50 protein-coding genes (2 of these 50 cut by a window edge) are annotated in these 55856 nt (G+C 72.4%); 31 read left to right on the top strand and 19 right to left on the bottom strand.

All coding sequences use genetic code 11. The annotated features are described in order from the left end of the window. On the top strand, positions 1-592 hold the 3' portion of the coding sequence (locus ACFYYN_RS00800) for a TrmH family RNA methyltransferase (RefSeq protein ID WP_500544196.1). 89 nt of this gene lie to the left of the window's left edge; the window shows 592 of its 681 coding nt (coding positions 90-681); its start codon lies off the left edge, out of view; the stop codon is at positions 590-592. 45 nt (positions 593-637) lie between these two features. On the opposite strand, the gene paaN is transcribed toward ACFYYN_RS00800, so the two are convergent. Next, positions 638-2314, bottom strand: a complete 1677-nt coding sequence (gene paaN / locus ACFYYN_RS00805) for a phenylacetic acid degradation protein PaaN (RefSeq protein ID WP_500357394.1) — start codon at positions 2312-2314, stop codon at positions 638-640. Positions 2315-2445: 131 nt separating this feature from the next. Between paaN and ACFYYN_RS00810 the strand changes: the two genes are divergently transcribed. Genes ACFYYN_RS00810 through ACFYYN_RS00820 form a run of 3 tightly spaced genes read left to right on the top strand, consistent with a single transcriptional unit; the run spans position 2446 to position 5348 of the window. Continuing rightward, on the top strand, positions 2446-3972 hold the full coding sequence (locus ACFYYN_RS00810) for a 3-hydroxyacyl-CoA dehydrogenase (RefSeq protein ID WP_500331588.1): 1527 nt from the start codon (positions 2446-2448) through the stop codon (positions 3970-3972). After that, the gene (locus ACFYYN_RS00815; RefSeq protein WP_500544197.1) at positions 3969-4586 is read left to right on the top strand and encodes a TetR/AcrR family transcriptional regulator; all 618 of its coding nucleotides are present in this window, start codon (positions 3969-3971) and stop codon (positions 4584-4586) included. Before ACFYYN_RS00810 ends, ACFYYN_RS00815 begins: the two co-directional genes overlap by 4 nt. A gap of 33 nt (positions 4587-4619) precedes the next feature. Then, positions 4620-5348 carry an alpha/beta hydrolase family protein gene (locus tag ACFYYN_RS00820; RefSeq protein WP_500544198.1) on the top strand — a complete coding sequence of 243 codons (729 nt, stop codon included), beginning with the start codon at positions 4620-4622 and terminating at the stop codon, positions 5346-5348. A 52-nt stretch (positions 5349-5400) separates the two neighbouring features. On the opposite strand, the gene ACFYYN_RS00825 is transcribed toward ACFYYN_RS00820, so the two are convergent. Then, positions 5401-5943 carry an Lrp/AsnC family transcriptional regulator gene (locus ACFYYN_RS00825; RefSeq protein ID WP_078619887.1) on the bottom strand — a complete coding sequence of 181 codons (543 nt, stop codon included), beginning with the start codon at positions 5941-5943 and terminating at the stop codon, positions 5401-5403. A 149-nt stretch (positions 5944-6092) separates the two neighbouring features. Here ACFYYN_RS00825 and pdhA (ACFYYN_RS00830) point away from each other — a divergent pair, with 149 nt between their 5' ends. The 9 genes from pdhA (ACFYYN_RS00830) (at position 6093) to ACFYYN_RS00870 (ending at position 15129) form a co-directional block, all read left to right on the top strand. Then, the gene (gene pdhA, locus ACFYYN_RS00830; RefSeq protein ID WP_500544199.1) at positions 6093-7193 is read left to right on the top strand and encodes a pyruvate dehydrogenase (acetyl-transferring) E1 component subunit alpha; all 1101 of its coding nucleotides are present in this window, start codon (positions 6093-6095) and stop codon (positions 7191-7193) included. Then, the gene (locus tag ACFYYN_RS00835) at positions 7190-8215 is read left to right on the top strand and encodes an alpha-ketoacid dehydrogenase subunit beta (RefSeq protein WP_500544200.1); all 1026 of its coding nucleotides are present in this window, start codon (positions 7190-7192) and stop codon (positions 8213-8215) included. Before pdhA (ACFYYN_RS00830) ends, ACFYYN_RS00835 begins: the two co-directional genes overlap by 4 nt. Next, a complete protein-coding gene (locus ACFYYN_RS00840; protein ID WP_500544201.1) occupies positions 8215-9549 on the top strand; it encodes a dihydrolipoamide acetyltransferase family protein in 1335 nt (444 codons plus the stop codon). Before ACFYYN_RS00835 ends, ACFYYN_RS00840 begins: the two co-directional genes overlap by 1 nt. Positions 9550-9577: 28 nt before the next feature. Further along, the gene (locus tag ACFYYN_RS00845) at positions 9578-10489 is read left to right on the top strand and encodes an NTP transferase domain-containing protein (protein ID WP_500544202.1); all 912 of its coding nucleotides are present in this window, start codon (positions 9578-9580) and stop codon (positions 10487-10489) included. Continuing rightward, positions 10486-11907 (top strand): molybdopterin molybdotransferase MoeA, encoded by a 1422-nt coding sequence (locus ACFYYN_RS00850; protein WP_500544203.1) that lies wholly within the window; start codon positions 10486-10488, stop codon positions 11905-11907. The genes ACFYYN_RS00845 and ACFYYN_RS00850 overlap by 4 nt, the downstream gene beginning before the upstream one ends. Then, the gene (locus tag ACFYYN_RS00855) at positions 11904-12974 is read left to right on the top strand and encodes a potassium channel family protein (RefSeq protein ID WP_500544204.1); all 1071 of its coding nucleotides are present in this window, start codon (positions 11904-11906) and stop codon (positions 12972-12974) included. The genes ACFYYN_RS00850 and ACFYYN_RS00855 overlap by 4 nt, the downstream gene beginning before the upstream one ends. A gap of 10 nt (positions 12975-12984) precedes the next feature. Further along, a complete protein-coding gene (locus tag ACFYYN_RS00860) occupies positions 12985-13956 on the top strand; it encodes an NAD(P)H-quinone oxidoreductase (protein WP_500533180.1) in 972 nt (323 codons plus the stop codon). 75 nt (positions 13957-14031) lie between these two features. Beyond that, positions 14032-14388, top strand: a complete 357-nt coding sequence (locus ACFYYN_RS00865; RefSeq protein ID WP_500544205.1) for a hypothetical protein — start codon at positions 14032-14034, stop codon at positions 14386-14388. Between the two features lie 177 nt (positions 14389-14565). Continuing rightward, positions 14566-15129 (top strand): bacterial proteasome activator family protein, encoded by a 564-nt coding sequence (locus ACFYYN_RS00870; RefSeq protein ID WP_499512839.1) that lies wholly within the window; start codon positions 14566-14568, stop codon positions 15127-15129. A 129-nt stretch (positions 15130-15258) separates the two neighbouring features. Here ACFYYN_RS00870 and ACFYYN_RS00875 read toward each other — a convergent pair whose 3' ends face one another. After that, entirely contained in the window at positions 15259-17022 is a 1764-nt protein-coding gene (locus ACFYYN_RS00875; protein WP_500544206.1) for a Stk1 family PASTA domain-containing Ser/Thr kinase, read from the bottom strand. 245 nt (positions 17023-17267) lie between these two features. On the opposite strand from ACFYYN_RS00875, the gene ACFYYN_RS00880 reads away from it, so the two are divergent. After that, the gene (locus tag ACFYYN_RS00880; protein ID WP_500544207.1) at positions 17268-18842 is read left to right on the top strand and encodes a protein kinase domain-containing protein; all 1575 of its coding nucleotides are present in this window, start codon (positions 17268-17270) and stop codon (positions 18840-18842) included. Positions 18843-18861: 19 nt separating this feature from the next. Here ACFYYN_RS00880 and ACFYYN_RS00885 read toward each other — a convergent pair whose 3' ends face one another. From ACFYYN_RS00885 to ACFYYN_RS00895, 3 genes are all read right to left on the bottom strand, one after another. Then, entirely contained in the window at positions 18862-19890 is a 1029-nt protein-coding gene (locus ACFYYN_RS00885) for a phosphotransferase (protein WP_500331480.1), read from the bottom strand. Then, on the bottom strand, positions 19887-20255 hold the full coding sequence (locus ACFYYN_RS00890) for a PNPOx family protein (protein ID WP_499512835.1): 369 nt from the start codon (positions 20253-20255) through the stop codon (positions 19887-19889). The genes ACFYYN_RS00885 and ACFYYN_RS00890 overlap by 4 nt, the downstream gene beginning before the upstream one ends. 91 nt (positions 20256-20346) lie before the next feature. Continuing rightward, complete coding sequence (locus ACFYYN_RS00895) at positions 20347-21147, bottom strand: carbon-nitrogen family hydrolase (protein WP_500331502.1); 801 nt, start codon at positions 21145-21147, stop codon at positions 20347-20349. A 131-nt stretch (positions 21148-21278) separates the two neighbouring features. On the opposite strand from ACFYYN_RS00895, the gene ACFYYN_RS00900 reads away from it, so the two are divergent. Beyond that, positions 21279-22109 carry a maleylpyruvate isomerase family mycothiol-dependent enzyme gene (locus tag ACFYYN_RS00900; RefSeq protein WP_500331478.1) on the top strand — a complete coding sequence of 277 codons (831 nt, stop codon included), beginning with the start codon at positions 21279-21281 and terminating at the stop codon, positions 22107-22109. A gap of 15 nt (positions 22110-22124) precedes the next feature. Here ACFYYN_RS00900 and ACFYYN_RS00905 read toward each other — a convergent pair whose 3' ends face one another. The 3 genes from ACFYYN_RS00905 to ACFYYN_RS00915 all read right to left on the bottom strand — a co-directional run bounded on the left by ACFYYN_RS00905 (position 22125) and on the right by ACFYYN_RS00915 (position 24908). Then, a complete protein-coding gene (locus tag ACFYYN_RS00905; RefSeq protein WP_500544208.1) occupies positions 22125-23429 on the bottom strand; it encodes an MFS transporter in 1305 nt (434 codons plus the stop codon). Further along, positions 23429-24109, bottom strand: coding sequence for a GntR family transcriptional regulator (locus tag ACFYYN_RS00910; protein ID WP_500544209.1), 681 nt, complete (start codon positions 24107-24109; stop codon positions 23429-23431). Before ACFYYN_RS00910 ends, ACFYYN_RS00905 begins: the two co-directional genes overlap by 1 nt. Positions 24110-24203: 94 nt before the next feature. Next, positions 24204-24908, bottom strand: coding sequence for a response regulator (locus tag ACFYYN_RS00915; protein ID WP_500435993.1), 705 nt, complete (start codon positions 24906-24908; stop codon positions 24204-24206). Between the two features lie 310 nt (positions 24909-25218). Between ACFYYN_RS00915 and pdhA (ACFYYN_RS00920) the strand changes: the two genes are divergently transcribed. From pdhA (ACFYYN_RS00920) to ACFYYN_RS00935, 4 genes are all read left to right on the top strand, one after another. Further along, positions 25219-26370, top strand: coding sequence for a pyruvate dehydrogenase (acetyl-transferring) E1 component subunit alpha (gene pdhA / locus ACFYYN_RS00920; RefSeq protein WP_499512830.1), 1152 nt, complete (start codon positions 25219-25221; stop codon positions 26368-26370). Between the two features lie 11 nt (positions 26371-26381). Further along, entirely contained in the window at positions 26382-27347 is a 966-nt protein-coding gene (locus tag ACFYYN_RS00925) for an alpha-ketoacid dehydrogenase subunit beta (protein WP_500331500.1), read from the top strand. Between the two features lie 52 nt (positions 27348-27399). Beyond that, complete coding sequence (locus ACFYYN_RS00930; protein ID WP_500331499.1) at positions 27400-28806, top strand: dihydrolipoamide acetyltransferase family protein; 1407 nt, start codon at positions 27400-27402, stop codon at positions 28804-28806. Between the two features lie 105 nt (positions 28807-28911). Then, positions 28912-29106: a hypothetical protein gene (locus ACFYYN_RS00935; RefSeq protein WP_500331472.1), complete on the top strand. Its 195-nt coding sequence runs from the start codon at positions 28912-28914 to the stop codon at positions 29104-29106. A gap of 112 nt (positions 29107-29218) precedes the next feature. Here ACFYYN_RS00935 and ACFYYN_RS00940 read toward each other — a convergent pair whose 3' ends face one another. Next, positions 29219-30598 (bottom strand): FG-GAP and VCBS repeat-containing protein, encoded by a 1380-nt coding sequence (locus tag ACFYYN_RS00940; protein ID WP_500331470.1) that lies wholly within the window; start codon positions 30596-30598, stop codon positions 29219-29221. Between the two features lie 217 nt (positions 30599-30815). Between ACFYYN_RS00940 and ACFYYN_RS00945 the strand changes: the two genes are divergently transcribed. Further along, the gene (locus ACFYYN_RS00945) at positions 30816-32633 is read left to right on the top strand and encodes an NHL domain-containing thioredoxin family protein (RefSeq protein WP_500544210.1); all 1818 of its coding nucleotides are present in this window, start codon (positions 30816-30818) and stop codon (positions 32631-32633) included. A 16-nt stretch (positions 32634-32649) separates the two neighbouring features. On the opposite strand, the gene ACFYYN_RS00950 is transcribed toward ACFYYN_RS00945, so the two are convergent. From ACFYYN_RS00950 to ACFYYN_RS00965, 4 genes are all read right to left on the bottom strand, one after another. After that, positions 32650-32871 (bottom strand): hypothetical protein, encoded by a 222-nt coding sequence (locus tag ACFYYN_RS00950; protein WP_499512825.1) that lies wholly within the window; start codon positions 32869-32871, stop codon positions 32650-32652. A 132-nt stretch (positions 32872-33003) separates the two neighbouring features. Then, positions 33004-34293 carry a M18 family aminopeptidase gene (locus ACFYYN_RS00955; RefSeq protein ID WP_500331466.1) on the bottom strand — a complete coding sequence of 430 codons (1290 nt, stop codon included), beginning with the start codon at positions 34291-34293 and terminating at the stop codon, positions 33004-33006. 95 nt (positions 34294-34388) lie between these two features. Continuing rightward, positions 34389-36218 carry an acyl-CoA dehydrogenase gene (locus ACFYYN_RS00960; RefSeq protein WP_500544211.1) on the bottom strand — a complete coding sequence of 610 codons (1830 nt, stop codon included), beginning with the start codon at positions 36216-36218 and terminating at the stop codon, positions 34389-34391. A gap of 110 nt (positions 36219-36328) precedes the next feature. Continuing rightward, positions 36329-37405, bottom strand: a complete 1077-nt coding sequence (locus ACFYYN_RS00965; protein ID WP_500544212.1) for an AI-2E family transporter — start codon at positions 37403-37405, stop codon at positions 36329-36331. 136 nt (positions 37406-37541) lie between these two features. On the opposite strand from ACFYYN_RS00965, the gene metG reads away from it, so the two are divergent. Together metG and ACFYYN_RS00975 are read left to right on the top strand one after the other, a co-directional pair. Further along, entirely contained in the window at positions 37542-39269 is a 1728-nt protein-coding gene (gene metG, locus ACFYYN_RS00970) for a methionine--tRNA ligase (RefSeq protein WP_500544213.1), read from the top strand. Next, the gene (locus ACFYYN_RS00975) at positions 39269-39814 is read left to right on the top strand and encodes a hypothetical protein (RefSeq protein ID WP_500331459.1); all 546 of its coding nucleotides are present in this window, start codon (positions 39269-39271) and stop codon (positions 39812-39814) included. Before metG ends, ACFYYN_RS00975 begins: the two co-directional genes overlap by 1 nt. Before the next feature lie 120 nt (positions 39815-39934). Here ACFYYN_RS00975 and aspS read toward each other — a convergent pair whose 3' ends face one another. Further along, on the bottom strand, positions 39935-41704 hold the full coding sequence (gene aspS, locus ACFYYN_RS00980) for an aspartate--tRNA ligase (RefSeq protein WP_500331458.1): 1770 nt from the start codon (positions 41702-41704) through the stop codon (positions 39935-39937). 108 nt (positions 41705-41812) lie between these two features. On the opposite strand from aspS, the gene ACFYYN_RS00985 reads away from it, so the two are divergent. From ACFYYN_RS00985 to ACFYYN_RS01000, 4 genes are all read left to right on the top strand, one after another. Next, positions 41813-43921 carry an ATP-binding SpoIIE family protein phosphatase gene (locus ACFYYN_RS00985; RefSeq protein ID WP_500544214.1) on the top strand — a complete coding sequence of 703 codons (2109 nt, stop codon included), beginning with the start codon at positions 41813-41815 and terminating at the stop codon, positions 43919-43921. Between the two features lie 21 nt (positions 43922-43942). Next, a complete protein-coding gene (locus ACFYYN_RS00990) occupies positions 43943-44386 on the top strand; it encodes an SseB family protein (RefSeq protein ID WP_499512817.1) in 444 nt (147 codons plus the stop codon). A 105-nt stretch (positions 44387-44491) separates the two neighbouring features. Then, a complete protein-coding gene (locus ACFYYN_RS00995; protein WP_500331454.1) occupies positions 44492-45445 on the top strand; it encodes a pirin family protein in 954 nt (317 codons plus the stop codon). A gap of 233 nt (positions 45446-45678) precedes the next feature. Then, positions 45679-45918 (top strand): DUF397 domain-containing protein, encoded by a 240-nt coding sequence (locus ACFYYN_RS01000; RefSeq protein WP_500331452.1) that lies wholly within the window; start codon positions 45679-45681, stop codon positions 45916-45918. 22 nt (positions 45919-45940) lie between these two features. On the opposite strand, the gene ACFYYN_RS01005 is transcribed toward ACFYYN_RS01000, so the two are convergent. Then, complete coding sequence (locus ACFYYN_RS01005) at positions 45941-46426, bottom strand: ATP-binding protein (protein WP_500368084.1); 486 nt, start codon at positions 46424-46426, stop codon at positions 45941-45943. Between the two features lie 193 nt (positions 46427-46619). On the opposite strand from ACFYYN_RS01005, the gene ACFYYN_RS01010 reads away from it, so the two are divergent. After that, entirely contained in the window at positions 46620-47489 is an 870-nt protein-coding gene (locus ACFYYN_RS01010) for a Sco1979 family transcriptional regulator (RefSeq protein ID WP_500331449.1), read from the top strand. 140 nt (positions 47490-47629) lie between these two features. After that, complete coding sequence (locus ACFYYN_RS01015; protein WP_500544215.1) at positions 47630-47977, top strand: anti-sigma factor antagonist; 348 nt, start codon at positions 47630-47632, stop codon at positions 47975-47977. Between the two features lie 24 nt (positions 47978-48001). Here ACFYYN_RS01015 and ACFYYN_RS01020 read toward each other — a convergent pair whose 3' ends face one another. Further along, positions 48002-48424 (bottom strand): CBS domain-containing protein, encoded by a 423-nt coding sequence (locus tag ACFYYN_RS01020; protein ID WP_499512811.1) that lies wholly within the window; start codon positions 48422-48424, stop codon positions 48002-48004. Between the two features lie 126 nt (positions 48425-48550). Here ACFYYN_RS01020 and ACFYYN_RS01025 point away from each other — a divergent pair, with 126 nt between their 5' ends. Further along, complete coding sequence (locus tag ACFYYN_RS01025; RefSeq protein WP_499512810.1) at positions 48551-48820, top strand: DUF1876 domain-containing protein; 270 nt, start codon at positions 48551-48553, stop codon at positions 48818-48820. Between the two features lie 13 nt (positions 48821-48833). On the opposite strand, the gene ACFYYN_RS01030 is transcribed toward ACFYYN_RS01025, so the two are convergent. Beyond that, complete coding sequence (locus ACFYYN_RS01030; protein ID WP_500544216.1) at positions 48834-50018, bottom strand: magnesium and cobalt transport protein CorA; 1185 nt, start codon at positions 50016-50018, stop codon at positions 48834-48836. A 639-nt stretch (positions 50019-50657) separates the two neighbouring features. On the opposite strand from ACFYYN_RS01030, the gene ACFYYN_RS01035 reads away from it, so the two are divergent. Continuing rightward, positions 50658-53198 carry a SpoIIE family protein phosphatase gene (locus ACFYYN_RS01035; protein WP_500544217.1) on the top strand — a complete coding sequence of 847 codons (2541 nt, stop codon included), beginning with the start codon at positions 50658-50660 and terminating at the stop codon, positions 53196-53198. A 221-nt stretch (positions 53199-53419) separates the two neighbouring features. Next, positions 53420-55072, top strand: a complete 1653-nt coding sequence (locus ACFYYN_RS01040) for a glycosyl hydrolase family 18 protein (protein ID WP_500331440.1) — start codon at positions 53420-53422, stop codon at positions 55070-55072. An 85-nt stretch (positions 55073-55157) separates the two neighbouring features. On the opposite strand, the gene ACFYYN_RS01045 is transcribed toward ACFYYN_RS01040, so the two are convergent. Then, positions 55158-55856, bottom strand: partial view of a cellulose binding domain-containing protein gene (locus ACFYYN_RS01045; protein WP_500544218.1) — the end only. The gene runs 780 nt beyond the window's last position; 699 of the gene's 1479 nt are visible here — the last part of the coding sequence; its start codon lies beyond the right edge, outside the window; it ends in the stop codon at positions 55158-55160.

A 55856-nucleotide genomic window follows, 5' to 3' on the forward strand; every position in this document is an offset into this window, starting at 1 on the left:
CTGGCCCGAGGACCCGCGCTACGACGCCGAGCTGCTCGCGCAGGGCGACCGCCGCAACGTGGTGGACGAGTACCGCTACTGGACGCGGGAGGCGATCGTCGCCGACCTCGACACCCGGCGCCACGACTTCCACGTCGCCGTCGAGAACTGGCAGCACGACTTCAACATCGGGTCCGTGGTGCGCACCGCCAACGCCTTCCTGGCCAAGGAGGTGCACATCGTGGGGCGGCGCCGCTGGAACCGGCGCGGCGCCATGGTGACCGACCGCTACCAGCACGTGCGCCACCACCTGGACGTCGCGGCGCTGGCCGCGTGGGCGGCCGCGGAGGACCTGCCGATCATCGGGATCGACAACCTCCCCGGTGCCGTGCCGCTGGAGACCACCGAACTGCCACGGCGCTGCGTGCTGCTCTTCGGGCAGGAGGGGCCCGGGCTGACCGACGAGGCGTGGAAGAACGCGGCGGCGGTCTGCTCGATCGCCCAGTTCGGCTCCACGCGCTCGATCAACGCGGGGGCCGCGGCGGCCATCGCCATGCACGCCTGGATCCAGCGCTACGCGCGGGTGGGTACGGAGCAGCCCCGTCCGGAGTGACAGGGCTGCTCCGGACGGGGCTGTCGGTGGTGCGGGCGGGCCGGATCAGGCCTGGCGGCGGACCTCGATGACCCGGAAGCGGCTCGCGACGAAGGCGCCGTCGCACAGGGCCGCGTTGGCGGCCGGGTTGCCGCCGGAGCCGTGGAAGTCGGAGAAGGCGGCTGTCTGGTTGACGTACACCCCGCCGGTCAGGTTGAGCGAGAGTTGGGCGGCCTCCTCCAGGCAGACCTCCTCGATCTGCCGCTCCACCTCGCCGGAGGTGGTGTAGGCGCCGACCGTCATGGCGCCCTTCTCCCGCACGGTGCGGCGCAGCAGGTCGACCGAGTCCTTGGTGGAGTCCATGGCGACCGCGAAGGCGACCGGGCCGAAGCACTCCGACATGTAGGCGGCCTCGTCGTCCGGCTTCGCGCCGTCCAGCTTCACGATCACCGGGGTGCGGACCACGGCGTCCGGGAAGTCGGGGTGCGCGACCTCGCGGGAGGCGAGCGCGACCTCGCCGAGGGAGGCGGCGGCCTCCAGGCGTGCCTTCACATCTGGGTTGACCAGGGCGCCCAGCAGGGCGTTGGCCCGGGCGTCGTCGCCGAGCAGCCCGCCCACGGCGGCCGACAGATCGCCCACCACCTCGTCGAAGCCCTTGTGGCCGTCGTCGGTGGCGATGCCGTCACGCGGGATCAGCAGGTTCTGCGGGGTGGTGCACATCTGGCCGCTGTACAGGGACAGGGAGAAGGCCAGGTTGGACAGCATTCCCTTGTAGTCGTCCGTGGAGTCGACGACGACGGTGTTGACGCCGGCCTTCTCGGTGAAGACCTGGGCCTGGCGGGCGTTCTCCTCCAGCCAGTCGCCGAAGGCGGTGGAGCCCGTGTAGTCGATGACGCGGACCTCGGGGCGCAGCGCCAGCGTCTTGGCCAGGCCCTCGCCGGGGCGCTCGGCGGCCAGGCAGACCAGGTTCGGGTCGAAGCCGTTCTCGGCGAGCACCTCGCGGGCGATCCCGACCGTCAGCGCCAGCGGGAGCACGGCGCGCGGGTGCGGCTTGACCACGACCGCGTTGCCGGTGGCCAGGGAGGCGAAGAGGCCCGGGTACCCGTTCCAGGTGGGGAAGGTGTTGCAGCCGATCACGAGCGCGATGCCGCGCGGCACCGTCGTGAAGTCCTTGCGCAGGGTCAGCGGGTCGCGCTTGCCCTGCGGCTTGACCCACTCGGCCGTGCCGGGGGTGCGCACCTGCTCCACGTAGGCGTACGCGACCGCTTCGAGGCCGCGGTCCTGCGCGTGCGGGCCGCCGGCCTGGAAGGCCATCATGAAGGCCTGACCGGAAGTGTGCATGACCGTGTGGGCCATCTCCGTGGTGCGCGCGTTGATCCGGGCCAGGATCTCCAGGCAGACCAGGGCCCGGTTCTCCGGGCCGGCCTCGCGCCAGGCGGGCATCGCGGCCTTCATCGCGGGGAGGAGCACGTCGACGTCCGGGTGCGGGTACTCCACACCCAGCTCGATGCCGTACGGGGACACCTCGCCGCCGGTCCAGCCGTCGGTGCCGGGCTGGTCCAGGTCGAAGCGGGTGCCGCGCAGGGCGTCGAACGCGGCCTGGGCGGTCTCGCCGTCCGCGTATGCCTTCGGGTGCTCGGGGTACGGAGACCAGTACTCGCGGGTACGGATCGCCTCGAGCGCCTTGTCGAGCGTCTCGCGGTGCCGTGCGACCGACGGGACAGCGGTGAGATCGGCAGCCATGGGGCCAACTCCTCGTCGAGCTGGATTGGGGTGGGCAGGGTGCTGGCTTCCCCGCTAGATTAACCGAATGTTCGGTCGGGACAAGGGGGCCGACCGAAGCTGTGGACAACTGGCGAGGAGCAGTGGCGGCGATGAGCGCTCTTGACCGATCCAGCACGGTCGCGGTGGTGGGCACGGGGACGATGGGCCAGGGGATCGCCCAGGTCGCGCTGGTGGCGGGCCATTCCGTACGGCTCTACGACGCGGGCCCCGGCCGGGCCGAGCAGGCCGAGCGGGCCCTGGCGGAACGGCTGGACCGCCTGGTGGAGAAGGGCCGGCTGCCCGCCGCCGAGCGTGACGCGGCCCGCGGCCGGCTCTCGGCCGTCCGGGAGATCGAGGAACTGGCGGGCGTGTCGCTCGTCGTCGAGGCGATCCTGGAGGACCTGGGCGCCAAGCAGCAGCTCTTCACGGCCCTGGAGTCGGTGGTCGCCGAGGACTGCCTGCTGGCCACCAACACCTCCTCCCTGTCGGTCACCGCCGTGGGCGGCGCGCTGCGGCGCCCGGGCCGCTTCGTCGGCCTCCACTTCTTCAACCCCGCGCCGCTGCTGCCGCTGGTCGAGGTGGTCTCCGGCGCCGCCACCGACGAGGCCGCCGCCCAGGCCGTGTACGACACCGCCGCCGCCTGGGGAAAGACACCGGTGCGCTGCACCGACACCCCCGGCTTCATCGTCAACCGGGTCGCGCGCCCCTTCTACGCCGAGGCCTTCCGGCTCCACGAGGAGCGCGTGGCCGACCCCGCCACCATCGACGCGGTGCTGCGGGAGAGCGGCGGCTTCCGGATGGGCCCGTTCGAGCTCACCGACCTGATCGGCCAGGACGTCAACGAGGCCGTCACGCGCTCGGTGTGGGACTCCTTCTTCCAGGACCCCAAGTTCACCCCCTCCCTCGCCCAGCGGCGGCTGGTGGAGTCCGGGCGGCTCGGCCGCAAGAGCGGGCACGGCTGGTACGACCACGCCGAGGGCGCCGCCGCCCCGGCCCCCCACACCGCGGGGCCGGAGAAGCCGCCCGCCGAGGTCACCGTGTGCATGGGCGGCCGCGGCCCGGCCGCGGTGCTGCCCCGGCTGATCGCCGAGGCGGGCATCGAGGTGCTGGACGGCGAGGTCGCCGACCCGGACGACGGGTACCTCGAGCTGCCCGGCGGCGGCCGGCTGTACCTGGCGGACGGGGGCCCGGCCACTACGGGCCCGGCCGTCGACTACGTGCAGTTCGACCTCGCGCTGGACTACCGGGTGGCCACCCGGGTCGCGATCGCGCCGTCCGACTCGGCACGCCCGGAGACCGTGCAGGCGGCGATCGGGCTGTTCCAGGCGCTGGGCAAGAAGGTCAGCGTCATCGAGGACGTACCGGGCATGATCGTCGCCCGTACCGTGGCGATGCTGGTGGACTTCGCCACCGACGCCGTCGCCCGGGGGGTGGCCTCACCGGAGGACGTCGACGCCGCGATGCGGCTCGGCGTGAACTACCCGCGCGGTCCGCTCGCCTGGGGTGCCGAACTCGGCCCGGAGTGGGTCCGCGAGGTGCTGCGCAACCTGCACCAGGCGTACCCCGGCGGGCGCTACGCGCCGTCCCGTCCGCTGAACCGCCGCGCGGCGGCCGAGGGGAGACTACTCTCATCATGACCATGGCACAGCGCGACAACTCCGCCCCCAAGAGGGACACCTACACGCCGGACTCGCTGCTGGCCGTGGCCGTGACGGTCTTCATCGAGCGCGGTTACGACGGCACGTCCATGGAGCACCTGTCGCGGGCCGCCGGCATCTCCAAGTCCTCGATCTACCACCATGTGCGGGGCAAGGAGGAGCTCCTGGAGCGCGCCGTCGGCCGTGCCCTGGACGGCCTCTTCGGCATCCTGGAGGAGTCCGGAGCGCGCGGCGGGCGCGCCGTGGAGCGGCTGGAGTACGTCACGCGCCGCACCACCGAGGTGCTGATGGCGGAGCTTCCCTACGTCACGCTGCTGCTGCGGGTGCGCGGGAACACCAGGACCGAGCGCGCCGCCCTGGAGCGCCGCAGGGAGTTCGACCACCGGGTCGCCGACCTGCTGAAGTCGGCCGTCGCGGAGGGGGACCTGCGCGGTGACGTGGAGCCCAGGCTCGCGACCAGGCTGCTCTTCGGAATGATCAACTCCATAGTCGAGTGGTACCAGCCGCACACGGCCGGTACCCGGGAGCACGACGACGCCGCGGTCGTGGACGCCGTCGTGCGGCTGGCCTTCGACGGCTTGCGCGTCTCTTGACGCTGGTCCAGACCAACCCTCACGATCGGGGCCATGTCCTTCACCCTCCGTGCCCGCCTGTGCGCCGCCTCAGCCGCCGTCCTGCTGCTCGCCGGGTGCGGAGGGGGTGACGACGGCGGTCAGGCCGCCGACGCCACACCGCCGGAGGACTTCGGCTGCCTGACGGCCGCGCAGGCGAAGTCCGGGTCCGTCAGTTACGACGACACCGACGACAACCCCGTGGACGCCTGGCTCGCCGGCAAGGGCGACACCTCCGTCCTGCTGATGCACCAGGCGGACGGCGACATGTGCCAGTGGATGCCGCAGGCCGACCTCCTGCTGAAGGACGGCTACCGCGTCCTGGTCGTCGACTCCAACGGCAGCGAGGTGCCCGAGGTCGTGGGCGGGGTGGCGTTCCTGCGTGCCAAGGGCGCGCGGCACGTCCTGCTCATGGGCGCGTCCAAGGGCGGCACGGCGGTCCTGGCGGGTGCCGCGTCGGTGGATCCGCCGGTCGACGCCGTGGTCTCGCTCTCCGCGCCCGAGACCTACGGGACCATGGACGCGAGCTCCGCGGTGCCGCGGCTGACCGCGCCCGTGCTCTACATGGCGGCGGCGGGCGACACCGCGTTCGCGGAGTCGACCGAGGCGCTGAGCAAGGCCACGAAGAAGGCGGCCGAGAACCGGCTCGACATCGTCAGCGGACCCCAGCACGGCGTGGGCATGCTCACCTACGACCCCAACTGGGCCACCGTGACGGCCTTCCTGCAGAAGTACGCCGGATAGCCGCGCCGGGGAGCCCCAGCACGGGCGGTGCCGGCGGGCGGTGCCGGTGGGGTCAGTCGGTCAGCACCCGGTCGGTCTCCTCGAAGACCAGCAGCGTGCGGCTGCTGAGCACCTCGGGCACCGCCTGGATGCGGGTGAGCACCAGTTCGCGCAGGCTGCGGTTGTCGGGGGTGTGGACGAGCAGCAGAACGTCGAAGTCCCCGCTCACCAGGGCGATGTGCGCCACCCCCGGCAGTTCCAGCAGCTTCTCCCGCACGGTGCGCCAGGAGTTCTGCACGATCTTCAAGGTGATGTAGGCGGACGCGCCGTGACCTGCGCGTTCGTGGTCGACCCGGGCCGTGAAGCCGCGGATGACCCCGTCCTCGATGAGGCGGTTGATCCGGGCGTAGGCGTTGGCGCGGGACACGTGGACGTGCTCGGCCACCGATCGTATGGACGCCCGCCCGTCCTCCTGCAGGTAGCGCAGGATCGCGCGGTCGATCGCGTCCAGCGGACGCACCGCCGCCGGACCGGTGTCCGGCGCCGCTGCCTGTGGTCCCGGGGCGCCGCCCCGAGAAATTTGGGAATCCGTCACGCCCCCGAGCCTCCCTAGCATGGACGTACTGGCTCCATCTCAGGGTGTGGAGAACCGTTTGTCCACAGGCGGGACACACCTGTAGCCAAAATGCCTCCGGCGACCGAACAATCGGTAGGGGAGCGATACCCGCTCCCCCCACCGAACACGCCCACGAGGAGGTGCTCGCGATGACCGTCCTGGACCAGCACGTCTGGCAACCCCGCACCGACCCGGCGCCGCTGCTGCCCGACCCTGAGCCGTACCGACTGCTCGGCACCCCCGAGGCAGGCGCGCTCGACGCCGGAGTGCTGACCACGATGTACGGACAGCTGGTGCGCGGCCGCCGTTACAACCGGCAGGCCACCGCGCTCACCAAGCAGGGCAGGCTGGCCGTCTACCCCTCCAGCACCGGTCAGGAGGCGTGCGAGGTCGCCGCGGCACTCGCCCTGGAGCCCCAGGACTGGCTGTTCCCGAGCTATCGCGACACCCTGGCCGCCGTCGCCCGCGGCGTCGACCCCGTCGAGGCGCTGACGCTGCTGCGCGGTGACTGGCACACCGGCTACGACCCGCGCGAGCACCGGGTCGCCCCGCTCAGCACGCCGCTGGCCACCCAGCTGCCGCATGCCGTGGGCCTCGCGCACGCGGCCCGGCTCAAGGGCGACGACGTCGTCGCCCTGGCCATGGTCGGCGACGGAGGCACCAGCGAGGGCGACTTCCACGAGGCGCTGAACTTCGCCGCCGTGTGGCACTCCCCCGTCGTCTTCCTCGTGCAGAACAACGGCTTCGCCATCTCGGTGCCGCTCGCCAAGCAGACCGCCGCCCCGTCGCTGGCCCACAAGGCCGTCGGCTACGGGATGCCCGGGCGGCTCGTCGACGGCAACGACGTCGCGGCCGTCCACGCCGTGCTCACCGAGGCCGTGGCCCGCGCCCGCGAGGGCGGCGGCCCGACCCTGGTGGAGGCGATCACCTACCGCATGGACGCACACACCAACGCCGACGACGCCACCCGCTACCGGGAGGACGCCGAGGTCGAGGCCTGGCGCGAGCACGACCCGATCGCCGTGCTCGAGCGCGCCCTGCGCGAGCGCGACCTGCTCGACGACGCGATGGTCCGCGCCGCCGAGGAGGACGCGGAGCGGATGGCCGCCGCGCTGCGCGAACGGATGAACGAGGACCCGGTCCTCGACCCGATGGACCTGTTCGCACACGTCTACGCCGAGCCCACCCCGCAGCTGCGCGAGCAGGCCGCGATGCTGAGGGCCGAGCTGGAGGCCGAGGCACAGTCATGAGCACCGCCACCACCGCGACCCCCGTGGCCACCGGACGCAAGCCGGCCACCATGGCCCAGGCGCTCAACCGCGCGCTGCGCGACTCCCTCGCCGACGACCCGTCGGTCCACCTCTTCGGCGAGGACATCGGCACCCTCGGCGGCGTCTTCCGGATCACCGACGGCCTCGCCAAGGAGTTCGGCGACAGCCGTTGCACCGACACCCCGCTCGCCGAGGCCGGCATCCTCGGTACGGCCGTGGGCATGGCGATGTACGGCATGCGCCCCGTGGTCGAGATGCAGTTCGACGCCTTCGCGTACCCGGCGTTCGAGCAGCTCGTCAGCCACGTCGCCAAGATGCGCAACCGTACGCGCGGCACCATGCCGCTGCCCCTGACCATCCGGGTGCCGTACGGCGGCGGCATCGGCGGCGTGGAGCACCACAGCGACGCCTCCGAGGCGTACTACGCGCACACCCCCGGTCTGCACGTCGTCACCCCCGCCACGGTGGCGGACGCCTACGGGCTGCTGAGGGCCTCGATCGCCTCCGACGACCCGGTGATCTTCCTCGAGCCGAAGCGGCTGTACTGGTCCAAGGCCGACTGGTCGGCGGACGCGCCGGAGGAGGTGGCCCCCATCGGACGGGCCGTCGTCCGCCGCAGCGGCCGCTCCGCGACGCTCATCACCTACGGCCCGTCGCTCACGGTCTGCCTGGAGGCGGCCGAGGCCGCGGTGCAGGAAGGCTGGGACCTGGAGGTCGTCGACCTGCGCAGCCTGGTGCCCTTCGACGACGAGACGGTCACCGCGTCGGTGCGCCGTACCGGCCGCGCGGTCGTCGTCCACGAGTCCTCGGGCTTCGGCGGTGTGGGCGCCGAGATCGCCGCCCGGGTGAGCGAGCGCTGCTTCCACCACCTGGAGGCCCCGGTCCTGCGGGTCGCCGGTTTCGACATCCCCTACCCGCCGCCGATGCTGGAGCGGCACCACCTGCCCGGCGTCGACCGCGTCCTCGACGCGGTCGGGCGCCTGCAGTGGGAGGAGGCGTGATGGCCGTCGTCCGCGAGTTCGCCCTCCCCGACCTGGGTGAGGGGCTGACCGAGGCCGAGATCGTGCGCTGGCTGGTGCAGGTCGGCGACGTCGTCGCCATCGACCAGCCGGTTGTCGAGGTCGAGACGGCCAAGGCCGTGGTCGAGGTGCCCTGCCCCTACGGCGGCGTGGTCACCGCGCGCTTCGGCGAGGAGGGCCAGACCCTCGACGTCGGACGGCCGCTGCTGACGGTCGCGGTCGGCTCCCCCGACCGGCACGCCGCCGGCGCACCCGCACCCGCCGCCCCGGCCGCCTCGGCCGACGGCGACTCCGGATCCGGCAACGTACTGGTCGGCTACGGCACCAGCGGCCCCGCGGCCCGGCGCCGCCGGGTACGCCCCGCGCCGGCCGCCGCCCCGGTCCCGGTGCCCGTCCCGGTCCCGGTGGCCGCGGTCGCCGCGCCGGTCCGGCACGAGGGTCCCGTCGCCGTCATCTCCCCCCTGGTGCGGCGCAGGGCCCGTGAGCACGGCCTCGATCTGCGCGCGCTGACGGGCTCCGGCCCCGACGGGCTGATCCTGCGCTCGGACGTGGAACGGGCCATCACGACCGGGTCCGCGGCGCCGGTCACCGTGGCCGCCCCCGCGGCGCCCGCGGCCGCCGCCGCCGAGGGCACCCGCATCCCGCTGCGCGGCATCCGCGGCGCCGTGGCCGAGAAGCTCGGCCGCAGCAGGCGGGAGATCCCCGACGCCACCTGCTGGGTGGACGCCGACGCGACGGAGCTGCTCGCGGCACGGGCGGCGATGAACGCCGCCGGAGGTCCCAAGGTCTCGGTGCTCGCGCTGTTCGCGCGGATCTGCGCGGCGGCCCTGGCCCGCTACCCGGAGCTCAACTCCACGGTGGACACCGAGCGCGGCGAGATCGTCGTGCTGCCGGAGGTGCACATCGGCTTCGCGGCGCAGACCGATCGCGGTCTGGTCGTGCCGGTCGTCCGGGACGCCCACCGGCGCAGCACCGAGGAGCTGTCGGCGGAGATCGGCCGGCTCACCGAGGCGGCCCGCTCCGGCGGCCTGACCCCGGCCCAGCTGACCGGTGGCACCTTCACGCTCAACAACTACGGCGTGTTCGGTGTCGACGGATCCACGCCGATCATCAACCACCCCGAGGCCGCGATGCTCGGCGTCGGCCGGATCACCCCCAAGCCGTGGGTGCACCAGGGCGAGCTGGCGGTGCGTCAGGTGGTCCAGCTGTCGTTCACCTTCGACCACCGGGTGTGCGACGGCGGCACGGCGGGCGGCTTCCTCCGCTTCGTCGCGGACTGCGTGGAACAACCGGCGGTGCTGCTCCGGGCGGTGTGAACGCGTCACGGTGGGCGATACTCCGGGCATGACTCCGGAGCCAGGTGAGCCGCGTGACCACCCCTCGCCGCGTTCGCCGCACGAGCAGCCCTACGACGCGGTCGTCCTCGCCGGCGGCGCCGCCAGGCGCCTCGGCGGGGCCGACAAGCCGGGATTGCCGGTCGCCGGGCGCGCGCTGATCGACCGTGTCCTGGACGCGTGCGCGGGCGCGGCCACCACGGTGGTCGTCGGCCCGCGCCGCCCCACCGTCCGCCCGGTGGCCTGGGCCCGCGAGGAACCACCCGGCGGGGGCCCGCTGCCCGCGCTCTCCGCCGGGCTGCGCGAGGTCACCGCGGACGTCGTGCTGGTGCTCGCCGCCGACCTGCCGTTCCTCTCCCGTACGACGGTGGGCGCCCTGCTCGCCTCGCTGCGCGGCGGGCAGGGCGAGGACGGGGTCGTGCTCACCGACCCCGACGGGCGTGACCAGACGCTGGCGGCCGCCTACCGCACGGAGGCGCTGCGCCAGCACCTGGCGCTGATCGCCGCCGAGCACGGGACCCTCGCCGGGCTGCCGTTGCGGCTGCTCACCGGTGAACTGGCCCTGCGGAGGCTGCCCGACCCCACCGGGCAGGCCTCCTTCGACTGCGACACCTGGGACGACCTCTCCACAGCCCGGGCCCGCATCAGGGAGCATGGGGGCGTGTTGGATGAATGGATCACCGCAGCCAAGGCCGAACTCGGCATCGACCTCGACGTCGACATCCGTATGCTCCTCGATCTCGCCCGGGACGCCGCGCACGGCGTCGACCGCCCTGCCGCGCCGCTGACCACCTTCCTGGTGGGCTACGCGGCAGCCACGGCGGGCGGCGGCGAACAGGCCGTCGCGGAGGCCGTCAGGCGCGCCGCCGCGCTGGCCGAGCGGTGGGCGAAGGAAGCGGAGAGCGGGGACCCGGGCGCATGAACCTGCCGGGTGCGGCGGGCGGTGCCCGCGACACCGGTGCCGGGGACGCCGCCGACGACGAGTTGGCCGCGGCGCTCGCCCTGGCCAACGGGCGGGCCACCGGCCGGCACGACCCCGTGCAGCCACCCTCCGGCGGCACCGGCGCCGACGGCTCCCGGTCGTCCCTCCCCCGTCCCCACGGGACCCATGGCGGGACTCACGGCGGGACCCACGGCGGGACCCGGGCCGGCGCCCACGGCGGGCACCACGACCTGCCGTGGCCGCGGGCGCGGCACATCGCGGGCTCCGCCGCGGGACCGCTGGGACGGCTGTCCGTGCCGCTCGGCGCCGCGCTGGGGCACGCGCTGGCCGAGCCGTTGACCGCGCTCACGGACCTGCCCGCCTTCGACACCTCCGCGATGGACGGCTGGGCCGTCGCGGGCCCCGGCCCGTGGCGCACGGCAGGCAGCGTCCTGGCCGGGCAGCGTTCCGCGGCCCCGCTGCTCGACGGCCACGCGACCGTCATCGCCACCGGGGCCGCACTGCCCCCCGGCACGACGGCGGTGCTGCGCCGGGAACACGGACGCGTCACCGCCGACGGGCACCTGCACGCCACGCGCGGCGGCCCCGGGCCCGGGCAGGACGTGCGGCCCCGCGGCCAGGAGTGCCGTGGCGGCGACGAGTTGCTGACGGCCGGCGTGCTGGTCACGCCCGCGGTGCTCGGCCTGGCCGCGGCGGCGGGCTACGACGAACTGACCGTCACCGCGCGGCCCTCGGTGGAGGTCCTCGTCCTGGGCGACGAGTTGTTGGACGCCGGCGCCCCCGGCGGCGGCCGGGTGCGGGACGCGCTCGGCCCGCTGCTGCCCGCATGGCTCACCGCGCTCGGGGCCGGCACGGTCCGTGCGCGGCGGTTGAAGGACGACGCCGGCCTGCTGCAGGACGCCGTCGCCGCGTCCACCGCCGATCTCGTCGTCACCACCGGTGGCACGGCGGGCGGCCCGGTGGACTTCGTCCACCCCGTGCTGGAGCGCATCGGCGCGCGGTTGCTCGTCGACGGCGTCGCGGTCCGCCCCGGCCACCCCATGCTGCTGGCCGAACTGCCCGGTGGCGGCCGCCTGGTGGGCCTGCCGGGCAACCCGCTCGCGGCGGTCTCCGGGGTGCTGACCCTGGCCGTCCCCCTGCTGCGCACGCTCGCGGGCCGTCCGGCCCCGGTGGCGTACGAGGCGCGGCTCGGCGGCGACGTGCACGGCCACCCCACCGACACCCGCCTGGTGCCGGTGGTGCTCGACGAGGAGTCGCAGGCGGCCCCGCTGCACTTCAGCGGTCCTGCCATGCTCCGCGGCATCGCGACGGCCGACGGCATGGCCGTCATCCCGCCCGGCGGAGCCGTCAAGGGCGACCGCACGGCCGTCCTGGAGACGGGCTGGGGGCGGCTGTGAGGGACGCGGGCCGCGGACGCGCCACCGCGGGGGCGGACGGCGACGTCGTCCACCTGCCCCACAAGAGCCCCCTCGGCCCGCTGCACCAGGTCGTCCGGCGGTTGCTGATGGCGCTGTTCGTCCTGGTGCTCACCGTGCTGATCGTGTACGTGGACCGGGGCGGCTACCACGACAACGCCGGCGGTTCGATGTCGCTGCTGGACTGCGTCTACTACGCCACCGTCACCCTCTCCACCACCGGCTACGGCGACGTCGTCCCGTACAGCCCGAGCGCCCGGCTGACCAATGTGCTCCTGGTGACGCCGCTTCGCGTGCTCTTCCTGATCATCCTCGTCGGCACCACTCTGGAGGTGCTCACCGAGCGCACCCGCGAGCAGTACCGGCAGCAGCGCTGGAGGTCCACCGTGCGCGACCACACCGTCATCGTCGGATACGGCACCAAGGGCCGTTCCGCGGCCAGGACGCTGACCGGGCACGGCGTGCCCGCCCAGCAGATCGTGGTGGTCGACCCCGACCCCAAGGCGGTGGAGTCCGCGGTCGCCTCCGGGTTCGCGGGCGTCACGGGGGACGCGACCCGCAACGCCGTCCTGCTGCGCGCGGAGATCCAGCGGGCCAAGGAGCTGATCATCGCCGCGCAACGGGACGACACCGCCGTCCTGGTGGCGCTCACGGCCCGCCAGTTGAGCAAGCGGATCAACATCGTCGCGTCCGTGCGCGAGGAGGAGAACGCCCCGCTGCTCCGCCAGTCCGGCGCCAACGCCGTCGTCACCAGCTCCGGCGCGGCGGGCCGGCTGCTCGGGATGTCGATGCTCAGCCCGAGCGCGGGCGAGGTGATGGAGGAGCTGATCACCTACGGCAGCGGGCTGGACCTGATCGAGCGTCCCGTCACCAAGGCCGAGGCCGGGCTCGATCCGCGGGAGGTCGCCGACCTGGTGGTGGTCGTCAAGCGCGGCCACCGGATGCTCGACCACGACAACCCCGAGGCGAGCCCCTTGCAGTTGACCGATCGGCTCATCGTCATCCACAGGACGAGTCAGGACGACCCGTCGCACGTCCCGCAGGGGTAGCGTCGGCCCCATGCATGCGATCACCATCCCCGAACCCGGCGGCCCGGACGCGCTCGTCTGGGCCGAGGTCCCCGATCCCGTACCCGCCGAGGGCGAGGTGCTGGTCGAGGTCGCCGCGACCGCCGTCAACCGTGCCGACCTGCTGCAGCGGCAGGGCTTCTACGACCCGCCACCCGGCGCGTCCCCCTACCCGGGCCTGGAGTGCTCGGGCCGCGTCGCCGCCCTCGGCCCGGGGGTGAGCGGCTGGACCGTGGGCGAGGAGGTGTGCGCGCTGCTCGCGGGCGGCGGGTACGCCGGGAAGGTCGCCGTCCCCGCCGGGCAGCTGCTGCCGGTGCCCAAGGGCGTGGGGCTCGTGGAGGCCGCGGCCCTGCCCGAGGTCGTCTGCACCGTCTGGTCCAACGTCTTCATGGTCGCCCACCTGCGCCCCGGCGAGACGCTGCTGGTCCACGGCGGTTCCAGCGGCATCGGCACGATGGCGATCCAGCTGGCCAAGGCGGTCGGCGCCAAGGTCGCGGTCACCGCGGGCAGCGAGGACAAGCTCGCGAAGTGCCGCGAGCTGGGCGCGGACCTCGGGATCAACTACCGCGAGCAGGACTTCACGGCCGAGGTGCGGGAGGCGTTCGGCGGCGCCGACGTCATCCTCGACATCATGGGCGCGAAGTACCTGGGCCGGAACGTCGACGCCCTCGCGGTCAACGGCAGGCTGGCAGTCATCGGGCTCCAGGGTGGCGTCAAGGGAGAGCTCGACCTCGGCAAGATGCTGGCCAAGCGGGCCGCGATCACCGCGACGTCGCTGCGCGGACGGCCGCTGGAGGAGAAGGCGGCCATCGTGGCGGCGGTCCGGGAGCACGTCTGGCCGCTGCTTGAGTCCGGCGTGGTGCGCCCGGTGGTGGACTGCGCCCTGCCGATGAGCGAGGCGGCACAGGCGCACCGGCTGGTCGAGGCCAGCACCCACGTGGGCAAGGTGCTGCTCACGGTCTGAGCCGCCGCCGGACGGCCGGTACGGGCCCGGTGGGCACGACTGGCCGCCCATGACGCTCCGTGTGACGCTGAAAGCATGGAGTTGCGGAAGGTGGTCGTGGCGGCGACGGTGACCGGGGTCGCCCTCCTGGTCACCGGCGCGGCCGCGCCGCCCCCGCCCCATCCGGCGGCGTCCTCCGGGCCGGCCGGCAGCGAGGCCGGCGAGGGGCGCAGGCACCCGGGTCGGGCGGAGCCGCCCGCGACCCCGGGCGACGGGGGCGGCCGGCCCTCCGCGCCGCTCCCCGTCCACGTCGAGGAACCGCAGGACCAGGGCCCGGCCGCCGTCCAGGCGCCCATGGGACGGGTGCTGGAGGTACTGCCGCTCGGCGCGGGGCTGGTGCTGATCGGGCTGGGTCTGGGCTTCCTCGGCCTGCGGCTGCGCCGTGGCCGCTGACCTCGGCCACCCCGCCCCCGTACAGGGGTCCCCCGGCACGTCCACCCGCCGCGCACCGCGTCCGGGTCGCACACCGGGCCGGCCTGGCCGAGGCGGACGAGTGCCGCGCCGGAGGGGTAGCGCGGGGCGGCGGGGGGCACAAATCCCGGAGGGGCGACGGTGCGCGACAATGGCGGCATGGAGATGCCGATGAACGAACGGTCGCAGGAGAGCCCGCAGGTCCTGGTCGTCGGCCCGGACGGGATGGCCCTCGGCGGCGGCGGACACGCCGGCCGCGCCGGAGAAGGCGACGAGCAGCGCGAGGTGCCCGTGACGGAGATGGTCGAACAGCCCGCGAAGGTCATGCGGATCGGCAGCATGATCAAGCAGCTCCTGGAAGAGGTCAAGGCGGCGCCGCTGGACGAGGCGAGCCGGGCGCGCCTGAAGGAGATCCACCACAGCTCCGTGAAGGAGCTGGAGGCGGGGCTCGCCCCCGAGCTCGTCGAGGAGCTGGAGCGGCTCTCGCTGCCCTTCGCCGAGGACGGCGTGCCGAGCGACGCCGAGCTGCGGATCGCCCAGGCGCAGCTGGTGGGATGGCTGGAGGGCCTCTTCCACGGCATCCAGACCGCCCTGTTCGCCCAGCAGATGGCCGCCCGCGCCCAGCTGGAGCAGATGCGCCGCGCGCTGCCGCCCGGTGTGGGCCACGAGGGCGACGAGGAGGGGCACGCCCCGGGCGGGGCGCGCACCGGCCCCTATCTGTGAGCGGTCGGCATCAGGACGGTACGTACGCGTAGGTACAGACGGCGGGGACCCGTGGGGTCACCCGCCGTCCGTCGTTGCCCGTCAGTCGTTGCCCGTCCGTCGTCGCCGCGAGGGCACCCCCGGGGCGGGTCAGCCGCCCTGGCCGGTGGAGACCCACAGGGTGATCTTGTCCTTCTCCGGCTTGAACGCCGTGTAGGTCTTGGGCTTCTGGTCGACGACCGCGCCCTTCCCGTAGATCTGCTCGTTGCGGTACTTGACCTCGTACTTCCAACCGGCCGCGTCCATGCAGGACTTGACGGAGTCGACGTACTTGGTGAAGAAGTCCGGCATCACCACGGCGTCCGGGTCGTCGCCCAGGTAGCTCTTGGTGGCCTCGGTGCAGCGCGAGGCGTCGATGGTGCGGGTCTGGTCGGCCTGGCTGACGCCCGGCGCGGGTTCGTCACCCGCCGGCTGCGAGGGGGTCTCCTCGCGGGCGGTGGCGGAGGCGCTGCCCCGGGAGTCGTAGGTGGGGGTGCCGCCGGTGTCCCCGGTGTCGTCCTTGCCGCCCATCGACATCGCGATGATGACGACCACGACCACCGCGATCACGGCGACCGTGGCGCCGATGGCGACGACCGCCGTCGAGGCGCCGCCGCCCCTGCGGCCGCCGCCCGCCGGGGTGCCCGGGCGCATCGTGTAGGGCGGGGTGGCGTGCTGCTGCACGGCCTGCGGGTGGGGCTGGTGGGGCGCGTGCGGGGCGTTCTGCGGGTAGCCGTAGGACGGTCCCGGGCCGGGCGGCGGGGTGTGCGCGGGACCGCCCTGACCTGCGGTGCCCCACCGCTGCTGAGGCTGAGGCTGCGGCTGGGGCTGGGGCCGCGGGTAGGGAGCCGGGGCCTGGTACGGGGTCTGCACGTTCGGCGGCGGGGTGCGCAGGTCTCCCTGCACCGGCGGGAAGACCGCGGAGGAGACCTCCTCGCCGCGGCCGCGCGGGCGCGGTCCGCCGCCGATGATCAGCGGTGTGGTGCCGGCGCCGCGCGCCGGTGCGGCGACCCGCTCCGCCTCGTCGCGCATGGTATCGGCGGTGGGGAAGCGCTCGGCGGGGTTCTTCTTCAGGGCCCGCGCGACGAGCGCGTCGACGCCCGGCTGCACCGCCCGGTTGAGCGCCGACGGGGCCGGCGGGAGCTCCTGGACGTGCTGGTAGGCGATGGACAGCGGGGAGTCGCCGTCGAAGGGCAGCCGTCCGGTGAGCAGCTCGAAGAGCAGACAGCCCACCGAGTACAGGTCGGAGCGCTCGTCCACGCCGCGTCCCAGGGCCTGTTCCGGCGACAGGTACTGCGGGGTGCCGACCACCATGCCGGTCTGCGTCATCGACGAGACGCCGGACTGCATCGCGCGGGCGATGCCGAAGTCCATCACCTTCACCACGCCGCGCTTGGTGAGCATCACGTTGCCCGGCTTGATGTCGCGGTGGACCAGGCCCATGCTGTGGCTCTCGGAGAGCGCCGCGAGCACGTCGGCGGTGATCTTCAGGGCCTTCTCGGTGGGCATGGCCCCGAACTGCGCGATGTCCTCGTCGAGCACGTCGCGCAGCGGCTTGCCCTCGACGTACTCCATGACGATGTACGGCACGAGCGCGCCGTCGACGGTGTCCTCGCCGGAGTCGAAGACCGAGACGATGTTGGTGTGGTTGAGCTTGGCGACGGCCTGCGCCTCGCGCCGGAACCGCTCGCGGAACGACTGTTCCCTGCCGAGGTCGGTGTGGAGCGTCTTGACGGCCACCGGCCGGTCCAGCACCGTGTCGTGCGCCAGGTGCACGGCCGCCATGCCGCCCTGCCCCAGCAGGTCGCGGAGGACGTAGCGACCGTTACCGACCGAACGCCCCGAATGAGTGCCCCGCGTGCCGTCCCCGCTCATCCGTACCCGTCCCCTTGACGATCCCCCTGGGCGCACCGCGCGTACGCACAAGACAGTTGCCCCGATCCTGACCGCCCAGTCTGCCGGACGGCCTGGACAGGTCAAGTTCGTTGACCTGTTCGTCACCGGATGCGTATGAATCCCTTCATCGGGGGCACGGGTGCCACGGGAGCGCGTCCGTCCTGGAACGCGGTAGCGTGGTGCGCTGGAGGACCCTGTACGGCGACGATCGACGGCGAGGACTGATGGCACAGACGACAGCCGCCGGGGGCCCTGACGAGCCCTCTGCCGACGGCCGGGGAGTGCCCGACTCGCCCGAGCTGTGGGGCGCCGCAGGCCTGGTGGGCGACGGCCGCTACCGGCTGACCCGGCGCCTCGGACGCGGCGGCATGGCCGAGGTCTTCGCGGCGGAGGACGTGCGCCTGGGGCGGACGGTGGCCGTGAAGCTGCTCCGCTCCGACCTCGCCGAGGACCCGGTGTCCAAGGCCCGCTTCACGCGCGAGGCGCAGTCGGTCGCCGGGCTCAACCACCATGCGGTGGTGGCGGTGTACGACTCGGGCGAGGACGTCACGCCGGGCGGCACCGTGCCCTACATCGTGATGGAACTCGTGGAAGGCCGCACGATCCGTGACCTGCTGGTGGGGTCCGACGAGCCGCCGCCGGTCGACCAGGCGCTCATCATCGTCTCGGGCGTGCTGGAGGCGCTGGCCTACAGCCACGCGCACGGCATCGTCCACCGGGACATCAAGCCGGCGAACGTGATCATCACCAACACCGGCGCGGTGAAGGTGATGGACTTCGGCATCGCGCGGGCGCTGCACGGCGCCTCGACCACGATGACGCAGACCGGCATGGTCATGGGCACCCCGCAGTACCTGTCGCCGGAACAGGCGCTCGGCAAGACGGTCGACACCCGCTCCGACCTGTACGCGACGGGCTGCCTGCTCTACGAACTCCTCGCGCTGAGGCCGCCGTTCACCGGTGAGACCCCGCTGTCGGTGGTCTACCAGCACGTCCAGGACGAGCCGCGCCCGCCCTCCGAGCTCAGCGACCGGGTGCCGCCGGAGCTGGACGGGCTGGTGCTGCACGCGCTGGCCAAGCAACCGGACGACCGCTTCCAGACCGCCGAGGAGATGCGCGGCGTCGTCCAGTACGCGCTGGCCATGCTGAGCGAGCGCGGCGGTCACACCGGTACCTGGAACACCGGTTACGTGCCCGTGGCGAACGCCGCCCCGACCGCGCCGATGGGCGTCCCCCCGCAGTACGGGCAGCAGCACCCGCACACCACCGCGGAGTTGCAGCCGCCCCTGCTGCTCGGCCCGCCCGGTGGTGACGGCGGCGGCCACGGCCACGGCTACGACGACGGACAGCCCCCGCACGGCGGCGGGCGGTGGGTGAAGCCCGTGCTGTTCGTGATCGCCGCGGTGCTCGCGGTCGCGCTCGGCATCTACTTCGCGGTCTCCAAGACCGGCGACAAGACGCCCCCGGCGGAGAAGGTGACGCCCACTCGGTCGCAGCCGGAGAAGCCGACGTCGCAGCCGACCCAGGACGACTCGACGGGCGGTACGCAGGACAGCAGCGGCAGCGTCTCGGAGCAGCCCTCGTACACCCCGAGCCCCTCCTACACGCGGCCGACCTCGCAGGCCCCCGCGACCTCCCCGCCGCCGACGCAGAAGCCGAGCACCCCGGCCACCTCCGCGCCGCCCACGCCGACGCCGACCGCGTCCGAGACCGGCGGCACCGAGGGGACCTCGGGGGACGTGTCCGGCGGCACGGCCGGCACCGAGGGCGCCGCGGACGGCGGCGTCACGGGCGGCTGACCGGCCGCCGGCCGCCGGGTCAGCCCGTGAAGGCCTCCAGCACGGCCTCGTACGCCGCGGTCCACCAGACGACCAGGGCGGACGAGGCCGGGAAGAGGGGGTCGGTCCTGCGGTCGTCGAGGACGTAGCGCCAGCGCAGCATCCAGAAGTCGTTGAGCCGTTCCCACCACACCCGGTGCACGGCCGCGGCCAGTTCGTCCCCGGGCACGCCCGCGGCGGCGCGGTAGGCCCGGGCGTACGCGCGGATCTTGTCGAGGTCCAGGGCGCCGCCGGGCTGCACGAAGAAGATCACGGCGGCCCGTACCGCCTCCTCGGCGCGCGGCTGCACGCCGAGCCGGTCCCAGTCGACGATGGCGACGGGTTCGTCCTCGCGGTAGAGCAGGTTGAGCGGGTGGAAGTCGCCGTGCACCCAGCCGGAGACCGGGCCGGCCGCGTCGGGCGGGCGGCGGTGGGCGTGACGTTCCAGCAGGGCGCGGCGCTCCAGCAGCCGGTGCTCGGCCAGTTCGTCGAAGGTCTCGCGCGGGGCGCTGGCGCGCACCCGCCGCAGCAGCGCGGTGATCAGCGCGTAGGTCAGTTCGGGGTCGGCGCTGGCGTGCCGGCCCGGCTCGGGGGCGGGCTGCACCTGGGCCAGGGTGGTGTGGACGAGACCGAGCAGGGCGCCCAAGCGGCGGGAGTCGCCGGTGGTGAGTTCGCCGCCCTCGCGGTGCCGTCCCTCCACCCACGGGTAGAGCGCGAAGCAGCGGCCGCCGACCACGGCGACGGTGCGGCCGTCGGCGTCGGGGACCGGAGAGGCGACGGGCAGGCCCACCTCGTCCAGCCGCTGGGTCGCCCGGTGCTGGCGGGCGATGACGGCGGAGTCGGCGGTGGCGCCGTCGACGTACAGCTTGAGGAAGTAGCGGCCGCTGGTGGTGGCCAGCCGGAATCCCCGGTTCAGTAAGCCCTGGGCAACGGGTTCGCAGGACAGCGGGGCGCCGGCGTCCGTGTATCGGCGCAGCAGGGTGTCCAGTGTCCCGGCGGAGGGCGGCGCCGTCGCCGAACTCCCGATCACCAGGCAGATGCTAGATCATTCCGGTGGTGGACTCGCGGGTCGAGACGTACGTACACATGGCCCGGCTCCCGGCTTGTATCGTTTTGACGATCTGTGCCGAAGAGCGCCCGCTGCGCCGTCGAGGGATGGAAGGCGCGTGCCGTCCCGAGGAACTGCACCGCCCAGCCCGCTTCGACGTCGTCCGCCTGGTAGGCCACGACCGTGCCGTCCACGCCCCATGAGCGGTCGGTGCGGATCAGCACGGAGCCGTCGGCGACGACGTGCCGGGCCACGGCGATGTACGGCAGGGCCCCCCGCGTCAGCGCCAGCCGCCCGTACCGGACCTTTCCCAGCAGCGCCAGCGCAGCGCGCCCCTCGAGTTCCATGGGAACCACCTTGCCGGGCCGGCCCCCCGGAGGCGCAGAGCACTCCGCCCCCACCTCCGGGGCCGATGGTCCCTGATGGGGCCATACCGCCTCAACCGGCCGAATCCGGCACCGGCAGGCCCAGCACGCGGTCGCGCAGCACCGGGAAGTCCGCCCGGGTCTTGGCCACCAGGCCGGGATCGAGGTCGGCGGTGATGACCTCCTCGCCCGGTCCGGCCTCGGCGAGGACGGCGCCCCAGGGGTCGACGACGAGGCTGTGCCCGGCCAGCTCCACCCCGGCGTGGGTGCCCGCGGTGCCGCAGGCCACCACGTAGGCCTGCGACTCGATCGCGCGGGCCCGGGCCAGCAGGGTCCAGTGCTCGCGGCGCCGCGCGGGCCAGCCGGCCGGGAGGAGGACGACGGTGGCGCCCGCGTCGACGAGCAGCCGGAACTGCTCGGGGAAGCGCAGGTCGTAGCAGGTGGCCAGGCCCACGGGGACGCCCTGGACGTCGGTGGTGACGACGCGGTCGCCGCCGTGCATGAGCACGGCCTCGCCCTGGTCGAAGCCGAAGCGGTGGATCTTGCGGTAGGTCTCGCGCAGTTCGCCGTCGGGGGAGAAGAGCAGCGAGGTGTTGTACAGAGCGCCGTCGGGGGCGCGCTCGACGATCGAGCCCGCGTGCAGCCACACGCCCGCGTCGAGCGCGGCGGCGCTCATCACCTGCGCGGTGGGGCCCTGGAGCGGCTCGGCCTCTGGCTGGAAAAGATCGGCGGCGAAGGCACCGACCGGCCACAGTTCGGGCAGGACGACCAGGTCCGACCCGGACTGTCCGCGGACGAGCGACGCGACCCGTTCACGCCGGGCGTCCACCGCTTCGCCGGGGTCGACGTCGATCTGGAGCAGGGAAACGCGCACAGTACCACCGCCCATGAGTTCGGCATGTTCTTGCGGGCCTACGATCGTCACACGAAAGCACTCCCGTGGTGTCACTGCGCAGCGTAATTTAAGGCGCACACCACGACCGCGCCCGACCGTCGAGGGGTCCCGTGACCGGCACCGTCCACAGCCAGATCCAGCCGTACATCGACGCCTGGACCCACTCCATAGAATCCATAGCCGAGTTGGTCCGCCCCGTTCCGGCGGGCGCCTGGAACCGGCCGACCGAGTGCCCGTACTGGTCCGTGCGCGACATCGTGTCGCACGTGATCGGGTTCGAGTGCGAGCTGCTCGGCGATCCCCGGCCGATCCACACGCTCCCCAGCGACCTGCGGCACATGACCACGGAGCACGCCCGTTACGTGGAGGTGCCGGTCGACAAGCGGCGGCACCACACCGCGCCCGAGGTCGTCGGCGAGCTCGACTACACGATCATCCGCCGGTCCCGGCAGCTGCGGAACGAGACCCGTGGCGCGCAGGACACCGTCCGCGGCCCCATGGGCAAGGAGATGACCCTCGAGGAGCTGCTGAAGTGGCGGGTCTTCGACGTGTGGGTGCACGAGCAGGACCTGCGCCGGGCGCTGGGCGAGCCCGGCAACCTCGACTCCCCGGGCGCGGTCGTCGCCCGGGACCACATCCTCTCCGAACTGCCCAAGGTGGTCGCCGGGCGCGCGGGCGCCCCGGCGGGTTCCGCCGTGGTGTTCGACGTCCACGGCGAGCTGGAGTTCATGCGGACGGTCCGGGTCGACACCGACGGCCAGGGCACGATCGACGGCAGCGTCTCGCTCGGCCCCGCGGTCACGCTGACCCTGGACTGGGAGACCTTCGTCCGGCTGAGCTGCGGGCGCACGCGCGCGCACGCGGTGGAGGGCCGGCTGAAGACCGAGGGCGACCAGGCGCTGGCCGACGCGATCCTGGCGAACATCGCCGTCACACAGTGACGCCGGAGGGAGCGTTCATGTCCCCGCGGGGACGTGGACGCTCTCGACGCGGCTGACGGCGATGCGCTGCCGCTCCAGCCGCGCCGCCCGGCCGCGCAGCCGCAGGATCTGGACCAGGCCCAGCGCCTGCAGGACGAACACGCTGCTCCACGCCACCCGGTAGTCGTCGCCGCTGGCGTCCAGCAGGACGCCGATGGCCAGCAGCGCGGCCATCGAGGCGGTGAAGCCGCCGATGTTGACGATGCCGGAGGCCGTGCCGAAGCGCTCGGGCGGGTTCGCCGGGCGCGCGAAGTCGAAGCCGATCATCGACGCCGGGCCGCAGGTGCCCAGCACGACGCAGAGCAGCACGAGCAGCCACAGCGGGGCGTGGTCCGCGGGCCAGACCAGGACCACCGCCCACATCACCGCGGTCGCCCCGACGACGCCCAGGGTGAGCGGCATCCGGGCACCGTGGTGGCGGCCGATGATCTGCCCGAAGAGCATCCCGAAGACCATGTTGGCGATCACGACGACCGTCAGCAGGGTGCCGGCCGTCTCGCGGGACAGCCCCTGGGCCTCGACGAGGTACGGCAGGCCCCACAGCAGCAGGAAGACCATCCCGGAGAACTGGGTGGTGAAGTGCGTCCACATCCCCAGCCGGGTGCCGGGCTCCCGCCAGGCGGCGGCGATCTGCCGCTTCACGTAACCGCGTCCGGGGTGCTCCGCGGGCGCGGGCTCGAAGCCCTCGGGGTGGTCCTTCATGAAGGCCAGCACCAGGACGAGGACGAGCGCACCGCCCAGCGCTGTGCCGACGAAGGTGGGGGTCCAGCCCGCGGAGTGCAGCAGCCGCGCGAGCAGCACGGTGCTCAGCAGGTTGCCCGCCACGCCGAACAGCGCGGCACCCTGCGCGATCATCGGCCCGCGGCGGGCCGGGAACCAGCGCGAGCCCAGCCGCAGCACGCTCACGAAGGTCATGGCGTCGCCGCAGCCCAGCACCGCGCGGGCGGCCAGGGCCGTGCCGTAGGTGTGGGAGAGGGCGAAGCCGAGCTGGCCCAAGGTGAACAGGACGATGCCGATGCTCAGCACCCTCTTGGTGCCGAGGCGGTCGACCATCAGGCCCACGGGTATCTGCATGCCCGCGTAGACCAGCACCTGCAGGATGGAGAAGGTGGACAGCGCCGAGGCGCCGATGTGGAAGCGCTCCGCGGCGTCGATCCCGGCGACGCCGAGGCTGGTGCGGTGCACGACCGCGACGGTGTAGACGAGGGTGCCGATGCTCCAGACCGCGACCGCCCTGGTGCCGCCGGGCGGTTCGCCGGCCGGGGTGGCGCTCGCTGCCATCACTCCCCCCTGGCCAGGTGGTTCACCCAGCTGACGTGCCGTTCGACCAGCGTGGCCGCCAGGGCGGCGTCCCCCGCGCGCAACGCGTGGAGGATCTCGGTGTGTTCGGCGACGTTCTTGGCGATCCGGCCCGGCTCCGCGTGCATCGTCGCCACCCCCATGCGCAGCTGACGGTCCCTCAACTGGTCGTACAGGTGCGCCAGGATGCGGTTGCCCGCGGCGCGCACGATCTCGGCGTGGAAGCAGCGGTCGGCCGCCGCGAAGGCGGCCAGGTCGCCCGTCGCGGCGTGCCCGCGCTGCTCGTCCAGCAGCTCCTCCAGGCGGGTCAGCAGCCGCTCCGGGGCGGGCACCACCTTCATCACCGCGTGGCGCTCCACGAGCAGCCGGGTCTCCACCACGTCCGCGATCTCCTGCGCGGAGACCGGCAGCACCAGGGCGCCCTTCTTCGGGTAGAGCTTCAGCAGGCCCTCGGCCTCCAGGCGCAGCAGCGCCTCGCGGACCGGGGTGCGCGAGACGCCCACGGCCTCGGCCAGCTCGCCCTCGCTCAGGAGGGTGCCGCCCTCGTAGTGGCGGTCGAGGACCGCCTGTTTGACGTGCGTGTAGACCCGCTCGGCGGCGGGCGGCTGCTTGGCGGCCGGCTCGGCGGTGGTGCCGGCGGTCGCGACGGGGCTTCGGGTCATGATGCGCACATCATAGATACAAGACGTATGCGCCAGCAGCCCACGTCCGGCATACGGACTGGTACGTGGGTCGCCGGTGCCGGGATCCGGAGCGTCAGGATCCGGACGGACCCGGGCCCGTCCCCGCTCCCGTGTCCGGGCCCGACGAGCCGCCGCTGCGCAGCCGGGCGACGTAGGCGGCGGCCTGGGTGCGCCGCTGCATCCCGAGCTTGGCGAGCAGGGAGGAGACGTAGTTCTTGACCGTCTTCTCCGCGAGGTGCAGCCGGTCGCCGATCTGCCGGTTGGTGAGGCCCTCGCCGATGAGGTCGAGGATCCGCTTCTCCTGGTCGGTCAGGTCGGCGAGGCGGCCCTCCTGGCGTTCCCCGCCGCCGCGCAGGCGCTCCAGGACGCGCGCGGTGGCGACCGGGTCCAGCAGCGACCGGCCGGCGGCGACGTCCCGTACGGCGCCGACCAGGTCGGTGGCGCGGATGTCCTTCAGCACGTAGCCCGACGCGCCCGCCATGATCGCGTCGAAGAGCGCCTCGTCGTCCGCGTAGGAGGTGAGCATCAGGCACGCGACGCCGGGCTGCGAGGAGCGGATCTCCCGGCACACCTCGACGCCGCTGCCGTCCGGCAGCCGGACGTCCAGCACCGCCACGTCGGGCCGCACGGCCGGGATCCGCGCCAGCGCCTCGGCGGCCGTGCCGGCCTCGCCGACGACCTCGATCCCGTCCTCGGCGGCGAGGAGCTCGTGCACCCCCCGCCGGACGACTTCGTGGTCGTCCAGTAGGAACACCGTGATTACCGACTTTTCGGTCACAACTTCAGCGTTGCACACGCGACCCGCGCCGACCTCTTACGAAGAATCGATCCTCGGGATACCGTGCCGTTGTCCCGGTGGCCTGCGAGAACGCCCATTTACTAGGAAATCCAAACAAAACCGCAGGTAGAACACCCTTCGCGCGAAAGCGGGAGGTGTGGGTAACGTTCACTTCGCAGGGCTGCCTGCCGGGTCGACCAACACTCCCGGCTCGGCCGTGCCGCACACACCCCGTGCGCCGCGACGAGTCGGGCAGGAGCCGCACTGGCCGCCGGCGGATCCCGGGGGCCGGACAGACGGAGGAGCAAGCGTGAGCGTGAAAAGCACTGCCGCGAAGCCCCGTACGCCCCGTACGGGCACGCGCGGTGGAGCGAAGCGCCGTGAGGGCGAGCCGGAGCTGGTGCAGCTCCTGACCCCCGAGGGCGAGCGCGTCCAGCACAGTGAGTACTCCATCGACCTGAGCCCCGAAGAGCTGCGCGGTCTGTACCGGGACATGGTCCTGACCCGCCGGTTCGACGCGGAGGCCACCTCCCTGCAGCGGCAGGGCGAACTGGGTCTGTGGGCGTCGCTGCTGGGCCAGGAGGCCGCACAGATCGGCTCCGGGCGGGCCACCAGGCCGGACGACTACGTCTTCCCCACCTACCGCGAGCACGGCGTCGCCTGGTGCCGCGGGGTGGACCCGGTCAACCTGCTCGGCATGTTCCGCGGGGTGAACCACGGCGGCTGGGACCCGAACGAGAACAACTTCCACCTGTACACGATCGTGATCGGCTCCCAGACGCTGCACGCGACCGGCTACGCGATGGGCATCAGCAAGGACGGCGCGGACTCCGCCGTCATCGCCTACTTCGGCGACGGTGCCTCCAGCCAGGGCGACGTCGCGGAGGCCTTCACCTTCGCCGCCGTCTACAACGCCCCCGTGGTCTTCTTCTGCCAGAACAACCAGTGGGCGATCTCCGAGCCCACCGAGAAGCAGAGCCGCGTCCCGATCTACCAGCGCGCCGCCGGCTTCGGCTTCCCCGGCGTGCGGGTCGACGGCAACGACGTCCTCGCGGTCCTCGCGGTCACCCGTGCCGCCCTGGAGCACGCCCGTTCCGGCCAGGGCCCGATGCTCGTCGAGGCCTTCACCTACCGCATGGGCGCCCACACCACGTCCGACGACCCCACCCGCTACCGCCTCGACGAGGAGCGCGAGCAGTGGGAGCACAAGGACCCGATCCTGCGCCTGCGCAGCTACCTGGAGAAGGACGGCATCGCCGACGAGGCCTTCTTCGCCGGTGTCGAGGAGGAGAGCGAGGCGCTCGGCAAGCGGGTCCGCGAGGCCGTGCGCGCCATGCCCGACCCCGACCCCATGTCGATCTTCGAGAACATCTACGCCGACGGCCACGCCCTCGTCGACGAGGAGCGCGCCCAGTTCGCGGAGTACCAGGCGTCCTTCGCCGACAGCACGGAGGGTCACTGACCATGGCAACGATGACCATCGCCAAGGCCCTCAACGAGGCACTGCGCAAGTCCCTGGAGACCGACCCCAAGGTCGTCCTCATGGGTGAGGACATCGGCAAGCTCGGCGGTGTCTTCCGGATCACCGACGGCCTGCACAAAGACTTCGGTGAGCAGCGGGTGATCGACACCCCGCTCGCGGAGTCCGGCATCGTCGGCACCGCGATCGGCCTGGCCCTGCGCGGCTACCGCCCCGTCGTGGAGATCCAGTTCGACGGCTTCGTCTTCCCCGCGTACGACCAGATCGTCACCCAGCTCGCCAAGATGCACGCGCGCGCCCTGGGCAAGATCAAGCTCCCGGTCGTCATCCGCATCCCCTACGGCGGCGGCATCGGCGCCGTCGAGCACCACAGCGAGTCGCCCGAGGCGTACTTCGCGCACACCGCCGGGCTCAAGGTCGTCTCCCCGTCGACCCCGCAGGACGCCTACTGGATGCTGCAGCAGGCGATCGACTCCGACGACCCGGTGATCTTCCTCGAGCCCAAGCGCCGCTACTGGGACAAGGGCGAGGTCGACACCGACGGCATCCCCGCGCCGCTCCACAGGGCCCGTACCGCCCGGGAGGGCACCGACCTCACCCTGGCCGCGTACGGCCCCATGGTGAAGGTCTGCCTGGAGGCGGCCGCCGCGGCCGCCGAGGAGGGCCGTAGCCTGGAGGTCGTGGACCTGCGGTCGCTGTCCCCGCTCGACTTCGACGCCGTCCAGGCGTCGGTGGAGAAGACCCGCCGCCTGGTCGTCGTGCACGAGGCGCCGGTGCAGCTCGGCATGGGCGCGGAGATCGCGGCCCGCATCACCGAGCGGTGCTTCTACCACCTGGAGGCCCCGGTGCTGAGGGTCGGCGGCTTCCACGCCCCGTACCCGCCGGCCCGGGTGGAGGAGGAGTACCTGCCCGGCCTGGACCGGGTGCTGGACGCCGTCGACCGATCGCTGGCGTTCTGAGGAGAGGGTTGTGACGACAGTGGCAGCACCGCAGCGCTTCCGTGAGTTCAAGATGCCGGACGTCGGCGAGGGACTCACCGAGGCCGAGATCCTCAAGTGGTACGTCAAGCCCGGCGACACCGTCACCGACGGCCAGGTGGTCTGCGAGGTGGAGACCGCCAAGGCCGCGGTCGAGCTTCCGATCCCGTTCGACGGGGTGGTGCACGAGCTGCGCTTCCCCGAGGGGGAGACCGTCGACGTCGGCACCGTGATCATCGCCGTCGACACCGGTGAGGGCGAGGGCGGCGAACCGGCCGCAGGGACCGCACCGGAGCCGGCCGCCGCGCCGGCCCCCGCCGCGGAGCCGGCGCAGAAGCGCCAGCCCGTGCTGGTCGGCTACGGCGTCGCCGCCTCGTCGACCAAGCGCCGGGCGCGCAAGCAGCCCGCCGTGCCGGCGCAGACCGGGGCGCAGCAGGCCGTCCAGGGCGAGCTCAACGGCCACGCCCCGGCGCCGGCCGCCGCAGCCCCGGCCCCGGCGGCCCACGCCGGGTTCGCCCCCGCCGAGGTCCGCCCGCTGGCCAAGCCGCCGGTGCGCAAGCTCGCCAAGGACCTGGGCGTGGACCTGGCCGCGGTCACCCCGACCGGGCCGCAGGGCACGATCACCCGCGAGGACGTCCAGAAGGCGGCGGCCCCCACCGCCGCGCCGGTCGCCCCCGCGCAGGTCACCGCCGCCCCGGTGGCGGTACCGGCTCCCGCCGCTCTGGCACCCGCCGCGGGCGCGCTGGAGACCCGCGTCCCGATCAAGGGCGTCCGGAAGGCGACGGCCGCGGCCATGGTCGCCAGTGCCTTCACCGCGCCGCACGTGACCGAGTTCGTCACCTTCGACATCACCCGGACCATGCGGCTCGTGCAGGAGCTCAAGACCGACCCGGCCTTCGCCGGGCTCAAGGTCAGCCCGCTCCTGCTGGTCGCCAAGGCCCTGCTGGTCGCGATCCGCCGCAACCCGGAGGTCAACGCCGCCTGGGACGAGGCCAACCAGGAGATCGTCCACAAGGGCTACGTCAACCTGGGCATCGCCGCCGCCACCCCGCGCGGGCTGATCGTCCCCAACATCAAGGACGCCCAGGGCAAGACCCTGCCCGAACTGGCGTCCGCCCTCGGTGACCTGGTCGCCACGGCCCGTGAGGGCAAGACCTCGCCGGCCGACATGCAGGGCGGCACGGTCACCATCACCAACGTCGGCGTCTTCGGCATCGACACCGGCACGCCCATCCTCAACCCCGGGGAGTCCGCGATCCTCGCCTTCGGCGCGGTCAAGGAGCTGCCCTGGGTCCACAAGGGCAAGGTCAAGCCCCGCCAGGTCACCACGCTCGCGCTCTCCTTCGACCACCGCCTGGTCGACGGCGAGCTCGGCTCCAAGGTCCTCGCCGACGTCGCGGCGGTCCTGGAGTACCCCAAGCGCCTGATCACCTGGGCCTGATCGGCCCCTGGCACGGCAACGGGAAGGGCCCGGACATTTGTGCGTCCGGGCCCTTCCCGCGCGTGTCGCCCCCACCCGGGCGCCGATCTGTGACGTCATACGGCCATGGCGGTATCCATCTCCGTGGTCCTGCTCCTGATCGTGATCACGCTCATCCTGCTGCGGGCGAAGTCGCTGAAGGTCTCCCACGCGATCCTCTGCGTCCTCCTCGGCTTCTGCCTCGCCGGCTCCAGCCTCGCCCCCACCATCCACTCCGGCCTCGTCGCCACCACGGACGTCGTGAACGACCTGCGGCCCTGAGCCCCCCGCACCGCCGGACCTCCCGGCGGACTCCGCCGTCCGGCGCGGGCGGCACGGGGAAGGGCCCGGGCGAGCGGCTGCCCGGGCCCTTCCGCCGTCGGACCCGCCCCCGCTACTGCGGGAACGCGGCGAGCAGCGGGATCACCCGGGCGGAGGCCGCGGTGATGCCCTTGGTGCCGCCGGGCAGCAGCACGCCCGACGGGTCGTAGCTGCCCCCGGAGGCCAGGAGGTCGGCGTCGCCGTCCCGGTCGAGGTCGCGCAGACGGACGAACCAGCCGAACCCGGAGTACTCCGTGGCATCGCCGGGGACGCCCGCGGTCTGCAGGCTGAACCACTGGGAGCCGGTGCCGGTCAGACCCTTCTTGCCGCCGCGCAGGACGTGCACGCCGCCCGCGTGCTTGGCGGTGCCGATCTTCTCCCCGGGCACACCGACCGCGAGATCCGGGTAGCCGTCGCGGTTCGTGTCACCCGCGGAGAGCGTGGTGCCGAACGCGTCGCCGCCGGTGGCGCCGGTGGCGACACCGGCGGTGGCCTGGGTGAGGCGGTAGCCGGTGGTGGGGCCGCCCGAGCCGCCGCGCAGCACGAAGACGGCCCCGGCGCCCTTGTTGTACGGGTGGTCGCCGACCGCGAGGTCGCCGTAGCCGTTCTTGTCGAAGTCCGCGATCACGCCCGAGGGGCCGTAGTTCGGGGACGAGGTGTTGTACGTGGTGAACTTGCCCGCCTTGACGGTGGAACCGCCGCGCAGGAACCAGGCGACCGAGGTGGCCTTGTCATTGCGGTAGCCCTGGCCGAGGACGTACAGGTCGGTGGCGGCGTCCTTGGTGACCTTCCCGGCGACGAGCCCGGCAGGTTCGAGCATGTTGTCCGCGCCCGGGGCCGGGGTGTGGCGGGTGACCTTGCCCGTGGTGCCGGACTTGGCGAAGCCGCCCCGGTAGATGTACACGGACTCGACGTCCGTGACGGCCAGATCGATCTTGCCGTCGCCGTTGAAGTCGCCGGTCGCGAGTGCGTAGCCGAACTCGTATCCGGCGTGGGGGGACTTGAGCGGTATGCGGGTGGCGGTGGACGACAGCCCCGACTTGGAGCCCCAGACGACGGTGACCGCGCCCGCGGCGGCGCGGCTGCCCACCTTCTCGGAGCCGTCGCCGACCGCGAGGTCGGCGTACCCGTCGCGGTTGAAGTCGGCGGCCGCCAGGGCGTCGCCGAACATGTCGGCGTAGCCTCCGCTGTCGCCCGCCGTGCCGGGGATGCCGGCGCTGCTCTGGGTGAAGGTCTTGACCTTGGTTCCTGGGCCGTTCGCGGTCCCGTACGTGACGGTGACCGAACCGCTGCCGCCGGTGGCGAAGTCGCGGTAGCCGTCGCCGTTGAAGTCGTCGGCGTACTTGGCGGGTGCGGCGGCTGCGGTCCCCGCCGAGACGGTGAGCAGCCCTCCGGTCAGTGCGACGGCTGCGGCCGTCGCGGCGACCAGGCGGAGGTTCTTGCGCGTGGGCATGCGAGCTCCTGCTGCGTGCGGGGGCCCTTCGGCGGCCCGCGCCGGTCTGGATCGCCCGTCCGGACGGGGGAGCACGACGCGGCGGAACGCTGCGGTGCCCCTGGTCGTGCCGTGGCACGAGGGACGGTCGGTACAGGAGAGACGGTCCACGACGGGCAAAGGTTGTACCGGGCCCACGGCTGTGATCGCCCCTCGCGCGGGGTGGCACCCTTGCAGCATGAACGGTTCCGCCTCCGCGTCCTCCCCCAAGCCCCGCCGTGCCCGTGTCCGTGCCCCCGAGCTGGTCGGGAAGGGCGGCTGGCTCAACACCGGCGGCAAGCAGCTGGACCTTTCCGACCTGCGGGGATCGATCGTGATCCTCGATTTCTGGACCTTCTGCTGCATCAACTGCCTGCACGTCCTCGACGAGCTGCGCGAGCTGGAGGAGAAGCACCGCGACACCGTGGTGATCGTCGGCGTCCACTCGCCGAAGTTCGTGCACGAGGCGGAGCACCAGTCGGTCGTGGACGCCGTGGAGCGCTACGGGGTGCACCACCCGGTGCTGGACGATCCGGAGCTGGCCACCTGGAAGCAGTACGCCGTGCGGGCGTGGCCGACGCTGACCGTGATCGACCCGGAGGGCTACGTCGTGGCCCAGCACTCCGGGGAGGGGCACGCCCACGCGCTGGAGGCGCTGGTCACCGAGCTGGAGGCGGAGCACGCGGCGAAGGGGACGCTGCGCCGCGGCGACGGGCCGTACGTGCCGCCGGAGCCGGTGGCGACGGACCTGCGGTTCCCGGGGAAGGTGCTGCGGCTGCCGTCGGGGAACCTGCTGGTGTCGGACTCGACCCGGCACCAGCTGGTGGAGATGGAGCCGGACGGGGAGACCGTCGTGCGGCGGATCGGCGGGCCGGGGGACTTCAACGAGCCGCAGGGGCTGGCGCTGCTGCCGGACGGCACCGTGGTCGTCGCGGACACCGTGAACCACCGGCTGCGGACGTTCGACCCGGCGGGCGGGGCCCTGGAGACGGTGGCCGGCACCGGAAGGCAGTGGTGGCAGGGGTCGGCGACCTCGGGCCCGGCGCTGGGGACCGACCTGTCCTCGCCGTGGGACGTGGCGTGGTGGGACGGCAAGGTGTGGATCGCCATGGCGGGCGTCCACCAGCTGTGGACGTACGACCCGGCGGACGGGACGGTCGCCGTGGCGGCCGGGACGACGAACGAGGGGCTGGTCGACGGGCCGGCGGAGCAGGCGTGGTTCGCGCAGCCGTCGGGACTGGCCGCGGCCGGCGAGCGGCTGTGGGTCGCGGACTCCGAGACGAGCGCGCTGCGCTGGGTGGAGCGGGCCGGTGACGGCGCGGGGTACGTGGTGCGCACCGCCGTCGGCACGGGGCTGTTCGACTTCGGTCACCGTGACGGTGCCGCGGAGCAGGCGCTGCTGCAGCATCCGCTGGGGGTGACCGCGCTGCCGGACGGGTCGGTCGCGGTCAGCGACACGTACAACCACGCGCTGCGCCGCTTCGATCCGGCGACCGGTGAGGTCGGCACGCTCGCGACGGACCTGCGGGAGCCGTCGGGCGCGGTGGTGGACGGCGCGGAGATCGTGGTGGTGGAGTCCGCCCGTCACCGGCTGACGCGGCTGCGCCTGCCGGAGGAGGCGGCGCGGGTCGAGGGTGCGGCGCACCGTACGCAGCGGCCCGCGACGGACGTGGCGCCGGGGCCGCTGCGGCTGGACGTGGTGTTCTCCGCCCCGGCCGGTCAGAAGCTCGACGGGCGCTACGGCCCCTCGACGCGGCTGCTGGTCAGCGCGACGCCGCCGGAGCTGCTGCTGGAGGGGGCCGGCAAGGGCACGGACCTCTTCCGGGACGTCGTCCTGGACGGGGACGTCGGCGAGGGGGTGCTGCACGTGTCGGCGATGGCCGCGTCGTGCGACGACGACCCGGACAAGGAGTTCCCGGCCTGCCATGTGCACCAGCAGGACTGGGGTGTCCCCGTCCGCCTGACCCCCGAGGGGGACACCCGGCTCGCCCTGGTGCTCGCGGGGATGGACGCCTGACGCCCCCGCACGTCCGTCACACGTGCGGGTAGTTGCGGGCGCGCTCGTCCATCACCGGCATCGGCTCCACGACCCGGCGCTTCTTGAAGATGCTGACGTACGCGGCCAGACCGATGACGCCGACCGCCATCATGATCAGTCCGACCAGGTCAAGGTTGACCCCGGCCATGTGCCAGTCGGTCGCGAAGGTGAGGATGGCTCCCACCGCGATCAGACCGATGCAACCGCCGATGCCCATGATGTCCGCCTCCGAACTGGGTTGGCACTACGGACTCGTAGAACCCGTGTACCCCGGGGCGGGCATCTCATGACCGGTCCCCGCCGGTGAAGTCCGCTCCCGGTGGGCGGACTTCACCGGCGGGGCCGCGGATCAGCCCTCCAGGAACGCCTTCAGGGCGCTGGCCAGCAGGTACGGGTCGTCGGCGCCGCACAGTTCGCGCGCGGAGTGCATCGAGAGGATCGGCACGCCGACGTCCACGGTCGTGATGCCGTGCCGGGCGGCGGTGATGGGGCCGATGGTGGTGCCGCAGGGCATGGCGTTGTTGGAGACGAAGGCCTGCCAGGGCACTCCGGCCCGCTCGCAGGCGGCGGCGAAGATGCCGCGGCCGGTGCCGTCGGTGGCGTAGCGCTGGCTGACGTTGACCTTGAGGATCGGGCCGCCGTTGGGCATCGGGCGGTGCGTCGGGTCGTGCTTCTCCGCGTAGTTGGGGTGGACGGCGTGGCCGGTGTCGGAGGAGGCGCACACGGTGCCGGCGAAGGCGCGGGCGCGGTCCTCGTAGCTGCCGCCGCGGGCGAAGACGGAGCGCTCCAGGACGTTGCCGAGCAGCGGGCCGACGGCGCCGGTGTCGGACTCGCTGCCGGTCTCCTCGTGGTCGAAGGCGGCCAGCACGGGGACGTACGGCAGGTCGGCCCCGGCGACGGCCGCCAGGGCGGCGGTGCCGGCGTGCACGGAGAGCAGGTTGTCGAGCCGGCCTGCGGCCAGGAACTCGCGGTCGCGGCCGAGGTAGGCGGGCGGCTGGACGTCGTGGGTCATCAGGTCCCAGCCGACGACGTCGGCGGCGGCCACGCCGCTCTCCTCCGCGAGGAACGCGATCAGGGCGCCCTCGTCGACCTCGCCGAGGCCCCAGACGGGCTGCATGTGGCGCTGCTTGTCGAGCTTGAGGCCGTCGGTGTTGACGGCGCGGTCGAGGTGGACGGCGAGCTGCGGCACCCGCAGCAGCGGCCGGTCGACGTGGACCAGCGTCGTCGTGCCGTCGCGCAGCACCAGCCGGCCGGACAGGCCCAGGTCGCGGTCGAGCCAGGTGTTGAGGAGGGCGCCGCCGTAGATCTCGACGGCGATCTGGCGCCACCCGAAGGAGCCCGAGTCGGGACGCGGCTTGACGCGCAGGTTGGTGGAGTCGGTGTGGGCGCCGACCACCCGGAAGGGGGTGGCGGGTCCGGCGCCCTCGGGCACGTACCAGGCGATGATCGCGCCACCCCGCAGCACGTACTTGCCGCCCGCCCCGGCGCCCCACGCCTCGGTCTCGGCCACCTGCTGGAATCCGGCCTTCTCCAGGCGCTCGGCGGCGCTCGCGACCGCGTGGTACTGAGACGGGCTGGCGGTGAGGAAGGCTGCGAGGTCGTCGGTGTGGCCACGGCCGAAGTGGGGCTGAGGGTTCATGCTTCAAGCATAAGGACGCGCGACGGCCCGCTCCTCGTGGGAGGAGCGGGCCGTCGTTGCCGTATCGGTCCCGGCCGGAACCGGTCAGGACCGGGTCAGAACGCCTCTTCCGGCAGGTCCATGACGTCGAGGGTGACGCCGTCGGCGACGGACCGCGCGACGGAGACCTGCGGCAGGACCTCGGCGGCGAAGTGCTTCGCGGCGGCGATCTTGCCGGTGTAGAAGGCGGTGTCCTTGGCGGAGGCGCCGGCGGCCAGCTTCCCGGCGGCGACGGCGGCGCCCTTGAGCAGCAGGTAGCCGACGACGACGTCGCCGGAGGCGAGCAGCAGGCGGGTGGTGTTCAGGCCCACCTTGTAGATGGACTTCACGTCCTGCTCGGTGGCGGCGAGGTCGGTGAGCATCTTGCCGACGATGGCCTCCAGGTCCACGGCGGCCTTGGCGAGCTGCTCGCGGGCGGCGGCCAGCTCGTCGCCACCGGTGGCCTCGGCGAGGAACTTCTTGATCTCCTCGGAGAGGGTGGTCAGCGCGGCGCCCTGGTTGCGGACGATCTTCCGGAAGAAGTAGTCCTGGCCCTGGATCGCCGTGGTGCCCTCGTAGAGGGTGTCGATCTTGGCGTCGCGGATGTACTGCTCGATCGGGTACTCCTGCAGGAAGCCGGAGCCGCCGAAGATCTGCAGGGACTGGGCGAGCTGCTCGTAGCCCTTCTCCGAGCCGTAGCCCTTGACGATCGGCAGGAGCAGGTCGTTGAGCGCCTCGAGGGCCTTGGCCTCCTCGCCGGCCGCCTCGGCGACGGCGATCGCGTCCTGGACGGAGGCGGTGTGGAGGACCAGCGCGCGCATGCCCTCGGCGTAGGCCTTCTGCGTCAGCAGGGAGCGGCGCACGTCGGGGTGGTGGGTGATGGTGACCTTGGGCGCGCTCTTGTCCATGAACTGCGCGAGGTCCGGGCCCTGCACGCGCTCCTTGGCGTACTCCAGCGCGTTGAGGTAGCCGGTGGAGAGGGTGGAGATCGCCTTCGTGCCGACCATCATGCGGGCGAACTCGATGATGCGGAACATCTGGCGGATGCCGTCGTGCTTGTCGCCGATGAGCCAGCCCTTGGCGGGGTGCTTGTCGCCGAAGGTCATCTCGCAGGTGTTGGAGGCCTTCAGGCCCATCTTGTGCTCGACGTTCGTGGCGTAGACGCCGTTGCGCTCGCCCAGCTCGCCGGTCTCGAAGTCGAAGAGGTACTTCGGGACGAGGAAGAGGGACAGGCCCTTGGTGCCGGGGCCGGCGCCCTCGGGGCGGGCGAGGACGTAGTGGAGGATGTTTTCCTCCATGTCGTGCTCGCCGGAGGTGATGAAGCGCTTCACGCCCTCGATGTGCCAGGAGCCGTCCTCCTGCTCGACGGCCTTCGCGCGGCCGGCGCCCACGTCCGAGCCGGCGTCGGGCTCGGTGAGGACCATCGTGGAGCCCCAGGTCTTCTCGACCGCGATCCCGGCGATCTTCTTCTGGACCTCGTTGCCCTCCTCGAAGAGGATGCGGGCGAAGGCCGGGCCGGAGGAGTACATCCATATCGCCGGGTTGGAGCCGAGGATCAGCTCCGCGTACGACCAGATCAGGGACGGCGGGGCGGTGGTGCCGCCGATGCCCTCCGGCAGGCCCAGGCGCCAGTACTCGGAGTCCATGAAGGTCTTGTAGCTCTTCTTGAAGGAGTCCGGCACGGGGGCGGTGTTGGTCTCCGGGTCGAAGACCGGCGGGTGGCGGTCGGCGTCGGCGAAGGAGTCGGCGAGCTCGTTCTCCGCGAGGCGTGCGACCTCGGACAGGATGTCCTTGGCGGTCTCGACGTCCATCTCGGCGAACGGGCCGGTCCCGTACAGCTTCTCGCGTCCGAGGACCTCGAAGAGGTTGAACTCGATGTCGCGAAGGTTTGACTTGTAGTGGCCCATGGCGACGGCTCCGTCGGGGTCGGTCGGACGGCGGGAAGGGTTCGCAGTCCTCGCAGCTTTATCACTTACCAGGCGGTAATGATGCTACCCGCGGGTAATAAAAACAACCCCTATCCGGCCGGATGTGACGGAGGGCCTTCGACTTCTGGAGGAACCTCCGGCTCGTGGCGCCGGAGTTCGTCCAGGGCCCCGAAGGCGGCGGCCGCGATCGGCACCGCCAGCAGCATCCCGAGGATGCCCGCCAGGCTCGCCCCCGCGGTGATCGCCAGCAGCACCAGAGCGGGGTGCATGTGCACCGTACGGCTCTGCACGATCGGCTGCAGCACGTGCCCCTCCAGCACCTGCACCGCCAGCACCACACCCAGGGCCCACACGCCGATCACCCACCCGCGGTCGGCGAGGGCGACGAGCACCGCCACCGCGCCGGAGATGAACGCCCCCAGGTACGGGATGTAGGCGCCGATGAAGACCAGTGCGGCCAGGCCCGGCGCCCCCGGCACCCGCAGGATCAGCAGGCCGATGCCGATGAGCGTGGCGTCGATCAGCGCGATCACCGTCGTGCCCCGCATGAAGCCCTGGACCGCCGCGAAGGCGCGGTGGGCGATCCGCTCCAGCAGGGGACCGGTGCCGTGCGGGGCGGCCTCGCGTAGCAGCGCGGGGAACCGGGCGCCGTCGCGCAGGAAGAAGAAGGTCAGCAGCAGCGCCAGCACGGCGGTCGCGATGAGCTGTCCCACGATGCTGATGCCGGACACCACCCCGGAGGCGGCGCGGGCGCCGTACTTGGTGGCGAAGGACTTGAGGCTGTCGATGGTGTCGTTCAGCGAGGTCCCCGACGCGCCCAGGCGTGGCAGCAGTTTCCGGGCCGCGTCCTTGAGCGAGGCCACGATCTCGTCCCCGGTCTCCAGCAGGCTGTGGACGACCACGAACCCCGCGGCCGCGACGAAGACCACCAGCGCCACGCAGGTCAGCCCCGCCGCCGCCGACCGCTGCACCTTGACGGCCCGCAGCCGCCGGTACAGCGGACCCAGCAGGGCGCTGCCCAGCAGGGCCAGCAGGACGGGGGTGACGACCGACGCGAAGGTGACGACCAGCCAGACGACGAGCGCGCCCACACCGGCCACCAGCAGCACGACGCCGCACCACGCGGCCGTCCGTCGCGCGGAGGCCGGCAGAAGGGGCGCGTCCACCCGGCCAGCCGATCACGGCCCCGGCCGTGTCCGCATGCCGGAAAGGGCGAACGGGTGGACCTTCCCGGTCGGATACGATATTGACGGTCCGTAGAGGAAATCCTCACCCACAGTAGCGACTTGGGAGCAGCCGGCAATGGCTCGACACCTCATCACCAGCGCCCTTCCGTACATCAACGGGATCAAGCACCTGGGCAACATGGTGGGGTCCATGCTCCCGGCCGACGTCTACTCCCGGTACCTGCGCCAGCGCGGCCACGAGGTGCTCTACATCTGCGCCACCGACGAGCACGGCACCCCGGCCGAGCTCGCCGCGCAGGAGGCCGGCCTGCCGGTCGACGCGTTCTGCGCGCAGCAGCACGACGCGCAGAAGGCGGTCTACGACGGCTTCGCGCTCTCCTTCGACTACTTCGGCCGCAGTTCCTCGCAGCAGAACCGCGAGATCACCCAGGCCATCGCGCGGGAGCTGAAGGAGAACGGCTTCATCGAGGAGCGCGCCATCCGCCAGGTCTACTCCCTGGACGACGAGCGCTTCCTGCCCGACCGCTACATCGTCGGCACCTGCCCGCACTGCGGCTACGACAAGGCGCGCGGCGACCAGTGCGAGAACTGCACCCGCGTGCTGGACCCGACCGACCTGATCGAGCCGCGTTCCGCGATCAGCGGCAGCAGCCGGCTGGAGGTCCGCGAGACCAAGCACCTCTTCCTGCTGCAGTCCAAGCTCTCCCACGAGGTCGAGGCCTGGGTCGACGAGCACGGCAAGGACTGGCCGACGCTCGCCTCCTCCATCGCCCGCAAGTGGCTGACCGAGGGCCTTCAGGACCGCGCCATCACCCGCGACCTCGACTGGGGCGTGCCGGTGCCGGCCGACACCTGGCCGGACCTGGCGGCCGAGGGCAAGGTCTTCTACGTCTGGTTCGACGCGCCGATCGAGTACATCGGCGCCACCAAGGAGTGGTCGGACGCCGCGGGCGACGGCGAGACCCGCGACTGGCGCTCCTGGTGGTACGACGTCGACACCGACGTGCGCTACACCGAGTTCATGGCCAAGGACAACGTCCCCTTCCACACGGTGATGTTCCCGGCGACCCTGCTGGGCACCCGTGACAAGTGGAAGAAGGTCGACTACGTCAAGGCCTTCAACTGGCTGACCTACTACGGCGGCAAGTTCTCCACCTCGCAGCGGCGCGGCATCTTCACCGACGCCGCCCTGGAGATCCTGCCCGCCGACTACTGGCGCTACTTCCTGATCGCGAACGCGCCGGAGTCCGACGACACCTCCTTCACCTGGGAGCACTTCGCGGCCTCGGTCAACAAGGACCTCGCCGACACCCTCGGCAACTTCGTCAACCGCGTGCTGTCCTTCTCCCGCAAGCGCTTCGGCGACGAGGTGCCCGCGGGCAGGGAGGCCGGGGAGGCCGAGGAGCGCCTGGGCGCGCAGATCGCCGAGCTCCTCGCCGAGTACGAGCGGCACATGGAGGACCTGCAGTTCCGCAAGGCCGCGCAGGCGCTGCGCGCCCTGTGGAGCGCCGGAAACTCCTACCTGGAGGAGAAGGCCCCCTGGCTGGAGATCAAGACGGACGCCGACGGCGCCGCCCTGACCCTGCGCACCGCCATGAACCTGATCCACCTCTACGCGGTCGTCTCCGAGCCCTTCATCCCGGCCACGGCCGCCGCCATGCGCGGGGCCTTCGCCCTGACGGACGACACCGCGGCCTGGGTCACCCCCGAGGAGGCCCGCGCGCTGGCCGCCGTCCCCGCCGGGACGGCCTTCACCGTCCCGCCGGTGCTCTTCGCGAAGATCACCGAGGAGGACCTGGACGGCTACCGCGAGCGCTTCGGCGGGGAGCCGGAGGCGGTCTGATGCCGACCACGGTCAGGGACAGGTCCCCGCTGGTGCTGATCCTGGCGGTGGGCCTGACCCTGGTGCTGGTGGTGGCCGGGGTGATCCTCGCGGTCTCGCTGACCGGCTCGGACGACCGCCGCTCCGGTGCCGCCCCGGACCGGGACGGGGCGTGCCGCGGCAGCAACGTCACGCTGGCGGAGGCCGCCGGGCGCTTCGGCCTGCGACTGCCCGACGACCCGCAGGACGTGCACTACCTCGCGCAGGGCGGCGGGCTGTCCGGCGAGCACGACCTCGAACTGAGCTTCCGCACCACCGCCGCAGGCCTGGAGCGGTTCCTGTCAGCCTCCGGCTTCGGCGCGCTCGGCCCCGACGTGCAGGCCCTGCGGGTCGGCGAGCCCCCCGCCGACCCCTGCCGCCGCGCCGCCGGTGGCCTCACGCACGCCCGCTACGCCGGCGACCACGTGCCCGCCGGCGCGGACCACGGCGCCTACAGCCGCGGTGTCGCCGTCGACGACAGCGACCCTGCCCACCCGGTGGTCGCCCTCGTCGCCCTGGACGGCTGAGCGTCCGGCCGGGCGTCGCCACCGGGCAGGAGGCTCAAGGGCCTGTACCGAACCGCGTACGCCGAAGGGCCCGGAACCGTACGGTTCCGGGCCCTTCGGCGTACGGCGTGGTGCGGGCCGTCAGGCCTTCTTCTCCGGCGGCAGCCGCAGCGCGAGGTGGAGCTCCTTCAGCCGCGCCTCGTCGACCGTGCTCGGAGCGCCCATCAGGAGGTCCTGGGCGTTCTGGTTGAGCGGGAAGGCGATGGTCTCGCGGATGTTGGGCTCGTCCGCGAGCAGCATGACCATGCGGTCGACACCGGGGGCGATGCCGCCGTGCGGCGGGGCGCCGAAGTGGAAGGCGCGGAGCATGCCGCCGAACTCGTGCTCGACGGTGTCGCGGTCGTAGCCGGCGATCTCGAAGGCCTTGTACATGATCGCGGGCTCGTGGTTCCGGATGGCGCCGGAGGACAGCTCGACACCGTTGCAGACGATGTCGTACTGCCAGGCGAGGATGTCCAGCGGGTCCTTGGTCTCCAGCGCCTCCAGGCCGCCCTGCGGCATGGAGAAGGGGTTGTGGGAGAACTCGATCTGCCCGGTGTCCTCGTTCTTCTCGAACATCGGGAAGTCGACGATCCAGCAGAAGCGGAAGACGTCCTCCTCGAACTGGCCGGCCCGCTTCGCGGCCTCGACCCGGACGGCGCCCATGATCTTGGAGACCTCGTCGAACTCGCCCGCGCCGAAGAAGACCGCGTGGCCGGGCTTGGCGTCGACGGCGGCGAGCAGCGCCTTGACGTCGTCCTCGGTGAGGAACTTGGCGATCGGGCCGGTGAGGGTGAGGTCGTCGCCGACCCGGACCCAGGCCAGGCCCTTGGCGCCCTGCTCGACGGCGTAGTCGCCGAGGTTGTCGAAGAACTTGCGCGGCTGCTCGGCGGTGTCCGGCACCGGCAGGGCGCGGACGTGCTTGCCGGCGAAGGCCTTGAAGCCGGAGTCCGCGAACACCGACGAGACGTCGACCAGCTCCAGGCGGGCGCGCAGGTCGGGCTTGTCGTTGCCGTACTTGACCATCGACTCGCGGAACGGAATCCGCGGGAACGGCGAGGTCACGTGGCGGCCGCCGCCGAACTCCTCGAAGAGGTCGGTCATGACCTTCTCGATGACCCCGAAGACGTCCTCCTGCTCGACGAAGCTCATCTCGACGTCGAGCTGGTAGAACTCGCCGGGCGAGCGGTCGGCACGGCTGTCCTCGTCGCGGAAGCAGGGCGCGATCTGGAAGTAGCGGTCGAAGCCCGCGATCATCAGCAGCTGCTTGAACTGCTGCGGGGCCTGCGGCAGCGCGTAGAACGTGCCGGGGTGCACGCGGGAGGGCACCAGGAAGTCGCGGGCGCCCTCGGGCGAGGTCGCGGAGAGGATGGGGGTGGCCAGCTCGTTGAAGCCCAGCGCCGTCATCTCGCGGCGCAGGAAGCTGATCACCTGGGTGCGCAGCATGATGTTGCGGTGCATGCGGGCGCGGCGCAGGTCGAGGAAGCGGTTGGTGAGCCGCATCTCCTCGTTCGCGTTGTCCTCCGGGAAGACCGGGAAGGGCAGCTGGTCGGCGGCGCCGAGCACCTCCAGCTCGGTGACCTCGACCTCGACCTCGCCGGTGGGCAGGTCGGGGTTGACGTTCTCCCCCGAACGGGCGACGACGCGTCCGTCGACGCGGAGCACCGACTCCTTGGACTGGTGGCTCAGGGCCTCGTACGCGGGCGAGCCCGGACGGGCGACGAGCTGGACCACCCCGTAGTGGTCCCGGAGATCGACGAACAGGATGCCGCCCAGATCCCGGCGATTGTGCAGCCAACCACTCAGGCGCACTTCCGCGTCTACGTCGGTGGCGCGCAGCTCACCGCAGGTGTGGGACCGGTACCGATGCATCGTTCATCCAAGTCGTCTGATTTCGGGGATGAGGCCTCCCCAGTCTACGGGGGTACGCGCGCCCGACCCCATTCGTATGAAAGCCGCGGAAAACCATAAACTATGCGAATGCGCATCGAGGACGTGCTGGCCGCGCTGGGCACGGGCGTCTGGCGCTGGGACAGCGCCACCGACATGGTGGAGCTCGACGCCGTGAGCGCCGGGCTGATAGGGCTTCCGCCCCAGCCGCAGAAGGTCCATTCGGGGGTGACCCGGGCCCGTTACCACGCCTCCGACTACGTGGACATGGCGGCGGCGGTCGCCCTGGCGATAGCCGAGGGCACCGCGTCGGAGTCGCTGCTGCGCGTGGTCCGGGAGGACGGACGGGTCGTCCGCACGGTGGTGATGCGCACCTTCGGGCTCCCCTCCGCGGGCGGCTGGCCGGAGGAGGTCGTCGGCACGCTGCAGGAGGCCCCCGCGGTGCACGGTCTCCCGGGCGCGGGCACCGGCACCCGCCCCACCTCGGCGGCACCCGCCGCCCCCGCGGACTGGCGGCGGTCCCGCGAGGCCTTCCTGCTGGACGCGGGCCGGGCGCTGGCGGAGGCGGACAGCACCGAGGAGGTGCTCCGCGTGGCCGCCCACCTGTCCATGCCGGGGTTCTCCCCCGACCGCCTCGCCGTCTTCGGGGTCCAGGGCGACCGGCTCCGCGCCATCGGGTTCCACGGGCACCGGCCGGGCGACGAGGTGCCCTTCCTGGACATGCCGCTCCGCACGGAGTACCCGGCGGCGGTCGTGGTGCGCACCGGCCGTGCGGTCTACCTGCCGAGCCCGCAGGCGTACGAGGAACGCTTCCCGGCCACGTGGCCGCTGGTGCGGGACTTCGGGCGGTCGTCCTGGGCGTACCTGCCGCTGGTCGCCGCGGGCCGCACGATCGGCGCGTGGATGGCCGCCTTCAGGGAACGCGTCGCCTTCACCCCGGACGAGCGGTCGGTGCTGACCACCGTCGCCCGGATGCTCGCCCAGGCGCTGTCCCGGGCGCATCTGCACGAGTCGGAGCGGGAGCTCTCCGACGGGCTGCAGCGCGCGATGCTGCCGGGGCGGCGGCCGCAGGTCGAGGGGATGACGCTGACCGCGCGCTACGTGCCGACCGGCGGCGGGCTGCAGGTGGGCGGCGACTGGTACGACGTGATCGACCTGCCGTCGGGGCGCACCGCCCTGGTCGTCGGCGACGTGCAGGGCCACGACGTCCGCGCGGCGGGGGTGATGGGGCAACTGCGCATCGCGCTGCGCGCGTACGCGGCCGAGGGGCACCGCCCGGACGCGGTGATGTCCCGGACCTCCCGCTTCCTGGCCGGCCTCACCCAGTGTTCCGCCGACGGGGAGGACGGCCGCTTCGCCACGTGCCTCTACCTGGAGGTCGATCCGGTCAGCGGCACCCTGGACGTCGTACGGGCGGGGCACCTGGACCCGGTCGTCCGGCTCGCGGACGGCACGACGATGATCCGGCGCACGGCCGGCGGCCTCCCCCTGGGGATCGCCCCCGACTCCGACTACCCGACCACGCGGCTCACCCTGGAGCCCGGCGAGACGATGCTCATCTGCACGGACGGGCTGGTCGAGACCGGCGGCCACGACCTGGGCACGGGGTGGCGGCGGCTGCGCTCGGTGTTGGAGGACGCGGCCGACGACGGGCTGGAGGCGCTCGCCGACACCCTGGTCGAAGCGGTGCACGGCCCGGCCTCGCACCATCTGACCGGCCCGTTCGCCGACCGCCGGGAGGACGACATCGCGCTGCTGCTGGTGCGCCGCGACCCCGTCGGGACGCTCCGTGACGTCCCGGTGCGGCGCAGCGTGCTCACCGTCGGCCAGACCGACCCCCGGCAGCTGCGGGCGGCCCGGGAGGAGGTCCGCGCGCTGCTGCACGACTGGACGTGCGGGGACCAGGTCGACGCGGCCGTGCTGCTGGTGTCGGAGCTGGTCACCAATGTGCTGCTGCACACGGACGACGACGCGGTGCTGGGCGCGCAGCTGCTCGGCGTGCCGGGTGTCCGGCGGCTGCGGGTCGACGTGACCGACCGCAGCGACGACATGCCGCACCGCCGCACCCCGGGGGAGATGGCCGCCTCCGGACGCGGGCTGCTGCTCCTGCAGGAGATGGCGGACGCCTGGGGCGTGGATCCGCTCGGCGACGGCAAGGCGATCTGGTTCGAACTCCATGAGGCTCCCGTGCCGGGCTAGCGGCCCGATACGCTGTGTGCCGTGTACGGCTACGACCAGAACGGGATGGCAGGGGCGGCGCCGCCGATGGGCGGGGCGCCGATGGGTGCGGGCTACCCCGAGCCGTCACCGCCCTCGCTGGCGGACGCGGTGCGCGCGTTCACGACGGGCTCGATGTCGGCGGAGGACTTCCAGGCGGTCTTCGCCACGTCCAAGGTCTACTGCCCGCGCGGCGACAACCCCGGTTTCCTGGCGCTGCACGACACGCAGCAGCCGGTGATCCCCATGTTCTCCTCGCTGAAGCAGCTGCGCCGCTACGCCGGCAAGGAGTCCAAGTACTTCGTGATCACGGGTGCCGAGGTGCTGGACCTGCTGCCGACCGGCTACGGCTTCGTGCTGGACATGGAGGGCGAGCACCGGATGGTGTTCGACGCGAAGGCGGTCGAGCAGATGGTGGAGTTCACCATGCGGCGGATGTACGGCTGATCCGGCCCTCACCCCACGTAAACCGGACAAAGGCCGGGGAACGGTTGCGGGAAGTTCAGCGTTCAACTATGTTGAACGTTGAACAATCCGAGGAGGATCCTGGCCATGCCTGCAGTGACCGTCGAGAACCCGTTGACCCTGCCGCGCGTCCACGCCCCCGCCGACGCGGTGCAGCGGCGTGCGCTGCAGGTGACCACCGCCCCGAGCGGCTTCGAGGGGGAGGGCTTCCCCGTCCGCCGTGCCTTCGCGGGCATCGACTACAAGAACCTCGACCCGTTCATCATGATGGACCAGATGGGTGAGGTGGAGTACGCGCCCGGCGAGCCCAAGGGCACGCCCTGGCACCCGCACCGCGGCTTCGAGACCGTCACCTACATCATGGACGGCGCGTTCATCCACCAGGACTCCCACGGTGGCGGCGGCACCATCACCGACGGTGACACGCAGTGGATGACGGCCGGCAGCGGCCTGCTCCACATCGAGACGCCGCCGGAGGAGCTGGTCATGACCGGCGGCCTGTTCCACGGCCTGCAGCTGTGGGTCAACCTGCCCGCCCGGGACAAGATGATCGCGCCGAAGTACCAGGACATCCGCGGCGGCAACGTCAAGCTGCTGGCGTCCGAGGACGGCGGCGCGCTCATCCGGATCATCGCCGGCGACATCGACGGCCACCAGGGCCCGGGCGCCACGCACACCCCGATCACCATGCTGCACGTCTCGGTGAACCCGGGCGCCCAGCTCACGCTGCCCTGGCGCGCGGACTTCAACGCCCTGGCGTACGGCCTGGCCGGCCGCGGCACGGCGGGCCCGGAGAACCGGCCCTTCCGCATGGGGCAGGCGGTGGTCTTCGGGCGCGGCGATTCCCTCACGATCCGCGCCGACGAGTCCCAGGAATCGCGCAGCCCCAACTTCGAGGTCGTCCTTCTGGGCGGGCTGCCGATTCGTGAGCCGATGATGCAGTACGGCCCGTTCGTGATGAACACCCACGCCGAACTCGCCCAGGCCTTCGACGACTTCAAGGCCGGCAAGCTCGGCACCGTTCCCGCCGGTCAGGAGTGACGGCGGCGGCTCAGGTGCCTGCCGGCATTAAACGGCCCCGCCCGGGAATCCGATTCCCGGGCGGGGCCGTCGCATACGGTGGGAGCAATTCCGGCGGGCGGTTCGTTGGCCCTTCATTGGCCGCTGCATTCACCCTGAGTGACTGCACGTGCACCTGCACGTGCAGATGCACGTGACACGGTCAACTGGCTATCATCTCCCCTGTCCTGCACGGCACTTACCTGGAGAGAAGCATGCGCCACACGTACAACGGCATGGCAGCGTCCGATCTCCACGGACTGGTGTGGCAGAAGAGCCGGCACAGCAATGCGAACGGTCAGTGCGTGGAGCTGGCCGCGCTTCCGGACGGGGACGTGGCCGTGCGCAATTCACGTTTTCCGGACGGACCGGCGCTGATATATACGAAGGAAGAGATTGAATCCCTCATCGTGGGGATGAAGAACGGGGAGTTCGATCACTTCGTGGCGAGCTGACCGCGGTCGTCCCCGGTACGGCTCAATGTGACGGACCGTCGTTCTGTCCGGGCATACGGAAGAGCGCCCAGACGACTTTCCCCATGCCGGTGAGGGGATGCCAGCCCCAGGTCTCGCTGAAGGACTCCACCAGATGCAGACCGCGCCCGGACTCGGCGACGAAGTCCGGGGCCTTGGCGACGGGTCCGTGGCTGCTGGGGTCGCGCACCGCGCACACTACGCGCGTTGACCATCTGACCAGGCTGAGCCGGACGCACCCGTGGGCCGCGTCCTCGGGGACCGCGTAGCGCAGGGCGTTGGTCACCAGTTCCGAGGCGACCAGTTCGATGCCGTCCTGGAGTTCTTCCAAGTGCCAGGCGTGCAGGGTCGTCCGCGCGAATCTTCGTGCGTCGCCGACCGCCTCGTAACGCGGCGGCAGTGGGCAGGAGGTGGCACTCGACGACGAAAGGCGCTCCGGAACCAGCCCGTCCCATAAAGGCTGCACCCCGGCCGAGCTCTCAGTCCACATGCGCACCACCCGGTATCGGCACGTACGCAATCGTCCCGTACGGCCTGCGGCCGATGCAAGGGGCGGATGCACGTGCATTTGCATGGCACGAGGCAGATGGGCCGGGAGTGACGATCGAGAGTGACCGATCGAGTACTGAACGCAGCGCGAAGGTGGCAGACTGCTGGATGCCACGGGGAGAAGGTAGGCGCAAATGACCACAGTGCAGTCAGGAAGCGGATCGATGGTGCGCCGCATCCTCCTGGGCTCGCAGCTGCGCAGGCTGCGCGAAGCGCAGGGCATCACCCGTGAGGCCGCGGGCTACTCGATCCGCGCGTCCGAGTCGAAGATCAGCCGCATGGAGCTCGGGCGTGTGAGCTTCAAGGAGCGCGACGTGGCCGACCTGCTCACCCTCTACGGCATCACGGACGACGGCGAGCGCACGGCCCTGCTCGGCCTGGTGCGCGAGGCGAACGTCGCCGGCTGGTGGCACGGCTTCGGCGACGTCCTGCCGGCGTGGTTCCAGACGTACGTGGGCCTGGAGGAGTCCGCCTCGGTCATCCGCTCCTTCGAGACGCAGTTCGTGCACGGCCTGCTCCAGGCCGACGACTACAGCCGCGCCGTCATCGAGCTGGGCCACCCCGACGCCCCCGCCGACGAGGTGGAGCGCCGGCTGGACCTGCGGCACAAGCGGCAGAAGCTGCTGACCTCGGAGCTCGCCCCGCAGATCGTGGCCGTGATGGACGAGTCCGTGGTGCTCCGCAGGTTCGGCGGGCGGGAGGTGATGCGGGCCCAGCTCGTGCACCTCATCGAGGCCTCGCAGCAGCCGAACGTGACGGTGCAGCTGCTGCCGCTGGAGTTCACGGGGTACTCCGCGGGCGCCAGCGGGACCTTCACCCAGCTGACCTTCCCGGAGTCCGACGTCCCGGACGTCGTGTACGTGGAGCAGCTCACCGGGGCGATGTACATCGACAAGCGCGAGGAGGTCGACCAGTACCGCGTCGTCATGGCGAAGCTGCGCGCCGACAGCCTCTCGCCGGACGCCACCCGGGACCGGCTGAACGCCGTCCTCCGCGCCGTCTGAGCGCACCCGGCGGCGACGCCGGGTACCGCTCTCCTCCCCTGTGAACAGGGGTTTTGCAGCTTTTCACAGGTCTCACTCGATCGAGTGAAGTGGACCTTGACGCATTGGTCGGCTCATCGGCCCGGTGATCTTATGCTCCGGTGAGCCCGTACCTGCGTACCCGCACGATCGACGGGTGCGTCGTGGTGGAACTCAGCGGGGAGATCGACATCGTCGCGGCGATGGAGATCATTCCGCTGCTCGACGCGCTGACCCGCGCCCCTGGCCCCGGTCTCGTCGTCGACCTGGGCCCCGTCGACTTCATCGACTGCTCCGGACTCGCGGTCCTGTGCCGGCTGCGGAGCCGGGTCCGCAGCCACGGCGGGCAGGTGCAGTTCGTCTGCGCCCGCCCCCCGACCCTGAGGATCCTGCGCGCCACCGGGCTGATGAGGGCCTTCCGCCCGGTGCCGCGCGTGGACGAGGCGCTCGCCCGGATCGGGCGGACGTGACCGCCCCGTCCACACGGCCCCGGGTCAGTCCGAGCAGACGGCCGTGACGAACTCGGCGACCCGTTCCTGCGGCAGGTGTCGGGCCACGTCGGCCTCGCTGATCATGCCGATGAGACGGTGCGCGGGATGGTCGATCACCGGCAGCCGGCGCACCCGGTACTCCTCCATCAGTTCCAGCACCCGGTCGATCTGCTCGTCCCCCTCGATGATCTGCGGCCGGCCCATGGCCAGCTCGCCGCAGGAGACCTCGGACGGGTCGCGTCCCTCGGCGACGCACTTCAGCACGATGTCCCGGTCGGTGACGATGCCGACCAGCACGTCGTCGTCCCCGCAGATCGGCAGCGCGCCGATGTCCTGCTCACGCATGATCCGGGCCGCGTCGGCGAGGCTCTCCCGCTCCCCGACGCACATGGCGCCGGGATGCATGATGTCCAGTGCGGTGGTCATGACGGCGCCTCCTCGTGGCAGGGACCGATTTCCTTTCGCTCCATCGTCACCCTGGTGGAGTAGTTCCGCGATAGGGAGCACGCTGGAAGGAGACACCGGGACCGGGACCGCTGGAGGTGTTCCGTCATGCAGACCCTCGTCGGATGGCACATCGAGATGGACTTCCGGGAGGACGGCGCGAGGACGAAGGCCGCCGCGCTGCTCCGCCTTCCGGACGGCACGGAGGTCAGGTCGCACGGCCACGCCAACCGGCACCCCTCCGACCCGGACCAGGAACGGGTCGGCGAGGAACTCGCGGCGGCCAGGGCGCTCAACGACCTCGCGCGTCAGCTCCTCGGCAAGGCCGCGCACGAGATCGAGGAGGTCACGCACGTGCCCGCGCATCCCAGGATCTGAGCCCGCGGGGCCCTCACAGCCAGCCGCGCCGTTTGAAGACCAGGTAGAGGCTGACGCAGACCACGCCCATGAGCAGGATCGCGAAGGGGTACCCGAGCAGCCAGTGCAGCTCGGGCATGTGGTCGAAGTTCATGCCGTAGATGGTGCCGACGAGCGTGGGCGCGAAGAGGATGGCGGCCCAGGCGGAGATCTTCTTGATCTCCTCGTTCTGCTCGAAGCCGGCCTCCGCCAGCGCCCGCATCTCGGCGTTCTGCTGCTGCGCGACCAGGGTCGCGTTGAGGGTGAGCAGGTCGCCGAGCGCCTGCCGGAAGCCGTCCACGCGCTCGATGGTGTGCGTGACGTGGTCGGCGACGTCGCGCAGGTAGCGCTGCAGCTCCTCGTCCGTCCCGTACTTCACGAAGCCCGCCTGCAGCCCGTCCAGCATGGGGATGAGCGGACGGGTGGCGCGCTGGAACTCCAGCACCTCCTGGGAGAGCTCGTAGATCCGGCGGGAGACCTGGGGGTCGCCGCCGAAGACCTGGATCTCGCTCTCCTCCATGTCCTTCTCGACCCCCGCGACGACCGGTGCGTAGCCGTCGACGACCGTGTCGAGTATCGCGTAGAGCACCGCCTCCGGTCCGAGCGTCAGCAGCTCGGGGTTGCTCTCCATGCGGCGCCGCACGGCGGACAGGTCGGGCGCCGCACCGTGGCGGACGGTCAGGACGAAGCCGGGGCCGACGAAGATGTGCAGCTCGGCGAAGTCGACCTCCTCCGGGGCGTCCAGGTAGCGGGCGGCGCGGAGCACGACGAAGAGGGTCTCCCCGTACCGCTCCAGCTTGGGGCGCTGGTGGGCCTGGATGGCGTCCTCCAGGGCCAGCGGGTGCAGGTCGAACTCCTTCGCCAGCGAGACCAGCTCGGCCTCGCTCGGCCGGTAGAGCCCGATCCAGGCCATCGCGCCGGGCTCGGCGCGCAGCTGCGTGTACGCCTCGGCGAGGGAGGAGGGCGTCGCGATGCGCCGGCCGTCCCGGTACAGGGCCGCGTCCATCACGCTGCTCACGGCGGAGGCCGCGGGGCCCGCGATCCGCGGCTCCAGGGGGCCCTCCCCCTCGCCGGCCGGCGGTGCGGAGGCCTGGGCGGGACGGGCCGACCTCGCCGTCCTGGCCTTCTCCTTCGCCGAGTTCCTCAGTGCGCGCAGGGCACGCAGTCGACGCCCGGACACCGGCAGCACCCCCTCTTTCGGGCCTTCCGAGCAGGGTAGCCCCAGCCCGCCGGGGAAACGGCCGCACCGCACCCGGTCCCCGGCACAGCCGCGGTCAGGCGTCCCGGCCCCGGTCCTCCTCCCCGCCGCCGCGCCCGTACGCCGGCCGCCGCCAGCCGCGGGCTCTTCGGCGGACCGGCAGTGCCGGCGACCAGCCCACCGAGGCCGCGAGCGGATGAGCCATGGGCCACGCCGCCCCCGGGGCGTCGGCGATCCGGGCGGCTCGCGGTCTTCGTCCCCTCGGCGATACGGCGGTACGCACGCGGGGGGCGCTGACCGGGGCCGACGAGTAATCTGATTCGCGGGGGACACGGGGGCCGTACTCCGGAGGTCTTGATGGACGTCCCGGTGCTCTTCGGCCGGTCTCTCCCCGCGCCGCCCCTCCCCACGGGGGCCGCCGGCCGCCCCGAGGACCCGTCCCCGCCGGGCACGTTCCTGAGGCCGCCCACCCTCCCCTCCCGCTCCGGCCACGGGCCCGGGCGGGCAGCGGACGGCCCGCTCTCCTTCTTCCCGTGACGCCGTGAGCGGCGTTCGCCGAGTGGGAAGAACAAGAACGGTGAGCGGAGCGTAACGTTGCGGGCGGATACGGAGTGGCTGGCCATGGGGACTCCCGAGGAACGCGTGGACGCGGGCGTGGCGGACGCCGTCACGTTGCTGCTCGACGCCGAGGGGCGGCTGCTGAGCTGGCCGCCCGCCGCCGAGCGGCTGCTCGGCCGGCGGGCAGGGGACGTCATCGACACCCCCGCGGTGGACCTGCTCGCCCCGGAGGACGCGGCGCGGCCGCCGGAGATCGCCGAGCGCTGCCGCACCGAGGGCGGCTGGACGGGTGTGCTGCGGCTCCGCCGTGACGACGGCATGAGAGTCACGCTGGGCGTACGGGTGGCCGGGCTCCCGGAGGGGATCGGCGGCACGTCCGTCCGCTGGATGGTCCTGGCGGCGGAGTCCCGCAGCACCGCCCGCTCCGTGGCGTCCGGGATGACCCCGGTGATGCTGGAGCGGATCGTGGGCCAGACGCCGATCGGGCTGGCCGTGGTCGACACCGAACTGCGCTGCGTGTGGTCGAACGCGGCACTGGAGCGCTTCGGCGGCGGCCCCTCCCAGGAGCGGATGGGGCGCCGGCTCGGGGAGATCCAGCCGGGCCTGAACGCCACGGTCCTGGAGGCCCAGATGCGGCAGGTCCTGGAGACGGGCGTGCCGGTGATCGACTACGAGCACGTCGGGCGGTTCCGCACCGATCCACGCCGCGAGAAGGCGCACGCGATGTCCTTCGTACGGCTGGAGGACGAGCGCGGCGTACCGGTGGGCGTCTGCTACTCCGTGGTCGACATCAGCGACCGCTGGCGGGCCCGGCAGCGGCTGTCGCTGCTGGACCGGGCCAGCGAGCACATTGGCCGCACCCTGGACGTGATGCACACCGCGCAGGACCTGGCGGACGTGGTCGTGCCCGACCTCGCCGACTACGTCGCCGTGGAGTTGCTGGAGTCGGTCATCAAGGGCGCGGAGCCGCAGCCCGGCCCGCTGGGCGATGCCGTCACCGTGCCGCTGCGCCGCGCCGGGATGCGGGCGGCGCGGCAGGGCGAGCCCGAGCCGGCGTTCGGCATCGGGGCGGTCTCCGCCTACCTGGAGGACACCCCGCCCATCCGGTGCCTGACCGACGGCACCTCCTGGCTCAGCTCCCGGCTGGACCCGCTGGAGCTGGAGTGGGCCGCAGGACCGGCCGGCGACCGCGCGCTCCACTTCGGCGAACTCGGGCTCCACACGGCGATGGTGGTGCCGATCCGCGCCCGCGGGGTCACCCTCGGCGTGACCCTGTTCTTCCGGGTGCGCCGCGCGGACCCCTTCGACGGGGAGGACCTGCGCCTGGCGGAGGAGGTGGTGGCCAGGGCCGCGGTCTGCCTGGACAACGCGCGCCGCTACACCCGCGAGCGGGACGCCGCCCTCGTGCTGCAGCGCAGCCTGCTGCCGCACACCTTCCCGCCGCAGGAAGCGGTGGAGGTCGCCACCTACTACCGGCCGGCCGACGAGCTGTCGGGCGTGGGCGGCGACTGGTTCGACGTCATCCCGCTGTCCGGGGCCCGGGTCGCGCTCGTGGTGGGCGAGGTGGTGGGCCACGGCATCGAGGCGGCCGCGACCATGGGCCAGTTGCGCACGGCGGTACGGACCCTGGCCGACCTCGACCTGCCGCCCGAGGAACTGCTGGCGCACCTGGACGACCTGGTCGTCCAGGTCTCCCGGGAGGCCGGGGAGTCCGCGACCGTCGGGGTGGGCGGCAGCGCGCTCGGGTCGAGCTGCCTGTACGTGACGTACGACCCGGTCAGCAGGCACTGCGTCATGGCCAGCGCCGGGCACCTGCCGCCTGCCGTGCTCCGGCCCGCCGGTGAGCGGTGCGGGGCCGAGGGCGGGGAGGCCGTCCGCTTCCCCCGGCTGCCCATCGGGCCCGCGCTGGGCCTGGGGGGACTGCCCTTCGAGGCAGCCGAGTTGACGATGGAGGAGGGCAGCGTCCTCGCGCTGTACACGGACGGCCTGGTCGCGCCGGCGGACGGCGCGGGCGACGTGCCGGACAGCGGGCGGAGCCGGCTGCGGACCGCCCTGGAAGCCGAGGACCTGCCGCTGGACGCGTTGTGCCGCAGCGTCGTCGACGAACTGGCCCCCGCCCGCCCGCACGACGACGTGGCGCTGCTGCTGGCCAGGACCCGCTGCCTGGACATCGGCCGGGTCGCCTCCTGGGACCTGCCCACCGACCCCGCGGTCGTGGCCCGGGCCCGCGAGCTGTCCACCCGGCAGCTGGAGGACTGGGGCCTGGGCGACCTCGCCTTCACCACCGAACTGGTCGTCAGCGAGCTGGTCACCAACGCGATCCGGCACGGCTCCGGTCCGATCCGTCTGCGGCTGATCCTGGAGCGGGCGCTGACCTGCGAGGTCTCCGACGCCAGCAGCACCTCCCCGCACCTGCGGCACCCCCGCACCACCGACGAGGGCGGGCGCGGGCTGTTCCTGATCTCGCAGTTCGCCCAGCGGTGGGGCACCCGTTACACCGACGACGGGAAGATCATCTGGGCCGAGCAGTTCCTCGACGGGCACGGCCCCGACGTCGGCATCGACATCGGCATCGACACGGTCACCGTGCGCGAACCGGCCTGACGCCGGACGCCGCCCCCGCGCGCTCCTTCGTTCACCCGTACGCCCCGGCGAGGTCACCGGGGCGTCGTGCTCCAGGCCGAGGGGTCGAGATGGTCCAGACCTATTGCCATCTGGTCCAGACCTTTCTACTCTGCCAGGGAACTGTGGTGGGCATGACATGGAGTCAACCGCCCACCAGGCGGCACTGGTTTCCCCGTCGGCCCCCACTCGAGGAGCACCCCTTGAGCACTGGAGACACCCCACGCACTCCACGCACCAGACGCATCAGGACCACAGCCGCCGCGGGGCTCACCGCGCTGCTGCTCCCGTTCGCCGCGCTCGTCGGTCTGGCCACGCCGGCCCACGCCGCGGGTACCACCGCCACGTACACCAAGACCCAGGACTGGGGCACGGGGTTCGAGGGCAAGTGGACGATCACCAACAGCGGCACCTCGTCCATCAGCAGCTGGACCGTCGAGTGGGACTTCCCCGCCGGCACGTCGGTAACCTCGGCGTGGGACGCCGACGTGACCGCCTCCGGCACCCACTGGACCGGCAAGAACAAGAGCTGGAACGGCACGCTGGCCCCGGGCGCCAGCATCAGCTTCGGCTTCAACGGCACCGGTAGCGGCAGTCCGAGCGGCTGCAAGCTCAACGGCGGTTCCTGCACCGGCGGTGGCGGCGGCGACCCGACGCCCACGCCGACCCCGACGCCCACCCCGACCCCGACCCCGACGCCCACGCCGACCCCGACGCCGACCCCCACCGGCCCCGCGGGGAACAAGATCCGCCTCGGCTACTTCGCCGAGTGGGGCGTCTACGGCCGCAACTACCACGTCAAGAACCTGGTGACCTCCGGCTCGGCGAGCAAGCTGACCCACATCAACTACGCCTTCGGCAACGTCACCAACGGCCAGTGCGCGATCGGCGACTCCTACGCCGACTACGACAAGGCCTACACCGCCGACCAGAGCGTCGACGGCGTCGCCGACACCTGGGACACCGGCGCCCTGCGCGGCAGCTTCAACCAGCTGCGCAAGCTGAAGAAGCAGTACCCGAACATCAAGATCCTCTGGTCCTTCGGCGGCTGGACCTGGTCCGGCGGCTTCGGCCAGGCGGCCGCCAACCCGACCGCCTTCGCCAACTCCTGCTACAACCTGGTCGAGGACCCGCGCTGGGCCGACGTCTTCGACGGCATCGACATCGACTGGGAGTACCCCAACGCCTGCGGTCTGTCCTGCGACACCAGCGGGGCCTCGTCCTTCAAGACGCTGATGTCCGCGCTGCGCACCAGGTTCGGCTCCAACAACCTGGTCACCGCGGCCATCACCGCCGACGGCACCAACGGCGGCAAGATCGACGCGGCCGACTACGCGGGCGCCGCGCAGTACGTGAACTACTACAACGTGATGACGTACGACTACTTCGGCGCCTTCGACGCGGACGGCCCGACCGCCCCGCACTCCCCGCTCACCTCCTACAGCGGCATCCCGATCGCCGGCTTCTACTCCGACGCGGCGATCCAGAAGCTGAAGAGCAAGGGCATCGCGTCGAACAAGCTCAACCTGGGCATCGGCTTCTACGGGCGCGGCTGGACCGGCGTCACGCAGTCCGCGCCGGGCGGTTCGGCGACCGGCGCCGCTCCCGGTACGTACGAGGCGGGCAACGAGGACTACAAGGTCCTCAAGAACACCTGCCCGGCCACCGGCACCGTCGCGGGCACCGCGTACGCCCACTGCGGCAACAACTGGTGGAGCTACGACACCCCGTCGACCATCGCGGGCAAGATGGCCTACGTGAAGAACCAGGGCCTCGGCGGCGCGTTCTTCTGGGAGTTCAGCGGCGACACCGGCAACGGTGAGCTGATCACCGCGATCAACAACGGTCTGAGCTAGTCCTCGGGAGCGGGCCGTACGGGCCGGAGGGGCGGAATCGTGACCGCCCCTCCGGCCCGGTCGCGTCGGGGCGCGGCGGGGTCCGTCAGCCGGTGGCGCAGGACGCGCCGTCGAGGGTGAAGCCGGTGGGCGGGGCGGAGACGCCGGGGCGGGTGCCGACCAGGCCGAAGCTGACCGAACCGCCCGCGCGCACCGACCGGTTGTAGCCCTTGGCCCGGGCGGTGACCGATCCGCCGCGCTGGGCGAAGTCGGCGTCCCACATCTGCGTGACGCGCCGGCCGTCGGAGTACCTCCAGCCGACCCTCCAGTCGTCGAGGTCCTTGCGGGTCGTCAGGGTGACCGTGGCCTGGAAGCCGTCGTACCACTGCTCGTTCACCTCGTAGGTGATCGTGCAGGACGGCGCCGGCTCCTTCGGGGCCTCGTGCGCGGGCGGCGCGGCGGAGGACGGTGCGCGATCGGCGGCGGGGATGGTGTGCTCGGCTGCGGAGGGCCCGATCTCCTCGGGGAACGGCGCGCTCTCGGCGGGCTCCGGCGCCCCGGAGGCGCCGGACGCGCCCGGTGACGGCAGCGGGGGGAAACCGGGACCGTCCGGGGCGGTGCCGTCCTTGCCGCCCTGGGCCGTCGGAAGGGCCCGGGCGGACCGGGGGGCGGAGTCGTCGCTGGTGACCAGGGCCGTCAGGCAGATCACGGCGGCCAGCACCGCGACCGCCCCGGCCACGGCGGCCCTGCCCCCGGGGACGCGGGTCCTCGCCCGTGCGGCACGGGCGGCGCGCGCGGCCCGCCG

The sequence above is a fragment of the Streptomyces sp. NPDC001902 genome, from assembly GCF_042891295.1.
GTDB lineage: Bacteria > Actinomycetota > Actinomycetes > Streptomycetales > Streptomycetaceae > Actinacidiphila.

Excerpts from the sequence above, each read along its gene's own strand:
- ACFYYN_RS00815 (WP_500544197.1), top strand. The coding sequence starts at position 3,969 with ATGACCATGGCACAGCGCGACAACTCCGCCCCCAAGAGGGACACCTAC.
- ACFYYN_RS00905 (WP_500544208.1), bottom strand. The coding sequence starts at position 23,429 with ATGGCAGCGAGCGCCACCCCGGCCGGCGAACCGCCCGGCGGCACCAGG.
- ACFYYN_RS00835 (WP_500544200.1), top strand. The coding sequence starts at position 7,190 with ATGAGCACCGCCACCACCGCGACCCCCGTGGCCACCGGACGCAAGCCG.
- ACFYYN_RS00955 (WP_500331466.1), bottom strand. The coding sequence starts at position 34,293 with ATGAACCCTCAGCCCCACTTCGGCCGTGGCCACACCGACGACCTCGCA.
- paaN (WP_500357394.1), bottom strand. The coding sequence starts at position 2,314 with ATGGCTGCCGATCTCACCGCTGTCCCGTCGGTCGCACGGCACCGCGAG.
- ACFYYN_RS01035 (WP_500544217.1), top strand. The coding sequence starts at position 50,658 with ATGGGGACTCCCGAGGAACGCGTGGACGCGGGCGTGGCGGACGCCGTC.
- ACFYYN_RS00880 (WP_500544207.1), top strand. The coding sequence starts at position 17,268 with ATGGCACAGACGACAGCCGCCGGGGGCCCTGACGAGCCCTCTGCCGAC.
- ACFYYN_RS00875 (WP_500544206.1), bottom strand. The coding sequence starts at position 17,022 with ATGAGCGGGGACGGCACGCGGGGCACTCATTCGGGGCGTTCGGTCGGT.
- ACFYYN_RS00925 (WP_500331500.1), top strand. The coding sequence starts at position 26,382 with ATGACCATCGCCAAGGCCCTCAACGAGGCACTGCGCAAGTCCCTGGAG.
- ACFYYN_RS00820 (WP_500544198.1), top strand. The coding sequence starts at position 4,620 with ATGTCCTTCACCCTCCGTGCCCGCCTGTGCGCCGCCTCAGCCGCCGTC.
- ACFYYN_RS00845 (WP_500544202.1), top strand. The coding sequence starts at position 9,578 with ATGACTCCGGAGCCAGGTGAGCCGCGTGACCACCCCTCGCCGCGTTCG.
- ACFYYN_RS00960 (WP_500544211.1), bottom strand. The coding sequence starts at position 36,218 with ATGGGCCACTACAAGTCAAACCTTCGCGACATCGAGTTCAACCTCTTC.
- aspS (WP_500331458.1), bottom strand. The coding sequence starts at position 41,704 with ATGCATCGGTACCGGTCCCACACCTGCGGTGAGCTGCGCGCCACCGAC.
- ACFYYN_RS00935 (WP_500331472.1), top strand. The coding sequence starts at position 28,912 with ATGGCGGTATCCATCTCCGTGGTCCTGCTCCTGATCGTGATCACGCTC.
- ACFYYN_RS00890 (WP_499512835.1), bottom strand. The coding sequence starts at position 20,255 with ATGGAACTCGAGGGGCGCGCTGCGCTGGCGCTGCTGGGAAAGGTCCGG.
- ACFYYN_RS00995 (WP_500331454.1), top strand. The coding sequence starts at position 44,492 with ATGCCTGCAGTGACCGTCGAGAACCCGTTGACCCTGCCGCGCGTCCAC.
- ACFYYN_RS00825 (WP_078619887.1), bottom strand. The coding sequence starts at position 5,943 with ATGCTAGGGAGGCTCGGGGGCGTGACGGATTCCCAAATTTCTCGGGGC.
- ACFYYN_RS00870 (WP_499512839.1), top strand. The coding sequence starts at position 14,566 with ATGGAGATGCCGATGAACGAACGGTCGCAGGAGAGCCCGCAGGTCCTG.
- ACFYYN_RS00860 (WP_500533180.1), top strand. The coding sequence starts at position 12,985 with ATGCATGCGATCACCATCCCCGAACCCGGCGGCCCGGACGCGCTCGTC.
- ACFYYN_RS00865 (WP_500544205.1), top strand. The coding sequence starts at position 14,032 with ATGGAGTTGCGGAAGGTGGTCGTGGCGGCGACGGTGACCGGGGTCGCC.
- ACFYYN_RS00950 (WP_499512825.1), bottom strand. The coding sequence starts at position 32,871 with ATGGGCATCGGCGGTTGCATCGGTCTGATCGCGGTGGGAGCCATCCTC.
- ACFYYN_RS01000 (WP_500331452.1), top strand. The coding sequence starts at position 45,679 with ATGCGCCACACGTACAACGGCATGGCAGCGTCCGATCTCCACGGACTG.
- pdhA (WP_500544199.1), top strand. The coding sequence starts at position 6,093 with ATGACCGTCCTGGACCAGCACGTCTGGCAACCCCGCACCGACCCGGCG.
- ACFYYN_RS00975 (WP_500331459.1), top strand. The coding sequence starts at position 39,269 with ATGCCGACCACGGTCAGGGACAGGTCCCCGCTGGTGCTGATCCTGGCG.
- ACFYYN_RS01010 (WP_500331449.1), top strand. The coding sequence starts at position 46,620 with ATGACCACAGTGCAGTCAGGAAGCGGATCGATGGTGCGCCGCATCCTC.
- ACFYYN_RS00985 (WP_500544214.1), top strand. The coding sequence starts at position 41,813 with ATGCGCATCGAGGACGTGCTGGCCGCGCTGGGCACGGGCGTCTGGCGC.
- ACFYYN_RS00940 (WP_500331470.1), bottom strand. The coding sequence starts at position 30,598 with ATGCCCACGCGCAAGAACCTCCGCCTGGTCGCCGCGACGGCCGCAGCC.
- ACFYYN_RS00850 (WP_500544203.1), top strand. The coding sequence starts at position 10,486 with ATGAACCTGCCGGGTGCGGCGGGCGGTGCCCGCGACACCGGTGCCGGG.
- ACFYYN_RS00810 (WP_500331588.1), top strand. The coding sequence starts at position 2,446 with ATGAGCGCTCTTGACCGATCCAGCACGGTCGCGGTGGTGGGCACGGGG.
- ACFYYN_RS01020 (WP_499512811.1), bottom strand. The coding sequence starts at position 48,424 with ATGACCACCGCACTGGACATCATGCATCCCGGCGCCATGTGCGTCGGG.
- ACFYYN_RS01005 (WP_500368084.1), bottom strand. The coding sequence starts at position 46,426 with ATGTGGACTGAGAGCTCGGCCGGGGTGCAGCCTTTATGGGACGGGCTG.
- ACFYYN_RS00945 (WP_500544210.1), top strand. The coding sequence starts at position 30,816 with ATGAACGGTTCCGCCTCCGCGTCCTCCCCCAAGCCCCGCCGTGCCCGT.
- ACFYYN_RS00910 (WP_500544209.1), bottom strand. The coding sequence starts at position 24,109 with ATGACCCGAAGCCCCGTCGCGACCGCCGGCACCACCGCCGAGCCGGCC.
- metG (WP_500544213.1), top strand. The coding sequence starts at position 37,542 with ATGGCTCGACACCTCATCACCAGCGCCCTTCCGTACATCAACGGGATC.
- ACFYYN_RS00840 (WP_500544201.1), top strand. The coding sequence starts at position 8,215 with ATGGCCGTCGTCCGCGAGTTCGCCCTCCCCGACCTGGGTGAGGGGCTG.
- ACFYYN_RS01025 (WP_499512810.1), top strand. The coding sequence starts at position 48,551 with ATGCAGACCCTCGTCGGATGGCACATCGAGATGGACTTCCGGGAGGAC.
- ACFYYN_RS00930 (WP_500331499.1), top strand. The coding sequence starts at position 27,400 with ATGCCGGACGTCGGCGAGGGACTCACCGAGGCCGAGATCCTCAAGTGG.